Annotated in this window: 36 protein-coding genes and 4 tRNA genes (1 of these 40 running past the window's edge); 23 read left to right on the top strand and 17 right to left on the bottom strand. The window is 44.5% G+C overall.

Features of this window, described 5'->3' with window-relative positions:
- The 7 genes from BM736_RS20205 to BM736_RS20235 form a co-directional block, all read left to right on the top strand.
- Positions 1–7,674 (top strand): tandem-95 repeat protein (locus tag BM736_RS20205; protein ID WP_076415501.1); only part of this gene is annotated, 7,674 nt, incomplete at its 5' end.
- A gap of 118 nt (positions 7,675–7,792) precedes the next feature.
- A complete protein-coding gene (locus tag BM736_RS20210; RefSeq protein ID WP_076415502.1) occupies positions 7,793–9,967 on the top strand; it encodes a type I secretion system permease/ATPase in 2,175 nt (724 codons plus the stop codon).
- The gene (locus BM736_RS20215; protein ID WP_076415504.1) at positions 9,964–11,346 is read left to right on the top strand and encodes an HlyD family type I secretion periplasmic adaptor subunit; all 1,383 of its coding nucleotides are present in this window, start codon (positions 9,964–9,966) and stop codon (positions 11,344–11,346) included. Before BM736_RS20210 ends, BM736_RS20215 begins: the two co-directional genes overlap by 4 nt.
- A 29-nt stretch (positions 11,347–11,375) precedes the next feature.
- Positions 11,376–12,791, top strand: a complete 1,416-nt coding sequence (locus BM736_RS20220) for a TolC family outer membrane protein (protein WP_076415506.1) — start codon at positions 11,376–11,378, stop codon at positions 12,789–12,791.
- Positions 12,791–13,390, top strand: a complete 600-nt coding sequence (locus tag BM736_RS20225) for an OmpA family protein (protein ID WP_076415508.1) — start codon at positions 12,791–12,793, stop codon at positions 13,388–13,390. Before BM736_RS20220 ends, BM736_RS20225 begins: the two co-directional genes overlap by 1 nt.
- 18 nt (positions 13,391–13,408) lie before the next feature.
- Complete coding sequence (locus tag BM736_RS20230; RefSeq protein WP_076415511.1) at positions 13,409–14,116, top strand: transglutaminase-like cysteine peptidase; 708 nt, start codon at positions 13,409–13,411, stop codon at positions 14,114–14,116.
- 8 nt (positions 14,117–14,124) lie between these two features.
- Positions 14,125–16,050 (top strand): EAL domain-containing protein, encoded by a 1,926-nt coding sequence (locus BM736_RS20235; RefSeq protein WP_076415514.1) that lies wholly within the window; start codon positions 14,125–14,127, stop codon positions 16,048–16,050.
- A 367-nt stretch (positions 16,051–16,417) separates the two neighbouring features.
- On the opposite strand, the gene BM736_RS20240 is transcribed toward BM736_RS20235, so the two are convergent.
- The 4 genes from BM736_RS20240 to BM736_RS20255 all read right to left on the bottom strand — a co-directional run bounded on the left by BM736_RS20240 (position 16,418) and on the right by BM736_RS20255 (position 16,866).
- A tRNA-Pro gene (locus tag BM736_RS20240) sits at positions 16,418–16,494 on the bottom strand.
- A 55-nt stretch (positions 16,495–16,549) separates the two neighbouring features.
- Positions 16,550–16,626 (bottom strand) — tRNA-Pro (locus BM736_RS20245).
- Positions 16,627–16,652: 26 nt separating this feature from the next.
- Positions 16,653–16,728: transfer RNA gene (locus tag BM736_RS20250), tRNA-His, on the bottom strand.
- A gap of 61 nt (positions 16,729–16,789) precedes the next feature.
- Positions 16,790–16,866 (bottom strand) — tRNA-Arg (locus tag BM736_RS20255).
- Positions 16,867–17,125: 259 nt separating this feature from the next.
- Between BM736_RS20255 and BM736_RS20260 the strand changes: the two genes are divergently transcribed.
- Positions 17,126–19,756 (top strand): diguanylate cyclase domain-containing protein, encoded by a 2,631-nt coding sequence (locus BM736_RS20260; RefSeq protein ID WP_076415516.1) that lies wholly within the window; start codon positions 17,126–17,128, stop codon positions 19,754–19,756.
- Between the two features lie 105 nt (positions 19,757–19,861).
- Here the strand turns inward: BM736_RS20260 and rep are convergent, their stop codons facing one another.
- Positions 19,862–21,874, bottom strand: a complete 2,013-nt coding sequence (gene rep, locus BM736_RS20265; RefSeq protein ID WP_076415518.1) for a DNA helicase Rep — start codon at positions 21,872–21,874, stop codon at positions 19,862–19,864.
- A gap of 286 nt (positions 21,875–22,160) precedes the next feature.
- Between rep and BM736_RS20270 the strand changes: the two genes are divergently transcribed.
- The 4 genes from BM736_RS20270 to BM736_RS20285 all read left to right on the top strand — a co-directional run bounded on the left by BM736_RS20270 (position 22,161) and on the right by BM736_RS20285 (position 27,532).
- A complete protein-coding gene (locus BM736_RS20270) occupies positions 22,161–22,790 on the top strand; it encodes a TetR/AcrR family transcriptional regulator (protein WP_076415667.1) in 630 nt (209 codons plus the stop codon).
- A gap of 85 nt (positions 22,791–22,875) precedes the next feature.
- On the top strand, positions 22,876–23,994 hold the full coding sequence (locus BM736_RS20275) for an efflux RND transporter periplasmic adaptor subunit (RefSeq protein WP_076415520.1): 1,119 nt from the start codon (positions 22,876–22,878) through the stop codon (positions 23,992–23,994).
- A 12-nt stretch (positions 23,995–24,006) separates the two neighbouring features.
- Complete coding sequence (locus tag BM736_RS20280; protein ID WP_076415522.1) at positions 24,007–27,090, top strand: multidrug efflux RND transporter permease subunit; 3,084 nt, start codon at positions 24,007–24,009, stop codon at positions 27,088–27,090.
- A 187-nt stretch (positions 27,091–27,277) separates the two neighbouring features.
- Entirely contained in the window at positions 27,278–27,532 is a 255-nt protein-coding gene (locus BM736_RS20285) for an accessory factor UbiK family protein (RefSeq protein WP_076415525.1), read from the top strand.
- A gap of 80 nt (positions 27,533–27,612) precedes the next feature.
- On the opposite strand, the gene BM736_RS20290 is transcribed toward BM736_RS20285, so the two are convergent.
- On the bottom strand, positions 27,613–28,458 hold the full coding sequence (locus BM736_RS20290) for a DUF417 family protein (protein ID WP_076415528.1): 846 nt from the start codon (positions 28,456–28,458) through the stop codon (positions 27,613–27,615).
- Between the two features lie 181 nt (positions 28,459–28,639).
- Between BM736_RS20290 and creD the strand changes: the two genes are divergently transcribed.
- From creD to BM736_RS20310, 4 genes are all read left to right on the top strand, one after another.
- The gene (gene creD, locus BM736_RS20295; protein ID WP_076415531.1) at positions 28,640–30,001 is read left to right on the top strand and encodes a cell envelope integrity protein CreD; all 1,362 of its coding nucleotides are present in this window, start codon (positions 28,640–28,642) and stop codon (positions 29,999–30,001) included.
- A 100-nt stretch (positions 30,002–30,101) separates the two neighbouring features.
- Entirely contained in the window at positions 30,102–30,902 is an 801-nt protein-coding gene (locus tag BM736_RS20300) for a phosphatase PAP2 family protein (RefSeq protein ID WP_256717976.1), read from the top strand.
- 120 nt (positions 30,903–31,022) lie between these two features.
- Positions 31,023–31,499 (top strand): Lrp/AsnC family transcriptional regulator, encoded by a 477-nt coding sequence (locus BM736_RS20305; RefSeq protein ID WP_076415533.1) that lies wholly within the window; start codon positions 31,023–31,025, stop codon positions 31,497–31,499.
- 318 nt (positions 31,500–31,817) lie between these two features.
- The gene (locus BM736_RS20310) at positions 31,818–33,176 is read left to right on the top strand and encodes a sodium-dependent transporter (RefSeq protein ID WP_076415536.1); all 1,359 of its coding nucleotides are present in this window, start codon (positions 31,818–31,820) and stop codon (positions 33,174–33,176) included.
- Between the two features lie 227 nt (positions 33,177–33,403).
- Here the strand turns inward: BM736_RS20310 and BM736_RS20315 are convergent, their stop codons facing one another.
- The gene (locus BM736_RS20315; RefSeq protein ID WP_076415538.1) at positions 33,404–34,012 is read right to left on the bottom strand and encodes a TetR/AcrR family transcriptional regulator; all 609 of its coding nucleotides are present in this window, start codon (positions 34,010–34,012) and stop codon (positions 33,404–33,406) included.
- Positions 34,013–34,130: 118 nt separating this feature from the next.
- On the opposite strand from BM736_RS20315, the gene BM736_RS20320 reads away from it, so the two are divergent.
- Together BM736_RS20320 and BM736_RS20325 are read left to right on the top strand one after the other, a co-directional pair.
- Complete coding sequence (locus BM736_RS20320) at positions 34,131–35,243, top strand: MBL fold metallo-hydrolase (RefSeq protein ID WP_076415540.1); 1,113 nt, start codon at positions 34,131–34,133, stop codon at positions 35,241–35,243.
- 128 nt (positions 35,244–35,371) lie between these two features.
- On the top strand, positions 35,372–37,372 hold the full coding sequence (locus tag BM736_RS20325) for a TonB-dependent copper receptor (RefSeq protein WP_076415543.1): 2,001 nt from the start codon (positions 35,372–35,374) through the stop codon (positions 37,370–37,372).
- Between the two features lie 96 nt (positions 37,373–37,468).
- Here the strand turns inward: BM736_RS20325 and BM736_RS20330 are convergent, their stop codons facing one another.
- From BM736_RS20330 to ilvC, 7 genes are all read right to left on the bottom strand, one after another.
- On the bottom strand, positions 37,469–38,611 hold the full coding sequence (locus tag BM736_RS20330) for an alanine--glyoxylate aminotransferase family protein (RefSeq protein ID WP_076415545.1): 1,143 nt from the start codon (positions 38,609–38,611) through the stop codon (positions 37,469–37,471).
- 258 nt (positions 38,612–38,869) lie between these two features.
- The gene (gene ilvA / locus BM736_RS20335; protein ID WP_076415548.1) at positions 38,870–40,444 is read right to left on the bottom strand and encodes a threonine ammonia-lyase, biosynthetic; all 1,575 of its coding nucleotides are present in this window, start codon (positions 40,442–40,444) and stop codon (positions 38,870–38,872) included.
- Between the two features lies 1 nt (position 40,445).
- Positions 40,446–42,296, bottom strand: a complete 1,851-nt coding sequence (gene ilvD / locus BM736_RS20340) for a dihydroxy-acid dehydratase (RefSeq protein WP_076415551.1) — start codon at positions 42,294–42,296, stop codon at positions 40,446–40,448.
- Positions 42,297–42,456: 160 nt separating this feature from the next.
- Positions 42,457–43,380 (bottom strand): branched-chain amino acid transaminase, encoded by a 924-nt coding sequence (locus BM736_RS20345; RefSeq protein WP_076415553.1) that lies wholly within the window; start codon positions 43,378–43,380, stop codon positions 42,457–42,459.
- 88 nt (positions 43,381–43,468) lie between these two features.
- On the bottom strand, positions 43,469–43,696 hold the full coding sequence (ilvM, locus tag BM736_RS20350; RefSeq protein ID WP_076415556.1) for an acetolactate synthase 2 small subunit: 228 nt from the start codon (positions 43,694–43,696) through the stop codon (positions 43,469–43,471).
- Positions 43,697–43,743: 47 nt separating this feature from the next.
- Positions 43,744–45,399: an acetolactate synthase 2 catalytic subunit gene (ilvG, locus tag BM736_RS20355; protein ID WP_076415672.1), complete on the bottom strand. Its 1,656-nt coding sequence runs from the start codon at positions 45,397–45,399 to the stop codon at positions 43,744–43,746.
- A gap of 586 nt (positions 45,400–45,985) precedes the next feature.
- Positions 45,986–47,467, bottom strand: coding sequence for a ketol-acid reductoisomerase (gene ilvC / locus BM736_RS20360; protein WP_076415558.1), 1,482 nt, complete (start codon positions 47,465–47,467; stop codon positions 45,986–45,988).
- Positions 47,468–47,652: 185 nt separating this feature from the next.
- On the opposite strand from ilvC, the gene ilvY reads away from it, so the two are divergent.
- The gene (ilvY, locus tag BM736_RS20365; protein ID WP_076415560.1) at positions 47,653–48,525 is read left to right on the top strand and encodes an HTH-type transcriptional activator IlvY; all 873 of its coding nucleotides are present in this window, start codon (positions 47,653–47,655) and stop codon (positions 48,523–48,525) included.
- Between the two features lie 304 nt (positions 48,526–48,829).
- Positions 48,830–49,498, top strand: coding sequence for a GGDEF domain-containing protein (locus BM736_RS20370; RefSeq protein ID WP_256717977.1), 669 nt, complete (start codon positions 48,830–48,832; stop codon positions 49,496–49,498).
- Between the two features lie 65 nt (positions 49,499–49,563).
- On the opposite strand, the gene cysE is transcribed toward BM736_RS20370, so the two are convergent.
- On the bottom strand, positions 49,564–50,346 hold the full coding sequence (cysE, locus tag BM736_RS20375) for a serine O-acetyltransferase (protein ID WP_076415566.1): 783 nt from the start codon (positions 50,344–50,346) through the stop codon (positions 49,564–49,566).
- 242 nt (positions 50,347–50,588) lie between these two features.
- On the opposite strand from cysE, the gene BM736_RS20380 reads away from it, so the two are divergent.
- The 3 genes from BM736_RS20380 to BM736_RS20390 all read left to right on the top strand — a co-directional run bounded on the left by BM736_RS20380 (position 50,589) and on the right by BM736_RS20390 (position 54,141).
- Positions 50,589–52,112, top strand: coding sequence for a YifB family Mg chelatase-like AAA ATPase (locus BM736_RS20380; RefSeq protein WP_076415569.1), 1,524 nt, complete (start codon positions 50,589–50,591; stop codon positions 52,110–52,112).
- A 177-nt stretch (positions 52,113–52,289) separates the two neighbouring features.
- Positions 52,290–53,195, top strand: coding sequence for an acyltransferase (locus BM736_RS20385; RefSeq protein WP_076415572.1), 906 nt, complete (start codon positions 52,290–52,292; stop codon positions 53,193–53,195).
- Positions 53,196–53,202: 7 nt separating this feature from the next.
- On the top strand, positions 53,203–54,141 hold the full coding sequence (locus tag BM736_RS20390) for an acyltransferase (RefSeq protein ID WP_076415574.1): 939 nt from the start codon (positions 53,203–53,205) through the stop codon (positions 54,139–54,141).
- 49 nt (positions 54,142–54,190) lie between these two features.
- On the opposite strand, the gene nhaC is transcribed toward BM736_RS20390, so the two are convergent.
- Both nhaC and BM736_RS20400 read right to left on the bottom strand, forming a co-directional pair.
- The gene (gene nhaC, locus BM736_RS20395) at positions 54,191–55,717 is read right to left on the bottom strand and encodes a Na+/H+ antiporter NhaC (RefSeq protein WP_179079090.1); all 1,527 of its coding nucleotides are present in this window, start codon (positions 55,715–55,717) and stop codon (positions 54,191–54,193) included.
- A gap of 218 nt (positions 55,718–55,935) precedes the next feature.
- Positions 55,936–57,671, bottom strand: partial view of an aminotransferase class III-fold pyridoxal phosphate-dependent enzyme gene (locus BM736_RS20400; protein ID WP_076415577.1) — the 3' portion only. Its footprint extends 622 nt past the window's final position; 1,736 of the gene's 2,358 nt are visible here — the last part of the coding sequence; its start codon lies beyond the right edge, outside the window — the gene reads right to left on this strand; it ends in the stop codon at positions 55,936–55,938.

The raw sequence follows: 57,671 nt of genomic DNA on the forward strand, positions 1-57,671 counted from the left end.
GGCTCACTCGTCATCAATGAAGATGGCTCATATACCTTCACGCCAAATGAAAATTGGAATGGCACCGTTCCTGTCATCACTTACACCACTAATACTGGCTCAACAGCGACTCTGACTATAGAAGTGACACCTGTTGATGATGCCAGTGTATTGGTCAATGACAGCAATACCATTGAAGAAGACACGGTTGCTACTGGTAATGTGTTAGATAATGATGAAGACATCGACAACGACCTAACCGTTGCAAGCTTTGAAGTTGATGGCGAAACCCATGAAGCTGGCACCACTGTCGTACTTGAAGGGGGCTCACTCGTCATCAATGAAGATGGCTCATATACCTTCACGCCAAATGAAAATTGGAATGGCACCGTTCCTGTCATCACTTACACCACTAATACTGGCTCAACAGCGACTCTGATAATCACTGTTACTCCAGTCAATGATGAGCCGATCGCGGAAGATGATAGCTTCAGTGTTGATGAAGGCGCGATGGTCAGCGGCAATGTCATCACCCATGATGACGGCGATGGCAAGGTCGATACGGATGGCGGCGACGGCGCGATATTGAACGTCACCCACATCGACGGCACCGAATTAGTGTTCGGCCAAGATGGCTGGAGTCAGACCCTCACCGTCACCAATGGCACCGTGCGCATCAAAGCCGACGGTAGCTTTGAGTACACCCATGATGGCAGTGATCCAACCCAGACAAACCCAAGCTTCACTTACACCTTAAGCGATGGCACTGACAGCGATGACGCTACCGTCACCATCAGTGTCGGCGCCGTCAATGATGAGCCGATCGCGGAAGATGATAGCTTCAGTGTTGATGAAGGCGCGATGGTCAGCGGCAATGTCATCACCCATGATGACGGCGATGGCAAGGTCGATACGGATGGCGGCGACGGCGCGATATTGAACGTCACCCACATCGACGGCACCGAATTAGTGTTCGGCCAAGATGGCTGGAGTCAGACCCTCACCGTCACCAATGGCACCGTGCGCATCAAAGCCGACGGTAGCTTTGAGTACACCCATGATGGCAGTGATCCAACCCAGACAAACCCAAGCTTCACCTACACCTTAAGCGATGGCACTGACAGCGATGACGCTACCGTCACCATCAGTGTCAGCAATACCAATGACGCTCCAACAATCACAAACACGACAAATTCTCGAGTATCAGAAGAAGGTCTCACTGATGGCCTTATTGACAACACAGGCAATACAGACACCACTGATTCAGTAACTGCCAGTGGAACGATAAGCATTGAAGATGCCGATGGTGATGCATTAACTGTTGCACTAAGCGGCCCTAATGGTATGACCTCCGATGGCGAAGCTGTGCAATGGTCATGGGATGCAGATTCTCAAACCCTCACAGGATTCATTGGCACTCCAGGTGAAAACTCATACCTTGAAGTGATGACAGTCGAGCTTACTGCTCCAAATGGCAACGCTCCTGGTGACTGGACTTACGATGTAACCTTACTTGCAGCTGTCGATCACGCGGATACTGACAACGAAGATGACCTAGCATTGGAATTTGGTATTAGCGTTGATGACGGTAATGGCAGTATTACTGATGGTAACTTTAACGTCACTATCGAAGATGACTCTGTTGCGTTTACAGCAGAGCAACTATCAGAGTTAAATGCTATTGGTACTTATACTGGTTCATTAACAACTGATGGTGCAGATCAAGACTATAGTGCCGATTTAGCGGGTAATATATCTGGCTGGAATGGCACAACTACAACATTTTCTGATTCAGGTATTACTGCAAATGGTTTAACTGTGTTCTACTATGTTGACCCTGCAGACCCGAGCGTGCTCATTGCATACTCGGACACTAGTGATACACCATCAGTTTATGATGCCTCAAATCCTGCTCAGGCACTTATCTTTACCTTAACAGCTAACCCTAATAGCGACAGCTATGAACTCGATTTAGCGCAATCTATCGATCAAGTTGACACTATCACAGTTGCAGATCTTAGCGGTGGTTTAGGCGGTAACACATCAGCTATTTACGTTTCTTACAATGGTACTGACTATGATATTAACAATGATATCGATGATGTAGCAGCTGGCAATGAAATGATCTTTACCCTCACCTCAACTGACGGTGGAGTATCTTCCTCAGTTAACGGCAACACAAACGGTTTCGGTGTTCAAAACGCATGGGTTGATCAAGGTGAAGACCTCATTATTGATTATACAAATGATGTAGCATCAGCATCTATTCAGTTTACGGGCGCCGACTATATTCATTTCAAAGCATATGATGCTGATGGTAACTTGCTAGGTGAAGGTGATGTCCTCAGTGGTGAAGTGATCAGCAATTTAGGTGCGATCAGCTACATTGAAGTCTCTACTAGCGATTTATCAACCCCCGCCGATGCTCGCTTCCAATTCACAGGTACAACAGCTGAAAATATTGTGACCTCTACAGAAGATGTACAGCTCAATATTGATATTACAGTTACTGACAGTGACGGTGATAGCAGTAACGGTTCAATCGGCATCGACTTGAATGCCCCAGGCGCGACTCCTACTGCACCAACGGCGTTGCAGGACAATGTTATTTCGACCCTACGTGAAACTGATCTACTCAACAATGGCTCAGAGCAAGACTCTCAGGTCATGAGCTTTAAAGCGGGAAGTGAATCCTTAACCGCCTTCCAGTTTGGTAGTACCGATAGTATCAATGTCGAAGGTATCAATGCCCACATCTTCTGGAATATGAACGAAGATGGCCAGTTGATCGGAACTGTGATGGGTAAGGAAGCGATTAGTATCACATTAGATTGGGGCCGTATTGAGAGTGGTGAAACAGGCAGCCTTAATGTCATTGTTGAGCTATTAGAAGACTTCCCACATAACATTAATACCGACAATATAGTTATTTCAGGCCTGGAAGTTATCGCTGTCGATGCATCAGGAAATACTGCTAAATCAGCTGTTACCGTAAATGTTGAAGACCATAACTTTGCGCCTGAATTCATCTCTGATGGAGATATGGTAACAGATGGCAGTGTGGTAAATGATGATAGTTATGATTTCGGTACAATTGATGAAGGCGCAGCTGCCGGAACAGAGGTAGGTACCGTTTCAGCAGTCGATCTCAATGATACAGATACACTGAGTTATAGCTTTGAAGATGGTAGCTTAACTTATGGTGTATTCACAATTGATGCGGAAACAGGCGTTATAACTCTTAATCAAGAGATTGATGATGCAGATCTAGGTAGCTTCAATTTTAATGTCCTTGTAACTGACAATGATAACTTAACAGACATTGCATCCGTCAAAATTGTGCTAAACAACATTAATGAAAACCCTATTATCACCGCTACTTCGAGTTCAATCGTTTCGGAAGAGGGCTTAACAAACGGCCTAGCTGATAGTACAGGTACTAGCGACCTGACTGATTCGGTAAGCTCATCTGGTACAATCAGCATTCAAGATGTTGATGGAGACACGCTGGCCGTCACATTAAGTGGGCCATCAGGCGTCACTTCAGCAGGACAGGCAGTACAATGGAGCTGGGACACAGGCACCCAAACTTTAACTGGATACACAGGGACTCCAGGCACAGGTTCCTACTCTGCAGTTGCTACAATTGTATTAACACCTGCATCAGGCAGTCTGTCAGGTGACTGGAGTTACGCATTGACACTACTAGCACCAGTCGATCATCCAGATACAGACAGTGAGGATACATTGACACTACAAATTGGTGTCAATGTTGATGATGGTAATGGCGGTAACACCTCAGGTAACTTCAATATCGTTGTCGAAGATGATGCACCAGAAATAGCTAACTCAGCCGCAGAAACTGTTACAAATATCAATATACCAGATAGCCTGATTGGCGACTTCTCTTTGACTAATCACAGTGGATACAATGGATCTATCGATTTTGATGGATTCACTATCACTGCGAGGGGCTTCACATCATCGACTGACTCAACATTAACTGGCGCAAATATTTATGGTTCAAACAACGGTATAGGTGTCGCTAGCAGTGGCTCTCCTTATCATAATATACGTAACGAGGTAGATTTCCGTAAATTTGAAAATGGTACAGAAGCCTCTGAAGAGATAGTGATAACGTTAGATCCAGGCACCATCGCATACGGTGTCAATATTGAATTTGCCAGCATGTTTGGCGGAGAGCTAGAGGTAGGCGTTGTTGAGTTTTACCGTGATGGTCAGCTGATCATGACTCAAACCTTCAGTTCTGATGCTTCAAATGGTGACTTTGCAGCAGTTTTTGAAGTGCTGCAAGGCGGCTTTGATCAACTAGTCATAAAAGCGACAGATAATGGCTTTGATGCTGCTCATGGGGACAATAGTGACTTTACAGTTAAGTCAATAGAGTTCTTAGGAACCGATGCACAAGCTATTGGCTATGCAACTGGCCAGGTTGACGCCCAATGGGGAGCCGATGGAATGGGCTCACTAGTCTTTACCGGCACAGACGAAAACGCCCTCTTTACTGCCAGTGGTGATGCTATCATCATCTCTCAATCTGATAATACCTTGCTGGGGCAAACCGCCTCCGGTGAGCTCATCTTCAAAGTTGAGTTCACGCCTGCAACAGGCCAATGGGAGTTTTACCAGTATCAGGCTATGCAAAATCCATCTGACGGTCAGATAGATTTCAATGTCGTAGCGACTGACGGAGACGGTGATAGCGTAACTGGACATTTTTCTATCACACCACATGTCGATACATCTCCAACAACGACTGAGTCTAGTGCCCAAGGAGTTGAAGACACTGCGATCATTCTTCAATGGAGCGACTTTAATGTTAGCGATACTGATACAGCGAAAGCTAATCTATCAATCAAAGCAGCGACATTACCAAATACTGCCAATGGTACATTACAGTACTTCAATAACGGCTCTTGGGAAGCCGTTGCTGTGGGAATGCTGTTAAGCTCAGCAATGTTTGATGCTGGACAGGTGCGGTTTGTACCCAATGATGACCAAGCTGATGGCAACTTAGGTGGAATAGGTAATCAAGGCGACTCGCTTGCCACATTCACCTATGTAGCAACAGATGGCACCACTGATAGTAATCAGTCTACTATGACGGTTCATATAGAAGCTGATGCAGATGCTCCTCAGCTGACAGCATCTGCTGGCGATCTAGTCTGGATTGATAAAGTGCCAATGGATACCACTATCCCTGACAATGTACAGGTCAATGATGAAGTCTTTGGCACTCAGGTTAAAGCCTTACTGTCAGGTCAACATGTTGTTTCTGGAAATGAGAACTCATTTATTGAGGGTAGCGAAACAGCTCAAAATTCACTGAGTGGTGGAACTGGCAATGATATATTAATTGGCGGTGCACTAGCTGATTCACTTCATGGTAATGCTGGCGACGATATTTTCATCGGAGGTGGACAAAATGACTCTATCTACGGTGGAGAAGGTACTGATACCGCCATCTACTCAGGTAACTTTGCTGACTACACAATAACGAATCATTATGATCATTCGGTCACACCTTACCTACTCATTAATGATAGTCGTGGTATAGATGCAAGTTCAGTCAATACAGCGAATTTAGATGCTGGTGATCACCTTTATGAAGTTGAGCGACTAATATTCGCCGACGGCGTCTATGTTGTTAACCCAGATGGCAGCTTAACTCAGGTACAACTCAAAGAGATTCCACTAGATATCGAAGCTGCATTAACTGATACCGATGGCAGTGAAACCCTATCAGATATCACTATCAGCGGAGTGCCTGACGGCGTGTATTTAAGCGCTGGTACAAATAATGGCGACGGTAGCTGGACACTAACTGCACAGCAGCTAAATGGACTGAAACTACAAGTTGAAGAGGGTTACACCGGAGTCGCAGAAGCTGACCTACTTATCAGCGTCACCAGCACTGAGAGCAGTAATAATGATACAGAGACATCAACAACAAGCTTAAATGTGTCTCTATACGGTTACAGTCAAGATAACGGTTCCTATGGTGACGATACAATAGATGGCACCCACGAACATGATGTCATTGTCAGCGATGTGACTGGAATTCAGGTTATTGAAGGTGAAAACTACAACATCGCCTTTATTCTTGATTCTTCTGGCAGTATGGGAGACAGTAATGTTAATACCGCCAAGGCTCAGCTACTAGAAGTATTCAATACTCTTAAAGCTAGCGCAGCGGGGGCTCATGCAGGTGTAGTAAATATTCTACTAGTTGATTTTGATAGTGGAACTAAGGTTACAGTTTCAGTCAATCTGGCAGATGCTAATGCGATTTCAAACTTAGAAGATGCCCTAGATACCATCTATAGCGGTGGCAGAACTAACTATGAAGCAGCATTCGACGTCGTTACTGAGTGGTTTACTACCGGTGAAGCTGCATCCAATGATGGCACCAATTTAACTTACTTTATCACTGATGGTGAAACCAATAACTATGTTGTAGACACCTCACCAGATAGCGTTTGGGTGTATAACCCATCTGGACACCAGCACGATAAACTCTTATCGGACTTGCTTTCAAACTACATTCCAGGTCAAGAGCTTGTGCACGCAGGTCAAGTCATTGTTGATGAATATGGCAATGTAAACTATTGGTACAAAGATGATGGGCAGTGGAAGAGCAGCTTACGAGGTGTTTTAAAAGAAGATGCCAATGGTGACTATATTGTAAGTCTAATATCAAATGGTTCGGATGCAGAAGCTGAGGCCCAAGCATTGGCGGCATTTGCGGTACTTAATACTATTTCAGAAGTTGAAGCTATCGGCATTGGCAGCGGAGTAGATCTAGATGACTTAGTTCCATATGACTCTGACGGTCAGGCTCACGCTAATATCAATGCATCAGACCTGGCCAATATCATTCTAGGCTCAGAGCAAACACTGATCCAAGGCGATGATACCGTTGATGCTGCAGCTGGCAACGACATTATTTTCGGTGATTTAGTCAAATTCGATGGTATCGAAGGCCAAGGTTATGCTGCGCTACAAAAGTATGTAGCTCAAGAGACCAACCAAAACCTTGCCGATGTTTCAGTGCAAGATGTTCACGAATTTGTCACAGCCAACCCTGGTGTATTTGATGTATCTCATTCTGATGACGGTGAAGATACTCTCTATGGTGGTGAAGGTGACGACCTGCTCTTCGGACAAGGTGGTAATGATGAACTGATTGGGGGGTTCGGTGACGATACCCTTATCGGTGGCTTAGGTGATGACAACTTAACTGGTGGCACAGGCTCAGACGATGCAGGAGCTGACACCTTTGTTTGGTCAGAAGGCTCTACAGGAACCGACCATATAACTGATTTTAACCTCAATGAAGACAAGTTAGATCTTAGCGACCTTCTACAAGGTGAGAATGCTGGTAACTTAGGCCAATACTTACACTTCACCGTAGACAATGGTACAACAACCATTGAAGTGGATGCGAATAATGATGGTCATGTCGATCAGCTTATTGTGTTAGATGGCGTGGACTTGTCGACGGCCTTTGGTGGAACAGATGAAGCAATTATTAACGGGTTACTCGGAAGTAATGGCGAAGGCGCATTGATTGTTGATAATCAGGCTTCTGCTTCATCGAGCCCAACGGCTTTTGCTGATAACTCAGGCTCTAACCCACATCAAGATGAGCAAATCCATACGTTAATCCCGTAATAAAAATTAAATCTAACAATGGCCTATAGCAATATAGGCCATTATGATTAATAATTTCATAATACATATGCAATAAATTCAATAAATTCTTAGCATAGTTCTTAAGGATAAGTTTTAGGTGCCTGAAACAGCTTCTCAGAAAACTGAGCAATGGACAGTCTCTGCGTCACAAAGAGTCTCTGTCGATCCCTTGCTAGATAGTTTAGTCCTATTAACCGAATATTTCGGTAGCCCATGCTCTAGTGAGTCTCTAGCGGCAGGCCTCCCCTTGTCATCAAGTGTCCTCACACCAGATCTTGTTCCGCAGGCTGCAGGCCGTGCAGGCTTAACGGCAAAGCTTACCCGTAAAGGTTTAGATCAAGTCTCCCCTATCTTTCTACCTTGTATCTTATTGCTTAAAGATAAAAAGGCCTGTCTGTTAAGGGAGATAGATTTTGATAAAGACAGAGCAGTTATTCAGTTACCCGAAACGGGCGGCGAACAGGTTCTGTCTATTGAAGAACTTGAAGCTATCTATGTCGGCTACCTTTTCCTTGTAAAGCAGCAATATCGTGGTGATATGGGATTTGATGTTCACCAACATGACAACAATAGTCATTGGTTGCTGCAAACCCTTAAAGATTCAGCTCCTATCTACCGTGATGCTTTAATCGCCTCTGTACTGGTAAATATCTTCGCCTTAGTGTCACCACTTTTTATCATGAATGTCTACGATAAAGTAGTGCCCAATTTAGCGTTCGACTCGCTATGGGTGCTCGCGATTGGCGCTGGCATCGCTTATATTTTTGACCTGATCATGCGTCAATTACGTGCCTATCTTATCGATGTTGCAGGCAAAAAAGTCGATATCATAGTTTCATCACAGTTGTTCGCCAAAGCTGTTGGTATCCCACTTGAAAAGCGCTCTCCCAGTGTCGGCGGAATGGCACGGCAACTCGGCGAGTTTGATAGCATAAGAGAGATATTAACCTCAGCAACAATCACTACTTTGGTTGATCTCCCCTTCGCGATCTTCTTTATGCTAATTATCTATGTGGTCGCCGGCGATCTCGCCGTTATTCCACTGCTTGGTAGCATTATTATCATAGGTTATACCTTGATTGTTCAGCCGAAATTAAAGGCTGCAATTGAGGAGAGTAATAAGTTTTCAAGTCTCAAACATGGACACTTGATTGAATCGCTTGCTTCACTCGAGTCCATCAAATCCAGTGGCGCCGAAGGCTTAGTGCAAAAAAGCTGGCAACAGATGATTGGTCATACGGCTAACTGGCAATTAAAATCTAAAAAGCTATCAACCTCTGTCACTAACCTAGCCAATTTTACCGTACAGCTTTCTGTTGTCTGCGTCGTTATTTTAGGGGTTTATCGTGTCGCCGATAATGCGATCTCTATGGGGGGCATCATTGCTGCAGTGATTTTATCAAGCCGAGCAATCTCTCCAATGGCACAACTGGCCGGATTAATGACCCGTGGTAACCATACGGCGAGCGCACTACGTCAACTCGATGAGATAATGACTCAAGATGATGAATTTGAAAATAAAGGTCACTTAGTTAGTCGACAACGGCTTGAAGGGCAGATCAGTGCCGATCATATCAGCTTCTCCTACCCTAATTCTGAAAAACCAGTGCTACATCCTATGTCCCTTAATATTAAGCCGGGAGAGCGCGTAGCGATTATTGGTCGTAATGGTTCAGGTAAAAGTACCTTAGCCAAGATGCTCGTAGGCCTCTATCAACCATCTAAAGGTAGCCTTAGGTATGATGGGTTAGACTCAGCACAAATACACCCGACAGACCTTCGTAGGAACTTTGGCTATCTGCCTCAAGATATCACCCTATTTCATGGTTCTATCAGAGATAATATTCTATTTGGCACTCGTCAAGTCACTGAACATCAACTGATCCGTGCGGTTCAACTGTCCGGTATCAACCTCTTCTCAGATCTAGAGACTGAGGGGCTAGATCAGCAAGTTGGTGAAGGCGGTCAGTCTCTATCTCGTGGCCAAAGACAAACAGTAGCCTTAGCTAGGGCCACGCTAAACGATCCACCCGTCTTACTCATGGATGAACCAACAGCAAGTTTAGATGCTCGTGCTGAGAAGCAATTCATCCGCGCAATGCAGAATGTCAGTCGTGATAGAACCTTGCTACTTATCACCCACAAGATGCACCTGCTTAAACTGGTCGACCGTATCATTGTATTGGATAGAGGTCATGTTATCGCCGATGGCGCAAAAGATGAGGTTCTAGATAAACTGAGTAAAGGCCTACTCTCAGGGGGCCAGAAATGAGTAAGCATCTGACTACCCACGACTTAGAGATGGTCGATGATGTCTATGGCGCCATGATGACTGATGCGCCTACAAGTCACAGACTGATCATTTGGGCATTAGCTTCGATGGGAGTTTGTTTTCTGGTATGGGCCTATTTTTCCGAGCTCGATCAGGTCACAACAGGTATGGGTAAAGTCATTCCCTCCTCTCAAATTCAGGTCATTCAAAGCCTCGATGGCGGTATCATGCAGGATATGTATGTAAAAGAGGGAATGATCGTCACTAAAGGGCAAGCTTTAGTGCGTATCGATGACACCCGTTTTCGCTCAGACTTCGATCAGCAAGCTCAAGAGGTCTATAGCTTACAAGCCAATGTGCTTCGATTATCTGCAGAGTTATCGAGTATTACCATAACCAGTATGGCTTCAGACTGGAGACAGCAAGTAAAGATAACCCCAAGGCCACTTCAGTTTTCAGGAGAGTTGATAAAAGAGGAACCAGAATTGGTTCAGCGTCAATCGGAAGAGTATTCAGGCCGATTAGATAGTTTAAGCAATCAACTAGAGATATTGGCTCGTCAAATTCAACAGAAACAGCAAGAATCTAAAGAGCTAACTTCAAAGATAGAAACACTATCTCGCAGTTTTCAGCTTGTTTCCAGAGAGCTTGAACTCACACGGCCGCTTGCCGCTAAAGGAATCGTACCAGAAGTTGAACTATTAAAAGTCGAGCGGGTTGTTAATGACATCCAAGGTGAGCTCGCTTCCCTTAGATTATTACGACCTAAACTTAAAGCTTCTCAGGACGAAGCGATATTAAAAAGGCGTGAAGCCGTACTCAATTTCGCAGCAGATGCCAGAACACAACTAAACGAACTACAAACAAAGCTTTCTCGCATGAACGAAGCACAAGTTGGCGCTCAAGATAAAGTCAATAAAGCTGAAATAACATCTCCGGTAAATGGAACCATCAAAAGCATACATATCAATACATTAGGTGGAGTCGTCCAACCGGGTATCGATATTATTGAGATAGTGCCATCTGAAGATCAGCTGCTTATCGAGACAAAAATCATTCCAAAAGATATTGCATTTTTACATCCTGGCTTACCCGCCGTAGTCAAAGTTACCGCTTATGACTTCACCCGTTACGGGGGATTAAATGGCGTTGTAGAGCACATTAGTGCCGATACAACACAGGACGAAGAGGGAAACAGTTTCTATCTTGTAAGGGTTAGAACTGAATTATCGAGTTTGACCAAGGACGACGGCACTAAAATGCCAATTATACCAGGGATGCTAACTTCGGTTGATGTAATTACTGGGCAAAGATCCGTTCTAGAGTACATACTTAATCCAATTTTAAGGGCAAAAGATACGGCACTCAGAGAGCGCTAAGCCCAAAAAATCGACCTGGAGGGGTTAACATGAAAACCAGCACTATTCGACAGCTCAAACGCAGTGCACTTGCGTTAGCTGTTGGCGCGCTGATACTGCCAGCTGCGGCCTACAGCCAAACACTGGAGCAAGCTGTCGCGCATACATTAGATACAAACCCAGAAATTCGTATCGCCTTCAATCGCTTTAAGGCTCGTGAAGAGCAGGTAAACCAAGCTATAGCGGGTTATATGCCAACTGTTGATATCAGTGGTGGTTATGGCTGGGAACAAACAAACAGTCCTTCAACAAGAAGAAAAGCAGGATTTGGTGAAGTCGATGATGAAGGCGTTATCGAGCTTGAACGTGGGGAAGCAGGCTTTAGCATCAAGCAGATGCTATTCGATGGTTTCTATACGTCGAGCGAAGTAGACAGATACAGCTTTGAAGCTAGTGCTGAGCAGTGGGCACTTTTTGCCGCAGCCGAAGATATGGCTCTAGAAGTATCTAAAGTCTATGTCAACTACATCAAGAGTGAGCAAGTACTAACACTTGCAGAAAAAAATCTTGTAAGCCATCAAGATATTTATGGTCAGATCAAAGAAAGAACTGACTCAGGACTTGGCTCAGTTGCAGATTTATCGCAAATAACAGGCCGACTGGCGCGTGCTAATGCCAACCTTATTTCAGCTAAAAATAACTTCTATGATGCCAAAGCACAGTTTGTCCGCATAGTAGAGCAGCAGCCTGAAGGGCTCATTGTGCCGGTACCGGATGATGATATGCTGCCAGAGGATCTCAATAGCAGTGTAAAGCTAGCCCAAGATAATCATCCAATTTTGAAGTCGGCAAGCAGTGATATTAATGCTGCAGAAAATGAGCGAGACTCTGCCCAGTCTAATTACTATCCAAAACTGTCACTCGAACTAGACGGTAACTGGAATAATAACTTAGATGGTGAGGATGGCTTGCCAGGCAATGCATTTGGACAAGATGTTGGTGGTCACAGTAACGATCTAGTGGCTATGGTCAGAATCAAATATAACTTGTTTTCAGGTGGCAAAGACAGAGCCCGAGAAAGAGAAGCGAGCTATAAAGTAGGTGAAGCAAAAGAGATCCGTGAGAGAGCCTATCGACAAGTTGTTGAAGGGGTTAATTTAGCTTGGAACGCCTACGAGCTTTTAGTACCGCAAAAGATGTATATACGTGATCATGTCGTTGCCGCTAAAGACACTCAGGTTGCTTACAGCCAGCAATTTAACTTAGGTCAACGCACCCTACTCGATCTACTCGATACTGAAAATGAGCTATTTGAAGCTCGTAAAGACTATCTTGAGGCCGAGTATGACGAAATACTATCAGAATATCGCATTTTAAATGCTACAGGCAGATTACTGGAATCGTTACGTGTAACCCGTCCCGATGTTTGGCAGGGCGAGCGTAACTACGAAGGAGGAGTCAACTAATGAAAACCTTCATATCAATTTTAGCCATTACCCTGTTAAGCGCTTGTTCCAGCATAGTTACTATGGACGGCAACACGACACAAGTTCATGATCTTAACGATATGGACAAAGATGGTGTCATTGTTGCTCGCGAACGATGCAATGATACGGTTATGGGCGCAACAATCGATAATTATGGTTGTGGTAAGGTAAAACCGATTCATGAGCGTTCAGAGCTTAAGATATTGTTCGAAAATGATTCTTACTACATTGACCCTATGTATTATGATCAGGTCGAAGTTATCGCTCAGTTTATGAATGAGTTCCCTAATACTCAGGTAACGATTGAAGGCCACTGTAGTAAGACTGCATCTTACGAGCATAATTTAACCTTGTCGCAAAACAGAGCCGATGCAGTCACCTCTTTACTGAGCGAACGCTTCAGCATAGCACCAGATAGGCTAACCGCGATTGGTTATAGCTATGACCGCCTTGTTGATGAGAGTGGAACCGACATGGCTCATACTCGAAATAGACGTGTTATTGCAGAGGTCACTGGTGATGATACGACTGCAGATATGAAATGGCATATCTACACCGTCGATGAAGAAGTGAAATAGAGGTAATAACTAACCACAATGAAGGGCAGACTTAGTCGTACACTTTCATATAAAAAAGTCTGCCATTTCATTTTAGTGGTACTGGCTCTAGGTATTTCATGCCTATATGCCTCACCGACTCAGCAGCTTAACAAAAAGCATATTATCTCCACGCTCGAGTCGAGATACGGTGAACGAGCAGGGATGCGAGTAAAAGCGTGGTTTAAGGTGCTTGATACTTCTCAGGGGCTAACCGAAAAAGAAAAGATCACGAAAGTTAACAACTTTTTCAACCTGTTCCGTTTTGTTGATGATATTAAACTTTGGGGTGATAGTAACTACTGGTCAACACCGATGGAGTTTATTGGCGTTAATGGTGGAGATTGCGAAGACTTCTCTATCGCTAAGTATTTCACATTACTTCAGCTTGGTATCCCTGAAGATAAATTGAGGATAACCATGGTAAAAGCGACCACAGTGAATCAGTATCATATGGTGCTTGCTTACTATGAAAAACCCTCTTCGATCCCTTTGGTGTTAGACAATCTAGATAGAAAAATAAAACCTGCTACCCAAAGGAAAGATCTACTACCCGTATACAGTTTTAACGGTCGACAGCTTTGGCTTAACAAAGAAAAAGGACGAGGTGTTCTTGCTGGTTCATCTAAGAAACTAGCTAAATGGAATGACCTCAAACACAGATTGGGTGTCGAAAGACTCAGAAAACCCAAATTAAGATTGGAGTAGCTAGAAAGATGACACTGTTTCGACAGATATACTCACTACTGTTTGGCCTATTTTTGTTGGTGGTGGCAAGTCTTGGCTATGTGCAGTTTACTGAGACACAAAGCTTTCTGACCAAACAGATGGAGTCAGACCTTAACAATACCAGTAACTCTTTAGGGATTATGCTGATCCCAGATCTTGAGGCTGGAGATATTGTTGGCGCAGAAACCCTTATCAATGTCATTTTTGAGGGGGGTTATTACCAGCAAGTAAAACTCACTTGGCTAGTCGATGGTAAGCAACAAACTTGGGAGAATCCAGTCAACATCCAAGGCGTTCCTCAATGGTTTATCGATCTAGACTTTTTTAAAACCATTAAAAAAGAAAGCACCATTACTTCAGGTTGGATCCAACTTGCTAGGTTAGAGATAACGGCCCATCCAGGTTTTGGTTACCATGAGTTGTGGCGCACTATGACTAATGCAATCATGGTTTTTTCAGTACTTTTTCTTATCGCAATAATCTGTGCTCGCCTTGGCCTAACTTGGATTTTACGCCCATTACACGAAATAGCTGAACACGCTAAAGAGATCGCCCAACGTAAATTCGGCCCTGATATGAAGATTCCGAAAACAATGGAACTTAAATCAGTCGTCTTAGCCTTTAATAGCATGTCCGAACAACTCAAGCAGATCTTCAACTCACTCGATGAGGAAGTTGGCGAACTTAGAAAGAAGAACTTAGTCGATCAAGTATCAGGCCTACCCAACCGTCAATATATGATGGGCCGCCTAAACAGCTGGCTCAGTGAGCCTAAAAGTGGTGCCTTAGTTATGACAAAGTTTGACTGGCTAGAAGAGGTTCATAGTAAATATGGATACCAGGTCAGAGATGAGACTATCAAGTTACTGTCTGAGAAGATGAAAGAGCACCTAGATGTTGTTTCTACTTCAGTTATAGCGAGAATAGCCGCCTATGAGTTTGCTTTTTTGATCACTAGTGCTGAACATGAACAGACCAGTAAATATTTACAGACGTTAATCCGTACCATTAACCAAGAGATGTCTAAAGCGGGCTGTAAACCCAATGAAAACTTCTCTATCGGTATTGCTGAACGCATAGGAGAGATGTCAGTTTCTGACATACTCGCTCAAACGGATAACGCGCTACAGAAAGCCATCAAAGAAGACAAAATATTTCACTGGTTTGAGACCAATGAAAAACAACTATTTACCAGAGAGCAATGGCGAGAGCACTTAAGCAGCGCGATTAACAATCGACAGTTTAAGTTTAAGTGGCAGCCAGTACACCTCAATGATAATGATGAAATTACGCAAAGAGAGTTATATTGCCAACTTGAAATAGGCGATAAAACCATACATGCGGGCCAGTTTATGCCTTATGTAGAGCTACTATCTCTTGGTGGTCTACTCGACAGATGCCTAATCGAAACCCTCAGTGAACAAAAACTTCTTGAACGCAACTATGAGCCAATAGCAATAAACCTAACTTTCCATAGTTTGAGCGATCCTCAGTTTCATGAGTGGCTAAACAGCTTCCTTCGTTCATCAAGTGTTGCTGAGCGGATCTGTTTCGATATCCCTGAAGCTGGGGTTTACAGTGACCCTGATTCTTGTGAGGCACTCTGTACTATTATCCGCGATAATGGCGCTCACTTCGGAATAGATCACTTCGGCCGTCAATTTGGCTCTATGTCCTACCTGCAAAGCTTAAGACCTAGCTATGTGAAACTTGATCAATCTTTTGCCTATTATGATGAAAGTGAGCATAGCAGCGAACTTTGTCGTGCTTTAATTAATGTTGCTAGAGGCTTAGATATCCAAGTTATCGTCACAGGCATTGAAGAGAAGCCACAGCTAGAGCGGTTCGTCCCACTCAAAACCAGTGCATATATGGGCTATATCCACCCACCAGTGAGTGTTGAGATTAAATAGCCTCTTTTAAAACAGCTATTAACTTAATAGACAAAGCCTCAGATTGACTCTGGGGCTTTTTAATAAGCGGTCGACCTGTTTTTACTGCGAGGGAGGATTCAAATCCTCTAGCTAGCCATTAATAACAAAAAAGCCCTTCGATTTCTCGAAGGGCTTTCTAGTAAAATGGTCGGCCATGCAGCCATAAAGAGAGAGGATTCGTTTCCTCTGACTAACTATTGGCTTAAACGAAAAATCCTTCTGATTTCTCAGAAGGCTTTTCGAAAGTGGTCGGCCATACAGTCATAAAGAGGGAGGATTCAAATCCTCTAACTAGCCATAAATAACAAAAAAGCCCTTCGATTTCTCGAAGGGCTTTCTAGTAAAGTGGTCGGTGATAGAGGATTCGAACCTCTGACCCTCTGGTCCCAAACCAGATGCGCTACCGGGCTGCGCTAATCACCGTTAAACTTTATAACTCTAAATATCAAATCAAAAATCAATTCAATATCTTTAAATGTGGTCGGTGATAGAGGATTCGAACCTCTGACCCTCTGGTCCCAAACCAGATGCGCTACCGGGCTGCGCTAATCACCGAAACAGTCTTGCTGGGTAAATTGAAATGGGGTGACTGATGGGGCTCGAACCCACGACAACCGGAATCACAATCCGGGGCTCTACCAACTGAGCTACAATCACCACTGACTTTCAACTTTCTAACTTGTTACAACATTTCCACTAACTTAGCTTCTTATCAATCTGGTGCACCCAGAAGGATTCGAACCCTCGGCCTCACCCTCCGGAGGGGTGCGCTCTATCCAGCTGAGCTATGGGTGCCTGCCTTGTTAGCGGCGCACATAATATGAATTATTTACCCTGCCGTCTACTCTTTTTAGTGATTAATTCACTCGTTTGCTCAAGTTTTAGCTTATTTGGGGTATTTATCGCTATTTAGCTTAATAACTGACTAGCTGTAACACGTCAAACGTCAAATTAATGGCTTGGCACTGCCGCTTTTTCGTGCTATCTATATCTCTTGTCCAAATTTAGTCCAAATCCTAGCTCTTAATATAATAAATAGCGATTGGCGGAAATCATGTTTAGGGAAGAATCAACTCAATGCTCACCTCGTGACGTTGGGAGGCTACAAAAAAGGATTGCTCGCTTAAGGGATTTAGCCCTTAAATATAAACGAGCCGAAGTCACTCAGAATATGCTCTTAGAGATCTCTAACTTAGCATCGAGTGTCGACTCACCTAAAGATTTCTTTTCAGAGGTTCACCGCTCACTGAACCTACTACTTCCTGCTGATAACTTTTTCGTTGCATTGCAAGAGCCAAACTCTGACCAACTAGAGATCCCCTTTTTTCTAGATGAAAAAGATCCTCATCCAAATAAGCTCTACCCCAATGAAGAGATCTCAGACAGTTTGCTCTCAGGGCTAACAGGCTATGTGCTTAAAACAGGTAAACCTCTCCTTTGTGATGACGGCATTTTTAATGAACTAATTGCTTCAAAGAAAATAGTGAGCAGAGGTGCCCCTTGCCATCATTGGTTAGGCGTTCCGATTAAAACCAATAATCAGGTTTCAGGTGTATTAGTCGTTCAGAGCTACTCTCCCGAGATCAGCTTCTCAGAGATGGAGATTGAGCTACTCAACTTTGTTAGCTATCAGATCTCTGGTGTCTTGGAGCGATTGCAACATCAAGATCAACTTGAGCAAGCCATTGAGCAAAGAACTAAAGAACTGAGTATCGCTTACGACAAACTAAAAGCTGAGGTCTTTGAAAGAAGACGTGCTGAGCGATTACAAAAGTCATTATTTGAAATATCAGAGTTGGCCACATCAAATATTGATAACCAACATTTTTACTCTGAGCTACATAGAGTGATCTGCCACTTACTCCCTGCTAATAACTGCTATATAGCACTGCTCGATGATAGACTAACCCGTATCAGCTTCCCTTTTTACGTGTCACAAAGAAGCAGCTCAACGCCCCAACCTAGAGCTGTATGCGACGGGCTTACTGAGTATGTAATTAAAAACAAACGACCTGTTCTCCTTCAACGCGATGATCTCGATACTTTAATCAACTCAGGTGTGGTGTATTCAAAAACACCAGAATTAAATAGCACTCGAGATATATCACAATGGATAGGTATCCCACTATTTATTCATGGTCAGGTACGTGGTGCACTAACGATCTACAGCTTATGTATGTCGCAAAGCTACCAAGAGAAAGATCTGGAGCTGTTAACTTTTGTCTCTCAGCATATAGCTACAGCAATCGAAAGAAAGCTCTCAGCTGAAACCTTAAAATCTAGCTATGAGCAACTTGAAGAGAAAGTTGTCATGCGAACTCAAGCGCTGGCTCTGCTAAATAAAGACCTAGAAAAAGAGGTTAACCAAAGACGTAAAGTCGAAGAGCAGCTCGTTTATGACGCCAATCATGATCACCTCACAGGTTTGCCAAATCGCTCTATGTTTATGGAGCGATTATCTCAAGCGGTAAAACATATTCGTAGGCATGGGCTAGACAGGTTTGGCTTACTATTTATCGATCTCGATAGATTCAAACTTATCAATGACACCTTAGGCCATCTTGAAGGAGACCGCTTCCTGATAGAGACCTCAAGACGATTGCAGCTTTGTATACGTGACAACGACACGCTAGGCCGCATCGGTGGCGATGAGTTCGTCATCCTTCTCGATGGCATTAATGGCGCTAGCGATGCAAAAGAGGTTGCTGAGCGAATACTCACTGAGTTGTCTCGCCCCTATAAACTAGCCAATCAAAGCTTCAATTCAGGTGCGAGTATCGGCATCGCATTTAGTAGTAATCATAAGTCAGATACCGCTGAATCCCTGTTACGTGATGCTGATTCTGCGATGTACCAAGCTAAGTCTAAAGGCAAAGGCTGCTATGTTATTTTTGATGAGAAGTCTCACAAAAAGCTGGTAAAAGATGTAGAGCTAGAAAATGAATTACGCCAAGCTATTTTGAATCAAGAGTTACCTTTAAGTTATCTACCTATTCAAAACTTAAAGAACGGCTCAACAATCGCATTAGAACCTCGCCTATATTGGAACCACCCTCTTCTCGGCAAGGTAAAGCATGCTCAGCTCAATAATATCGCGGAGCATTGCAATTTAATCACAGAGTTGGATATCTACCTGCTTGAAAAGCTCAATAGTGACCACAGCATACTGCAGGAGCTGTCCTTAGAGCATTTGCCCCTGCACCTAAATATCTCAGCGATGCACTTAAAGCATAAACATGCCGTCAGACAGCTTAAAAACAAAGTTAAGCAATGCATTTTCCCTGCGCAACAATTATGGCTATTCTTTGACGAGACAGGGTTTATCCTTGATACCGATAACCATATCAATGCATTTGATATTCTCAAACGCCTAGAGATAAAACTAGCGCTTAAAGGTTACGGCAGCGCCCACAGTGCATTAAGCAGTCTTACTTTCCTTCCATTACATGGACTTAAGCTCGACCCTAGCTACACGACACACTTAGATAGTGAACAGCACTTAAAGCTAATAAGAGCCCATTACTTAACAGCCCAAGCATTAGAGCTCACGGTATTTGTCGATGGAATAGCTGCTATCGCTCAAAAAGAGATACTCACTGAGATAGGATTTAAAGTCGGTCAAGGCCAGGCTCTGGGTAAGGTGCTTGATCTCACATTGATAACTGATAATCAGGTTTGCGCCTAAGCCTTTATAGCAATTGTATTACCACCATCACTCACTGCATAAGACCCATTAAGATAAGCTCAATGGGTCTATGCAGCGTTGTTTTAATACCTTTAGCACAAGGTACTATTTTTTAAACATATCTCTTAAGTTGGCAATATTGGACTTGCCTGACTCTTGCCTTTGCTGCTCACTTTGCACTTGCTTACGGTTTTCCCAAATCAAGTCATCCTGTGGAAGCTCCATCAAGAAACGACTAGGCTCACACCGCATGGTTTCACCAAACTGACGACGTTCACGACATAAAACAAACCAAAGCTCTTTCTGAGCACGAGTGATCCCCACATAGGCTAGGCGTCGCTCCTCTTCAACATTTCCTTCATCAATACTCGTTTGATGAGGCAATATTCGCTCCTCTGTTCCAACCATAAATACAAAGGGAAACTCTAGCCCCTTAGAGGCATGCAGTGTCATCAATTGAACCTGATCGCCTCCTTCATCCTCACTATTGCGCTCCATCATGTCACGCAAAGTTAGCCGCGTGACGACCTCAGGCAAGGTCATCCCCTCATCGAGATCATCCCCTTCCAACATCTCTGTCACCCAACGATAAAGCTCAGAGATATTCTTCATTCTCATTTCAGCCGCTTTAGCACTGGTACTCGTCTCGTAAAGATAATCTTCATAGTTGATATTACGAATGAGATGTTTAATAGCATCAACTGACTCTCCACGCTTTACCGTTTCACCAGTATCGACAATAAACTTGCCAAACTTGTATAACGAAGCCATAGCTGCAGGTGGCAGATGGTGATTGAGTTCGGCATCAAAACTCGCTTCAAACATAGAAATTTGTCGCTCGTTTGCAAACGTTCCCAAACGTTCTAGAGTCGAAGGGCCGATACCTCGCTTGGGTAGATTAACCACTCGCAAAAAAGCATTGTCATCATCTGGATTCACCACAAGCCTGAGATAGGCCATGATATCTTTAATCTCGGCGCGACCAAAAAATGAGGTCCCCCCACTGAGCTTGTATGGTATGCGGTTAGTCATCAATGCCCTCTCTAATAAGCGAGATTGATGGTTTCCTCGATACAGAATGGCATAGTCACCGAATTGGGTTTTCCCCATAAACTTATGACGGATCATCTCTGCAATGACCCGCTCAGCTTCCTGCTCCTCATTAGCAGCAATTAATACTCTCAGAGGCTCACCATAAGCCAGCTCACTGAAGAGTGCTTTATCATACACATGAGGGTTATTAGCAATAAGAATATTCGCCGCTCTAAGGATCCTTTGACTAGAGCGGTAATTTTGCTCCAGCTTAATCAGACGTAAAGCAGGGAAATCTTTACCCAGCAAAACAAGGTTTTGTGGTTTAGCGCCACGCCATGAATAGATTGATTGATCATCGTCGCCAACAACAGTAAACCTAGCTCGCTCACCAACCAGTAACTTCACCATCTCATATTGACTGGTGTTTGTATCTTGGTACTCATCCACCAGCATATATTGAATGCGTGTCTGCCAACGGGCTCTAACTTCGCTGTTGTGTCTCAGTATCAAGGTTGGGATTAAAATCAGATCATCAAAATCCAAAGCATTATAGGCTTTCATATGCTGAGCATATCGCTTATAAAGCGCAGCAAAGAGCTGTGACTGCTCATCCTTTGCAATGGTAATCGCCTGCTCAGGGACAATAAGATCTCCCTTCCAATTGGAGATAGCAGTCATCAAAGCCCTAAGCAGATCTTTGTCACCCTCTAACTCATCTTCAGTGAGATCTTTTAGCAGTGCTAAACTATCTTGATCGTCAAACAGAGAAAAGCCTGGCTTTAAGCCCACCACCTTATGCTCCCGCTTAATGATCTCTAAGCCCAGAGTATGGAAGGTTGAGATCCATAAACCACGTGCTTCTTTACGTCCCATGGACTGAGCAACACGCTCTTTCATCTCACGAGCCGCTTTGTTGGTAAACGTTACCGCAGCAATATTCCGAGCCTTATAACCACACTTTTGCACCAAATGAGCAATCTTATTAATGATCACTCGAGTCTTACCACTACCTGCGCCTGCGAGCACGAGGCAGGGGCCTGATACATAGTGTACGGCTTCGTCTTGTCCGGGGTTTAGCTTCATCGGTTTACAGTTACCAGCATTTAAAAGGGAATTTTAAGGAGGCGATCATACCAGAAACTCTTCATATTCAATCTTACAAATTACATGTTTCATTCTCAGCATGTCAGTTTCAAAGATAAAAAGTAGCAAACCTTTTTATACTTCAGTTGTCTATGAAAAGCGCAAGTCAATAAATTCGATGCTGTGATGAATAAAAGTTTACCTTGCCACATTGATAATTGCGTTCTTCTCCTGTCTCCAATAGAATAGTGAATGAACGTTCATTCACCTCGAGATTATGCTCAGTATGGATAACAAACGCGAACTGATATTTAACGCAACAGAAAAGATTATTGCGACTAAAGGACTGCAAGGTCTCTCTATGCAGCAAATTGCTAATGAAGCTGGCGTAGCGGCAGGCACTATCTATCGCTACTTTAAAGACAAAGATGAGTTAATTAACGAACTCAGAAAAAACGTGTTACGTGTCGTCGCAGAAAATATTCTCTCTGACAGTGATAAGGGGACGATTGAGCAAAGGTTTAAACGGATCTGGTTCAATATTGTTGACTTTGGTCGCCAGCGTACACAAGCAAACTTAAGCTATGAGCAATATATTCATCTGCCTGGCATAGACTCTGATCCGCATCAGACATATGAAAAAGCGACTTTTGAACGATTACATAATCTGTTCGAAGAGGGAAAGCAGCAGGCGCTATTTCACGCTTTATCAAACAAAGCCATGTTTGCTATATCCCTTGAGCCAGCTGTAGCGCTTGGGCGTAGTATTCGCAGGGGGCAGTTGGCGTATAACAAAGCAGAGTTAGAGTTGGTCTGCAATTTATGTTGGCAAGCACTATTGGTACAAACTCAAGCAGCTAATTTAACCCAAACTGAAGAATCGGACTCAACTAACAAGGCGCTATCAGGACAATGAATAATTTGAACATCCCTGATGCTACTTGCCGTTTTTACTATCAAGCAGAATTTTTAAACTTAACTAACAAGGAGCTATCAGGACAATGAAAAAGTGGACCCTGATCATGCTAATTATCGCACTGCTAGCTTTTGGCTCAGTAATTGGTTTTAACTTAATGGTTAAAGGCAAAATTGCCGATGCTATTGCCAATATGCCCGAGCCTACTTCAGCAGTAACGGCTATGACAGTCACTCCTGAAAAGTGGCAGCCAACAATCGATGCCATTGGGTTTGTCGAACCCAATCAAGGGCTCACAATTGCTAATGAACTGTCTGGGGTAGTGTCTGCTATCAACTTTGAAAATGGCAGCGAAGTAAAGCCAGGCCAAAGCTTAATCGTGCTCGATTCAGCGGTAGAAAAAGCTAACCTCAAAAGCAAAATGGTACAGCTTCCTGCGTCTGAAGCCGATTACAAACGTCTACAGCGCCTGTATAAGCAAAAATCAGTATCGAAACAAGACTTAGATAATAGTGAAGCCAAATATTTAGCCCTGAAAGCCGATATTGAAAGCCTTAGCGCAACCATAGAACGTCGCCAGATAGATGCCCCCTTTGGTGGCTTAATTGGTATTCGCAGTATTAATTTAGGGGAATACCTGCAAGCGGGCACCGATATTGTTCGATTAGAAGATATCAGCACCATGAAGATCAGGTTTACCGTTCCTCAAACACAACTGCCTAAGATTAGTAAAGGCCAAACTATTCACGTGTTTGTTGACGCTTATCCAGAGCTTCCTTTTGAAGGCAAAATCTCAGCCATTGAGCCCGCGGTATTTTATCAAAGTGGCCTAATCCAAATTCAGGCAGAGATACCTAACATTGACACTAAGTTACGTAGCGGTATGTTTGCTCGAGTCGCTGTGCTACTACCTGAGATGACTAACCAATTTGTGCTTCCACAAACGGCTATCAACTTTACGCTTTATGGTAACTCTATCTATCTCATCAATGAGGTCACTGAAGAGGGCGAACAGATTAAGCGCGTCAATCAGATAAATGTTGAAGTCATTGAACGTAATGGTAACTACGCATTAGTCAAAGGCGAACTAAAAGCAGATGACCTAGTCGTCACATCAGGTCAAGTTAGGCTCAGCAATGGCAGCAAGGTAAAAGTTGCCAGTGATGATGCCCTGACGCTTCCTGCAACAATGCCAAAACTTTAATAGGAGCTGGCAATGCGTTTTACAGATATTTTCATTCGTAGGCCGGTTCTCGCCGCCTCGATAAGCTTACTGCTGCTGCTATTAGGTTTCTTCTCCCTAAATAGCATGCAGGTACGTGAGTACCCAGAGATGACCAATACCGTGGTCACGGTATCCACCAGCTACTACGGTGCCGATGCGAATCTTATACAGGGCTTTATTACCCAACCACTGGAGCAAGCTTTAGCTCAGGCGGACAATATTGATTTCATGACCTCAGACAGCTCTTTGGGCACCTCAAAGATCACTGTGTATATGAAGCTAAATACAGATCCCAATGGTGCGCTGGCGGATATTCTAGCCAAGGTCAACTCGGTACGTTCACAGCTTCCAAAAGAAGCTGAAGACTCCACGGTAGATATGTCTACGGGCTCACAAACATCCGTTCTCTACCTCTCTTTCTACAGTGATCAGATCAACTCTAGTCAGATCACCGATTACTTAGAGCGTGTCGTTAAACCTGAGCTATTCACGATTAATGGTGTGGCTAAAGTAAACCTCTATGGCGGTATGAAATACGCGATGAGAGTCTGGTTAGATCCTGCTCGTATGGGTGGCTTTAACTTATCTTCAACTGAAGTGATGCAGGTACTGCAGGCAAACAATTACCAATCAGCTGTAGGTCAAACTAATGGTGGTTTTACGCTGCTTAATGGCACTGCAGATACCCAAGTTGCCACTGTCGATGAACTGAAAAAGCTGGTTATTTCTAGCAAAGATGGATTGGTCATTCGTCTAGGTGATATTGCCGATGTTAGCCTTGAGAAGAGCCATGATGTCTTTCGTGCTTTAGCCGATGGGCAAGAGGCGGTGGTCGTTGGTTTAGATGTCACCCCAACGGCAAACCCACTTGATGTAGCAGCAGATGCTCGTGCTCTGATGCCAGATATAGAGCGTAACCTTCCTAGCTCTATGAAGGTTCGCATGCTTTATGATTCATCACTTGCTATCGATGAATCAATTAATGAAGTGATTAAAACGATCGCTGAAGCCGCATTGATTGTAATTATTGTTATCACCCTCTTTTTAGGTTCATTACGTGCAGTTGTGATCCCTATTGTCACCATTCCACTGTCATTAATCGGTGTCGCTATCATCATGCAGATGTTTGGCTTTACCCTGAACCTGATGACACTACTTGCTATGGTGTTAGCAATTGGCTTAGTGGTCGATGATGCTATCGTAGTCGTAGAGAATGTTGATCGGCATATTAAGCTAGGTGAGACACCTTTTAGGGCGGCAATTATTGGTACCCGTGAGATTGCGGTTCCAGTCATCTCTATGACCATTACCCTTGCAGCTGTATATGCGCCAATTGCATTAATGGGAGGAATTACAGGCTCGCTCTTTAAAGAGTTTGCGCTCACCTTAGCTGGTGCGGTATTCATCTCAGGCATAGTGGCATTAACGCTCTCACCTATGATGTGTTCTAAGATATTAAAGCCTCACACTAAGCCAAACCGATTCGAGCAAGGCGTTGAAACCTTCTTAAATGGAATGACTAACCGCTATCAAAGCATGCTAAATGCCGTCATGGAGCGTCGTCCTGTCGTCGTTGCATTTGCGATAATTGTCTTTGCATCTCTACCGGTTATGTTTAGCTTTATTCCCTCAGAACTTGCACCAAACGAAGATAAGAGTGTTGTCATGATGATGGGCACAGCGCCATCTACTGCCAACTTAGACTATATTCAATCGACGATGTCGCAGGTAACAGATCTCATTAAGAGCCATCCTGAAAGTGCTGCATCCTTAGCCTTTGTCGGTGTACCTAACTCTAACCAAGCGTTTGGTTTAGCACCATTAGTGCCTTGGAGTGAACGTGACAAATCACAAAAAGAGATGCAAAAGGTGTTAGGTGCTGAAGCTAAAGAGATACCTGGAATGGCAGTAACAACATTCCAGATGCCTGAGCTTCCTGGTGCTTCTGGTGGTTTACCCATTCAGTTTGTTATCACCAGCTCAAACTCATTTGAGAGCCTATTTCAAATTGGTAGTAGCGTTCTTGAAAAGGTGCAAAACAGTCCGTTATTTGTCTATTCAGAGATTAACCTTAAGTTTGACTCTGGCACGATGAAGCTGCATATCAAGCGCGACATAGCGGGAACCTATGGCGTCACTATGCAAGATATTGGTATGACATTAACGACCATGATGAGTGATGGTTATGTCAATCGCATAAACTTGGATGGTCGCTCGTACGAAGTTATCCCTCAAGTCGAGCGTAAATACCGAGCGAACCCAGAGTCTCTTGATGGCTACTATGTCAAAGCAGCCGATGGTAAATCAATCCCGCTCTCGAGTTTAGTTGATATTGAGATGGTTTCTGAGCCTCGCTCACTGCCACACTTTAATCAGATGAACTCTATCACTGTAGGTGGTGTTGCAACGCCAGGTGTTGCCATTGGTGATGCGATTGCCTTCTTACAGAATATTGGCGATAACGACTTACCTAAAGGTTATAACTATGACTTCCTCGGTGAAGCGCGTCAGTTTGTCACTGAAGGCTCCGCACTGTTTGCAACTTTTGGATTAGCCCTAGCAATTATCTTCTTGGTGTTAGCGAGTCAATTTGAAAGCGCTCGCGATCCTCTGGTGATCTTGGTCTCTGTACCTCTGGCTATCAGTGGTGCACTCATCGCACTCGGTTGGACTCATGTTTTCGGTCTATCTTCGATGAACATCTATACCCAAGTCGGCCTGATCACTTTAGTTGGCCTAATCACCAAACACGGTATCTTGATGTGTGAAGTCGCCAAAGAGGAGCAGTTACATAATGGCCTTAGTAAGACTGACGCGATTAAGCTTGCAGCAACAGTTCGTCTTCGTCCCATTCTGATGACAACTGCCGCAATGATTGCAGGCCTAATCCCCCTATTGTTTGCCGTAGGCGCAGGGGCAGTGGCTCGCTTCAACATTGGATTAGTGATTGTTTCCGGCTTAGCAATTGGTACTGTATTTACGTTATTCGTATTGCCTGTTATCTATAGCTATCTTGCTCAGAGACATGAACCATTACCTGTCTTTGATGAAGAGTTAACGGCATCAAAACCTTAGGTTCTAGCGCCAGTTATAAAACCTAAAAAGGGCCTGAATAATGTCGATATTATTCAGGCCTTTCTTTACTTAAAATACGATTACTCGACTTTTGTGAGTAATCTTTTTCCAATAGTGAATCTGCTCAGGTACAATCCAACTATTATTAAAAACACGACACTCTATTGGCCAACGGCGGACAGAAAAGATGATTAATCCAAAGAAAATTGAAGAAGTTGCTAAGCAGCTGAGTGAAAACCTGCCAAGCGGCCTGAAGCAGTTCGCTGGTGAGTTTGAAGAAAAAAGTAAACAGATCTTACAGAACCAACTCATGAAGCTAGATGTTGTCTCACATGAGGAGTTCGAAGTTCAACAGCATGTACTGCTTAAAACTCGTGAGAAGCTTGAAGCATTACAAGCACAAGTTGATGCACTAGAGAAGAAATTAAGCGACAGTGAATAATACCTGTTAGCAATAAGGGCTATTCACCACATGTGAATAGCCCTTTTTATTCATGCATACCAATCAGTAAGCGCTATTAATTACACTCGAGAAGCTGAGCAGGCTTGCTGGCAGTAAAGCAAAATACATGCAGCTAATAACACCAAGTCTTTGACAATAAATTGTCCACTCGGCGTCAGCATTGGAAAGCCATGACTCAACTCATAAGCAGGCAAAGTGACGATAAAGGTTTGGGTAGCCAAAAAAGTCAGAGCAGCAATTGCTAACCCTAGGCTATTCGACCAACGATGCCTTAACCCCAGCACTAAGCTAAGCACAGCTAGCAGCTCTACAATGCCAATGAAATATGATGCATGAAGAACACTAAATAACTCGTATAGCCAGCTAAACAAAGAACTTGTCGACATTAAGCCTTCAATCCCATCGGCTTCTATCTGGGTAAACTTCATCCCACCAATCCACAACATGACTAGCACAACGCCAGCCCATGCGAGCTTAAGTGAAAAATGGTTTAGCCGCTGATGGCCCGCATAATAAGAGGCGATATATCCACTCACTCCAGCAATTGCCAGATACTTAATCAACCCTTGACCAGCCCCTATTGCCGGAAAACCACCTAAACTATCTATCCATACAGGGTGAGTCAGCAGCATCGCCATAGGAACCAAAGCCAACAAGCTATAAGCGTAGAGCAGGTATTGACTAAATATCTGTTTAGGAAAGATTAAAGCTGCTATTACAGCTAACTGTATCACGCCTAATAAACTTGATAACCAAGTGAACTCAGGTAACCCGATAACAGCAAGTTGTTTGATAAAATAACCGCTATCAGTCGGTGTGAAACGACTTACTGCCGTTGTAAGTAGAAAAAGTCCCAATAGCACTCTTGCCAATACCATCGCCTTTGTTAAATCTATTTTGAACATCTTTGCCTCCAAATAAGCTGCTCCAATAGACCCTAAAAGTGCGTCCGCTATTTCACCGATGGATAATTTAATCAATCCTTTTTCTATAACTCCCTTTTTTCGCCACTATTGATCACCACTTCGCCCCCATCCCTTAAGTGAAACCTGTTCAAATAGTCACTATCACAATAGAGGGATTTTTATGTTTGATTTTCTAACTTCAGCTAAGACCAACTTAACCCATAAGATGCTGCTAGTAGCAGGGCTATCTTTACTTTCACTCATACCATTAGGCTTTGTTATGGATATGGTTTGGGAAAGAGAGATGCTATACCACCAAGTTGTTGAGGAGATTGGACAGTCATGGGGGGACAGACAAGAGGTTTCCGGCCCTGTTGTTATCATCCCCTATACATACCAAGTCATCCAGGAAGCAGTGAGTGATGAAGGGAAGGTTAGAAAATTTACGACTCATTACCAAAATGAGTTAGTGGTGCTACCGAAACAACTTTCACTCGATATCGACCTTAAACATGATTTTAGAAGCAGAGGTATATTTCAGTCTCTGGTTTATAACGCACAAGTCAGTGGTAATGCAGAGTTTGAACTGAGTCAGTTCAAAATTGCAAATCTCACTAAGCTCGATCTTGATAATGCGCGAATCGTGTTTGGCATATCTGCCAATCAAGCCATAGATAAAATTGTAAAGTTCGAACTCAAGGGGCCACAAGCGGAAAGTATCAGCAACCAATCCGGTATCATGTCAGGCACTGGACTCGCTAACCTTACCGGACTCGATCGCGGCTTCCACCAGCCCATATCACTGAGCCAGAACCAAACTGCATTTTCGTTAGACTTTGACCTTAAACTGAGAGGTTCTCAGTCAATAAGCGCACTGCCACTAGGCGAACAAACTCACATAAATATCAGCGCAGACTGGCCACACCCAAGCTTTAATGGACAGCTTCCAGCATCAAGAGATATCTCAACACAAGGCTTTACAGCAAATTGGGATATTAGCCACCTAAGCCGTAACTTCCCGCAAGTATTCAGTAAAGATCAACAGATCAATTTACGAGAAGTTCAAGCCAACACTATGCTGTTTGAGCCCGTTACACACTATGGAAAAATTGAACGTTCTGTCAAATACGGTCTGCTGTTTATTGTGCTTAGCTTTATTATTTTACTTATCTTTGAATTGGGACAAAATACCAAGCTTAGCTTAATCCAATACCTGCTCGTAGGCAGTGCAATGACCCTTTTTTACCTGTTACTGCTCTCATTATCGGAGCACTTAGCTTTCACCCTGGCCTACTTAATCGCAGCCAGTATTCCCGTACTATCAGTCTCAGCATATACCGCCAGCGCCACCGATAGCCCCAAACGAGGGGGGGGCATGATGGCTATGCTTATTGGACTGTATGCCGTGCTCTATTCCATTCTAAAACTGGAAGATTACGCCCTCTTAATGGGAACGGGGTTGTTAGTGGTGATCATGCTTGTTCTGATGTTTATTACCCGAAAAACAAGCGGAAATGACACTAAGGTTGGTACAACAGATTAACGATATTTAATTCATAATATCGCCTGATAGGCTAGCTTGCTAAGAAGTGACAAGTTAGCCTACGCCCTTTACGATTTAGATATTTTTTGAGGCTATTCATTTGAAGCAACTATCCACTTACATGCCATCGGTTATATTACCTATGATGATTGGCTGGTTAATACTGCTCATCATACCTGGCGTACTGTTCGTCTCGGATGCCTCGTTATTCCCATGGCTATCACTTGACTCAACGACTGCCGAAACACTATTTTGGCTCACCTCCACAGGTACTGCGCCTTATGGTGTCGCTACCGTACTATTCGTTCTGCTTTTAAGTTACCAGAGGCTTGAACGTTCTCGATTTTTCAGCCTATTCCTCGCCATCTCACTTAGCATGTGCACCACTTTAGGACTTAATCATTATCTTAAGCCATTTTTCAATGAGGCTCGTCCTAATGCCGTCTGGTTAGAGCAAAATTACCTACTTAACACAGACAGCTTCTATTCACTCTCTAAAGCTGAGCGTCAAGAAAAGATGATGGCAGCAGTAAATCAGATAGAGTATGCCGATACCGAGTTGAGCCTTGCTCCATTAGTAAAGCAGCACTGGCAACATGAAGTTGGCTACGCTTTTCCATCTGGACACACGCTTTTCGCTGTCACTTTAACCATAGTGGCTAGTTTCTATCTCTTGCTTGCCGGTAACCTAATTTTACCTAGCGTGCTGTTACTATGGACAGTTGCTATGGGGTTCAGCCGTATGCTGCTAGGCATGCACTGGACTCAAGATGTACTAGCCTCAACATTTCTAGGTGGTCTCATAGGTTTACTGAGCTTGTTCGTTATACATAAAGCCTTTCCCTATATTTGGTCAATTTCAACTAAGCTAATACCAAAGCTTAGTAAGGTTGAGCGGTAGGCACTGAAAAGCCAAACAGCGTGAATCAACTTATTCCCACTGTTTGGCTAACAGCACCAGAAAGAATGCTTTATCATAGCGCCCTATACCTCTTCAATCTTAGGCACTATTGAGAATCCTATGGCTGCTCTACAACTAGATAAAATCGATCTGACAATTTTAAGACTGATGCAAAGCCATGGAAAACTGTCGAATCAAGAATTAGCAGAAAAAGTAGGCCTCTCACCTTCACCATGCTCTCGCAGGGTCAAAACCTTAGAGGAATCTGGGTATATCTCGGGCTATGCAACACTACTCTCCGCCGAACACTTTCATCTATCCCTCACGGCTTACGTCCAAGTGAGATTAGAAAAACATACGACTGAGATCCTTGAATCTTTTGAGAGTAAGGTCAGCAGCTACGATGAGGTGCAAGAGTGCTGTTTATTGACTGGTAGCGATGCCGATTATCAACTAAAAGTCTTAGTCGCAGACATGAATCAATTCAAACTCTTTTTGCTCGACAAGCTCACAACCCATCCCCACATTGCCGGCGTTCACTCAAGCTTCGTGTTAAAACAGGTCAAAAACCAAACCAGTATACCGCTGCCAAGTTAAACCTGGGTCCAATCAGACTGAATGACATCAGTAGACAAGCTATAACTGGTTAAACCTAAGGAAATCGACTAATTTTTATCTATTCGATCGCAAAAATTGAAAAAAACCACTACGCAATAATCTTGCGCTATCTTTAGCACTGAAAAACAAACCGCAAAATAGTCTCGCCATTAGAATTTAACAAAGAAATAAAAAGCAATAAATACGCCAAATGCACAACAAATCACTCATGAACAACATGATTAAAGCGATAAATCACCATTGACCCGCTAAAATAAAGGACTATGATGCGCCCTCATTAAAAAATGAGAGATCAACATGAGTACAGCAAGTTCAAACCATTTCAGCTCAAGAATCGGCTTCATCATGGCAGCTGCAGGCTCTGCGGTTGGCGTGGGTAACATCTGGGGCTTCCCAACCCAAGCAGCATCCCATGGTGGTGGAGCATTCCTACTGGTTTACTTGATACTTATCGTTATTCTCGGTTACCCCATGCTAGTGGCTGAGTTGATGATAGGCAGACATGGGCAAACAAACCCAGCCGACGCGATGAGCAAGTTAGGCACTAGCCCTCTCAGCCGTAACATAGGTAAGTTTATCGGCTTTACCTCTATCATCACAGCCACATTAATCTGTACCTTTTACACCATACTTTCAGGTTGGTTTGTCAGTTTCGCCTTAGCGCCAGTAGCAGAGATGTTCGGCTTCTCTCAAATAGCTGCATGGTTGATGGACTTCTCTCTATCAAGAAATATCGTCTTTACCACACTCTTTATCTTGATGGTGATCTGGGTGATCAGGCAAGGCGTACAGCAAGGCATTGAACGCTGGTCAAAACGCTTAATGCCGCTACTGCTAAGTATCTTAGTATTAGGGGTGATCTACATCTTAAACCAACCTGGTGCGATGGAAGGACTTGAAGTATTACTGATCCCGGACTTTTCTAGAGTATGGGAGCCTGATGTACTTGTCGGTGCGTTAGGACAGACCTTCTTCTCATTAACCATAGGTACGGGTGCCATGATGGTTTATGGCGCTTATTTAAATCAGCAGGAGCACATTGGAAAGCTCACCGCTTATGTCACGCTAACAGACACCAGCGTAGCCTTTCTTGCGGCATTGATGATAATTCCTGCCATGTACGTCGCCCAGCATAATGGCGTACAGATCTTCAGTGAAGATGGCAGTTTATTAAATTCTGACACCTTAGTATTTACCGTATTACCTGCCCTGTTTGATACCTTAGGCGGGAATCTGCAATACATTTTAGCGTTTGTCTTTTTTGTATTAATGACCATTGCAGGCCTGACTTCAGCCATCTCAATTGTTGAAGTCCCTACAAGCTACTTAGTAGAAAAGAGACAGGTAGACCGAAACAAGGCTACCTACATTATCGGTGCCCTCATCATTGTCTTGTCGCTAACGGTCGTCCTGAACTTCGAGCATCTATTTGGCTTTATGATCACCATGACGACCGAAAGAGCTCAGCCATTAATCGCGCTAGGTATTGCAATCTATCTCGGTTGGGTATGGCAGAGAAATGGTCTGATAAAAGAGATACAAGCCCAGGAAGGAGCCGATAGTAACAGCTTGTTCTGGCGCTTATGGCCAGTCTATGTGAAGTTTGTCTGCCCGCTACTGATCACAGTGATCATAGTGCAGCTATTTAACAAGTAATGGGCTAGAGTTTGGGCTCACCTAAAGCAAGGTGAGCCCTGTATAGCATCACGGTTTAACCTATATTCAGCGCTCAATCTTAACTTCTATTTTATAGATACCTATCATATGCCAGCGCTTCAATGTTGGCTTGTCTAAAACACCATGCTGCTCACGGGCGTATTGCACCGACTTATTTAACTCTTGCACCTCATGGCTGGAGACGCAATACACACTTGTTTTATTACTCAGGTATATTGCTTTATAACCATATCTACAGCCGTTTGCTTAACCCTTTGGACTTCGTCATCAGTAGGGAAGCTAGCCCCTTGAATAAGTTGAGGCCAGAAACAGAAAGCCTTAATCACGGCCATAAATTGTGTAACGACGACTTCAGGGTGGTCAGTTTTTAACGCCCCAGCTTCTGCTGCAGCATAAAACCAGCTTGTCAGAGGAGACTCTTTATCACTGAACTCTAGCATCGCTTCTTGGATCAGATCTGGTGAGTGAATCGCTTCAGCAATAATAACTCTCGCCATAGAGAGAAAGGCTTCGGAGCGAAGATGAGAGATCTCCTGCTCTGCGACTAACGTTAGCTGCTGCTCTATTGATGTATCAGTTGAAAATGGCACATGCTCAAAGGTACAAAGCAGCGACATCATCTCAACCATGATGGCACTAAATAACGCATCTTTATTGGCAAAATGATTATAAACGGTGCGTTTTGAAACCTCGGCTCGCTTTGCAATATCATCCATACTTGCGGCTTTGAACCCCTTAGCTTCAAACTCAGCCATCGCCGCTTCAATCACTGCGGTTCGTTTAAGCTCACTTCGAGATTTTTTTTTATCTACCATTTTCAGATTCTTATCTTAATCTTCAGCTATTCAACCTGGTTATTTTACACTGATGAGTTTACTTTTCAAAAACATTTAGTAAACTACACCGTATAGTTTACTTTTATATTGCATATTTATGAAACTAACAATACTGATTATCGGCTTACTCATTGGAGGCATTATGCTCGCCACTACACAATCAAACGCAGGTTCAGTCGAAACAACAAAAATCTCTGCCGACCATCATATTGCAGATGGTGGCTACATGAATACAGCTAAAGATTTCACAGAAGATACTGAAATCCTTCCACTATTAATGCGGTATATCACAGAGAAGCGTGTAGATGCACTGCCTAAAAATGCCATTCCAGTCATTGAACAAACAGCTCGCTCACTGGAGCAGCTTCCGCGGGATCAAGATACCGTTATCAGACTTGGACATTCGAGTATTTTCATCCAAATAGCGGGTCAGAGATGGCTTATCGATCCAGTATTTAGTGACAGAGCCTCACCTTTTAGCTTTGCAGGGCCTAAACGCTTTCATCAAACACCTATCTCGCTGAGCGAATTGCCTGAAATCGATGGGGTGATGATCTCTCACGATCATTACGATCATCTCGACAAACAGACCATCAAGGCCTTAGCCAATAAGGTTAACCATTTTGTCGTTCCACTTGGTGTAGACGGCCACCTGAAAAGTTGGGGAGTCAGCACAGATAAAATAACCAGCCTAGATTGGTGGGAGTCAGTAAGCGTTGCTGATGTCACCTTGACTGCAACCCCTACCCAACATTTTTCTGGACGCGGATTATTTGATAAAAACCAGACTCTGTGGGCCTCCTATGTCATAGCTTCACCAAGCAGCAAACTATATTTCAGTGGTGACTCGGGGTACTTCGATGGTTTTAAGGAGATTGGTGAACGCTTCGGGCCATTCGATCTGACTATGGTCGAAACAGGCGCTTATGACAAAGATTGGCCAACAATACATATGAGTCCTGAGCAGAGCCTGCAAGCCCATATTGACCTTAAGGGTAAGCAGATGATGCCAATCCATAATGGCACCTTCGATTTAGCCTTTCATAGTTGGTATGAGCCACTAGAGCGTATCTTATCACTAGCGGCAACGGCAAACGTTAAGCTTGTGACCCCCATGATGGGGCAAGTGGTGTCACTCAACTCAGCAACAGCGTCTAACCATGCGTGGTGGCAAGAGGTGATGCAAGATCAGTTATTAGCAGCGTATTAAAAAGGCATTAATTGTTATCTGGGTCACAGCAGCCTGTGACCCTTTGCCGCACCTCATCACTTATCTCTTGTCGATAGAAAACGGCGGTGTATAAAGAGCGGAATAAAAAATAAGATGAGTTCGCCATGATGTATCTATATAAGAATTTGGCTATTTCCGCTTTGGCCACGAGTTTTTTTAGCCCGCTTTGTTTAGCTCAATCATCCCCCATTGATGACGTAAACCAATCCAGTGATAAACAGCCAGCCATTGAGCGCATTTTAGTGACAGGGGAGCAAGTCGACGATCCCACCAGAGTGTCAAGTGACCCTAAAAAGCCAAGGCTACCACTGCCCGCCTATGATGGTGCAGGCTTTCTCAAAACCATTCCAGGTTTCAGCATAGGCCGTAAAGGTGGTGCGGGTGGTGACCCAACGTTAAGAGGCTTAGGTGGCTCTAGATTGAGCATTGTTGATGATGGTCAACATGTTTATGGCACTTGTGGAGGACGAATGGATCCCCCAACTGCTTATATTTACCCAGAAGCCTACGACAACATAACCGTAATTAAAGGGCCACAAACCGTCAAATATGGCCCTGTCGGCTCGGCCGGTACCGTCCTATTTGAAAAAGATCGCCACCGCTTCGAAGAAGCTGATACAGAGGGCAGAGCTAGCGTGACTGGCGGCAGCTTCGACCGACAAGACTATCTTGTTGAACTCAAGGCAGGTAATAGCGATCACTATATCGATATGGACATTAACCAATCCAGTAGTGACCACTACCAAGACGGAGATGGCAATACTGTTCAATCAAGTTACGACAGACAAAACTATAAGTTTGCCTTGGGCTGGACTCCTAGCGATGAGACCGTCGTCGAGCTTGCCTATGGTCGCTCCTCAGGTGAAGCAGAGTATGCCGATCGAGCCAATAAAGCCCGTGAGATAAACAATGAAAACCTCACCTTGTTAGTTCAACACGACTTTGATGGAGAGCGATTACAAAGCATAGAGTTTCAAGCCTATACCAATGAAAATGACCATATCATGGATCAGTTTGATCAAGGGGTTAACTCCGGAAGTAATGTTCGACGTGGTACCCAAGGGGCTCATCTATGGGCCGATTTAAGCCTGCATAGCAACTTAATGGTCACCTTAGGTCTAGATTATATGGACAGTAAACATAAAGGCCGCAAGATAGATCCAAGCGTCGACAATGGACTCGACGACTTACTCTCAAAGCCATTTAACGATAATATGCATTATCAAAATAGCGGCCTATTTGTTGAAGCAGAACTTCAGCTATCAAAAGGAAAACTACTCGCAGGCGCAAGGCTAGATCATTGGCAAACTGAGTTATTGGTCGCTCAAGGTGGCAGTAGAACTGACGATCTATTCAGTGGTTACACTCGCTATGAACTTTCCTCAGGTAATAGCCAATACTTTGCAGGATTTGGCCATGCCCAACGTATGCCAGATTACTGGGAGATAATGAAAGCCGATGCCGATAGCCACTCAGAAAAAGCCTTCGATCTTGAAGCTGAAAAAAACTCACAGATAGACATAGGCTGGCTGTACCAAGGTAAAATAGATATCTCAAGCTCACTCTTTTACGGGGTGATAAGCGATTATATTCTTATCGATGCCAATACAAGTAAAACCTCCGCATACAATGTTGATGCAACAGTCTATGGCGGCGAGGTCGCAGCAACATTTCCCATTAGTGATTATTGGTCTAGCCAAACGAGTATCAGCTATAGCCATGGCGATAATGATACCGCGGGAACGCCTTTAGGCCAGATCCCACCACTAGAGGCAAGACTTACCTTAGATTATCAATACAAGCAGTGGAGTGCCGGTTTACTCTGGCGACTCGTTGCAGCTCAAGATAGGGTCGCTATTGGCGAAGGAAATATTTCCGGTCAGGATTTAGCACAAAGTAGTGGTTTTGGTACCCTCTCAATCAATGCGAGTTGGAAACACCAAGATAGCCTTCTACTCAGCTTAGGTGTCGAAAACCTGTTTGATATCACCTATGCCGAGCACATTAGTCGCTCAGGGGCGGGGAATGATATTCCAGGTAGCAGCCCGATGTTTCAGGTCAACGAGCCAGGTCGCACAGCTTGGGCAAAACTCGATTACACCTTCTAGGTATTTAAATTCTGATATTTATCAAAAGAGAGCCGTTAACGAAAAAGGCCATTCGAAATCGAATGGCCTTTCTAATGAACTCAGCAACTAATTATACTAATTCAGCACTTCTTCCAGCGCCTTTAAACAAAGCGCGACATTCTCACGACGAGCACCAAAGCCCATCAGGCCGATACGCCAAGCTTTACCAGCAAGTGCTCCCAAGCCCGCACCGATCTCCAGATTATAGTTTTCTAATAACAGCTTACGCACCCCAGCATCATCGATACCCTCTGGAATATATACCGCATTAAGCTGTGGCAGCCTTGTGCTCTCATCAACAACAAACTGAATCCCTAAACCTTCTATACCTTGCTTTAACACTTGGTGCATATCAGCATGACGCTGCCATGCAGCTTCAAGCCCTTCATTCGCAAGTAGGCGTAACGACTCATGGAGCGCATAAAGTGCATTAACAGGCGCGGTATGATGATAGCTACGTTTAGCGTTATTATCCGCTGTACCGCTCCAGTAACCCATGACGAGGGTTTGATCGAGAAACCAGCTCTGTACAGGCGTTTTGCGGCTCTTGAGTTTATCGACAGCAGCAGGAGAAAATGACACAGGGGAGAGTCCCGGCACACAAGATAGACATTTCTGACTACCAGAATAGATAGCATCTATGCCCCATTCATCGACTCTAAGCTCGACACCACCTAGTGATGTGACCGCATCGACTATGGTTAAACAATTATGTTGCTTCGCCAGCGCACATAATGCTTTAGCATCTGATAGTGCGCCAGTTGAGGTCTCAGCATGAACGAAAGCTAAAAACTTAGCGTCTGGATGAGCCTTTAGTGCCGCTTCGACATCAGCAGGATTTACCGCCTCACCCCATTCGTTATCGACCACAATGGCAGTCGCCCCTACACGCTCGACATTTTGGCGCATACGCTCACCAAATACGCCATTACGACACACAATGACCTTCTCACCCGCTTCAACTAAGTTAACGAAGCAGGTTTCCATCCCGGCACTACCGGGAGCAGACACCGCTAAGGTCATCGCATTGCTTGTCTGAAAAGCGTATTGAATAAGTGACTTAAGTTCATCCATCATGGCGACAAACAAGGGGTCTAAGTGACCAATTGTCGGACGAGATTGTGCGGCGAGCACTTCAGGATATACATCAGAGGGGCCAGGCCCCATCAACGTTCTACGTGGGGGGTTAAACGCATTAATCTTAGGTGCTGCTAACATCATATTTCCTCGAAAACTAGCTAGAAAAAGTTCTAATAATTATGTGGTATTAACTCTTTGATTAGCCCATTACCGTGGCCAATCCCCTACGCTTTATTGAACATCTTAACTGTGTGCCTTTTGGCATCTTATTTTCTATATGTAACGGCCACAAGTGGACTTAAGGCTAACGCTACTTTCAAACCAGTGTTTAAATATCAACAATATCATAAAAAAGGACGCGAATGCGTCCTCTTTAAAATGTGTCCCAACTGGCTCTTAATCCCTATTATCTAAAAATAACTTATACGCGGGACTCTTAGTCTCTTCCTGATAAACAAAACCGAGGTCAGTCAAAAACTGCTGAAAAGCCATATTATCTGACTCTGGTACTTCAAAACCTGCCAACACTTTGCCAAAAGCCGCGCCATGATTGCGATAATGGAACAAACTGATATTCCACTTGCTCTGCAATGTCGTTAGAAACTTAAATAACGCACCAGGATGCTCTGGGAACTCAAAGCTGAGTAAACGCTCATCAAGCCGTTCAGGTGGAAGCCCACCGACCATATAGCGCACGTGTAACTTTGCAGTTTCATCATGGGAAAGGTCTTGCACCTCAAAGCCATCATTCTCGAGCCGAGCGATAATCTCATCGAGCTCAGCCTGACCTTGAGACAGACGAATACCAGCAAAAACCACAGCCCGATCACGACTACTAAACCGATAGTTAAACTCAGTCATCACCCGTTTTTCTAGCAGCTCACAGAAACGCAGGAAGATACCCGGACGTTCAGGCACTTTCACCGCCAAAATCGCCTCTTTTTGCTCGCCTAATTCGCAGCGCTCAGAGACATACCTCAAACTATGAAAGTTCACATTGGCGCCACTGAGAATAGCGGCGACCTTCTCGCCTTTACCCGCATCGCCCATATATTTCTTTAAACCAGCCAGCGCTAAGGCTCCAGCAGGTTCGGCAATGGCGCGAGTATCTTCGAAGATATCCTTAACCGCAGCACAGATCTCATCAGAGCTAACTGTTATCACACCATCCACATACTCACGAGCGACCCTAAATGGCTCTTCACCTATCTGTTTAACGGCAACGCCATCAGCAAACAGACCCACTTGTGGCAAGACCACGCGCTCACCAGCATCAAGCGCCGCTTTAAGGCATGCAGAATCAGCAGGCTCTACACCGATGATTTTAACCTGTGGCATCACTGCTTTATAAAAAGCCGCAATTCCCGCAATTAAACCGCCACCACCAACAGGAACAAAGACAATCTCTAGATCTCGTTGCTGCTGCAGCATCTCTTGAGCCACAGTACCTTGGCCAGCAATCACCGCTTCATCATCAAAGGGGGCGACATACACTCGCCCTTCTGTCTCAGCGAGCTGTTTTGCATGAGCATTGGCTTGATCGAAAGCTTGTCCATGAAGTACGACTTCACCACCTAGCCTTCTGACAGCATCAACTTTTATCTCTGGCGTTGTTTCTGGCATCACAATCACAGCACTAATACCACGAGCGGCAGCCGACATGGCCACCCCTTGAGCGTGGTTGCCAGCCGAGGCACAAACCACGCCACACTGACACTGATCACTTGTTAGCTCAGAGACCTTGTTATAAGCGCCACGTAGCTTAAATGAGTGAACAGGCTGCATATCTTCACGCTTAAGAAATACCTGACAACCTAGACGCGCTGACAGCTTATTCAAGCTAGATAGCGGGGTCACCTTTGCCACATCATATACAGACGATAACAAGGTCTTCTGCAGATAATAGTGGGCTAAATCCACTTGCGACTGCTGGGCTAAGCCACCTTTTGCTTCAGAGACAGACTCGGTCATATTAATTCTCCAGCTTAGTCACATCTCGCACTGCACCTTTATCGGCACTGGTAGCAAGTAGCGCATAGGCTTTAAGCGCGAGTGATACTTCTCTTACACGGCCTACAGGTTTCCACGCTTGCTTACCACGGGTTTCCATTGCTGTACGGCGCGATGCTAATTCAAGATCGCTGATAGCCAGTTTAATTGAGCGCTTTGGAATATCTATCTCAATGCTGTCTCCGGTTTCAACCAAAGCTATGGTTCCACCAGCTGCGGCTTCGGGCGATACATGACCAATAGAGAGCCCTGATGTCCCACCAGAGAATCGACCATCAGTGATCAAGGCACACGCCTTACCTAAACCGCGAGATTTAAGGTAACTAGTTGGGTAGAGCATCTCTTGCATACCAGGGCCACCTTTCGGCCCTTCGTAGCGAATAACCACCACATCTCCAGCAACCACTTCGCCACCTAGAATGCCTGCAACGGCATCATCTTGGCTTTCATAAACCCGTGCAGTACCATTAAAGGTATGATTTTCTTCATCGACACCGGCCGTTTTAACGATACAACCATCGAGGGCGATATTACCTGAAAGCACTGCTAAGCCGCCCTCCTGACTAAAGGCAAATTCACGCTTACGAATACAGCCAGCCTCACGATCGTCATCAACGCTATCCCAGCGACAACTCTGACTAAAGGCTTTAGTCGTAGGAATACCTGCAGGGCCCGCGGAGAAAAATTGTCGTACATCAGCATCCTGAGTCTGAGCAATATCCCATTTAGCCAGAACATCTTTTAGGCTTGAGCCCGCAACATGGTAGGCGTCATTATGAATCAGACCCGCTCGGTCCAGCTCGCCCAGAATCCCCATCACACCACCAGCGCGATGCACGTCTTCCATATGATATTCAGGCGTAGAAGGTGCAACCTTACACAGGTGCGGCACTAAGCGTGAAAGCCTGTCGATATCATCCATGGTAAAATCAACTTTGGCTTCCTGGGCACCCGCTAATAGGTGCAGTACCGTATTGCTCGAGCCACCCATAGCGATATCTAAGGTCATGGCATTCTCGAATGCCTTAAAATTAGCGATATTACGTGGCAATGCAGACTCATCATCATGCTTATAGTAACGAGTAGTCAGATCCATGATACGGCGACCCGCCTCTAAGAACAGCTCACGGCGATCGGCATGTGTCGCTAACATTGAGCCATTACCAGGCAGTGATAAACCAAGAGCTTCGGTTAAACAGTTCATTGAGTTCGCGGTAAACATACCTGAGCATGAACCACACGTTGGGCAAGCACTACGCTCAATCTGCTCACTGTCGGCATCTGAAACACGCTCGTCAGCCCCTGCGACCATGGCATCGACCAAATCCAGCTTGATGATCTTATCTGACAGCTTAGTTTTACCCGCTTCCATCGGTCCGCCTGAAACGAAGATCACTGGAATGTTCAAGCGTAGCGCCGCCATCATCATGCCGGGGGTGATCTTGTCACAATTTGAGATACACACTAACGCATCGGCACAATGGGCATTGGTCATATACTCGACGCTATCGGCGATAAGCTCACGAGATGGCAAGCTATATAGCATGCCGCCATGTCCCATAGCGATACCATCATCGACAGCAATCGTATTAAATTCTTTGGCTATACCGCCCGCTTCTTCAATGGCTCCGGCAACTAATGAGCCCATATCTTTAAGGTGTACATGGCCAGGCACGAACTGAGTGAAGGAGTTAGAAATCGCAATAATTGGCTTACCAAAGTCATTGTCTTTTACGCCGGTTGCACGCCATAAAGCGCGGGCTCCGGCCATGTTACGACCTTCGGTACTGGTAGCTGAACGTAATTTTGGCATTGCGATTGTCCTTTTTGAGAAGGCCTGAGGTACGAGTGTCTAGGATGAAGAAACGACTCAACCTTACCTTCAATTAAATTTTTAAGTCCAAGAGTTAACTCTTAGCCTGCTGTATGCTTTGATTTCCTAAGGCCTAGGTTTTAAAACCTAAAACCTTCATTTATAAAACTTCTAACCAGCCCCACTTGTCTTCGGTCTCGCCATTGAATAAGCCGAAGAAAGTCTCTTGAATAGACTTAGTGATCGGGCCGCGTTTACCTGCGCCAACTTCGATTCTATCAACACTGCGTACGGGCACTATCTCTGCCGCTGTACCTGTCATAAATATCTCATCGGCAAGATAAAGAAACTCACGGGACATAGCTTCTTCAACCACCTCAAAGCCTTTATCTCGAGCGAGAGTCATGATGGAGTCTCGGGTCAAGCCCATTAAAATCGCAGCGGTAGCGGGTGGGGTATAGATTTTACCTTTTTTAACTACAAATAGGTTAGCCCCAGCACCTTCACTCACTAAACCATTCACATCGAGTGCGATGCCTTCATCGAAACCATTTCGTTTAGCTTCGGTTGAGATCTGAATCGAAGATAAATAGTTGCCACCAGCCTTAGCCCCTGTCGGTATGGTATTAGGTGCAAGACGGTTCCAAGAGGTGACAGCGACATCTACACCCGCTTCCATGCTGTCTTCACCTAAGTATGCGCCCCACGGAAAAGCGGCAACCATCACATCACAAACTGCATCTTTGGGCGGAGTAATGCCCATGCCGACATCACCATAAAAGGCCAGCGGACGGATATAGGCACTTTTTAAACCATTTCTCTGCACGCTATCATTACAAGCTTGTATCAGCTCATCCAAGGTATATGGAATTGGCATGCGATAGATTTTTGCTGAATCGAACAGGCGCTGAACATGTTCAGTTAAACGAAAGCCTGCGGCCCCCAAGTGAGTATCATAGACACGAATACCTTCAAAAACAGATGAACCATAATGCAGGCCATGAGACATGACATGCACTTTAGCATCGCCCCAAGGCATGATCTCACCATTAAACCATATAAATTCTGCTTTCTTCGCGGTCATCTCTGCTTCCTCACTCAATGCAATACTGTAATTTGGGGCTTTATCTACTGTTATCACTCAACAGCTGCGCTAGCATTTTACTAATCAGTTATTTAGCCTGTACTTGGCAATCGATAACGTCATATAACTTGTCTATCTGATTGGTTAGTAACTCAATCGCTCTCTCACTCTCAACACTCATCTGTAACTGTGCAGTATCATCTGCAACTTGCATCTCCATCTTGGTCACTGTAAAACCGCGATGGCGCACAACCCTTAATACACGCTCTAAGACTTCTGGGCGCTGGGCTAATGTTAATGCTAATTGGTAGCTCATCTGTTTATCTCCACTTATCCTGTCACTGGCTTTACTAGAACTAACAACTAAGTTTGTTTATCCATCTCTTCCATCATGTCGCGATTGCACGCTCCAGGGGGAACGAGTGGCCAAACATTGTGGGCATCATCGATTTTTACATGGAGCAGATACGGCCCTTCGCAATTAACCAGATGATCTAATGCCTCTTCGACCTGATCTGTCGTCGTTATGGTACGTCCCGGTATATCGAATGCTGAGGCCATAGTAACGAAGTCAGGGTTATCAGAAAGATCGGTTTCACTGTAACGCTCTTCAAAAAATAGCTGCTGCCACTGCTTCACCATGCCGAGCTTTTGGTTGTCGATGAGTAAAATTTTAACCGCTAACTTTCTCCGCTTGATGGTAGTCAGTTCCTGCACATTCATCATAAATGAGCCATCACCAGACACTGCAACAACAGTAGCCTCAGGGCGTGAAACTTTAGCGCCAATAGCTGCTGGCAGGCCAAAGCCCATAGTGCCTAAACCTGAACTTGATATATGATCTTCAGGGTTTCTAAACCACATATGCTGCGCAACCCACATCTGGTGCTGACCCACATCACAACACACAGCACTATCTTCAGGCAGCATATCGGCAAGACGATTTAGCATGGCTGGAGCAAATATAAGCTCACCTGGTACATCATAATTTCGTCTATGCTCATGTTTCAGAGAGGCAATCTCATCACACCAAGGAGCGATATCCATTGAGACTGTAATAGCTGGCAACACCTGTTGTAGGTCACCAGCAATAGCCACCTCAGGGAGACGAAGCTTACCCAGTTCAGCTGCATCGATATCTAAGTGGATCACTTTGGCATGTTCAGCAAAGGTGGTTAAACGACCTGTCACCCGATCATCAAAACGCGCACCGACCACAATTAAAAGGTCACATTCCTGCACTGCAATATTGGCAGCTTTCGAACCATGCATGCCCAGCATGCCTAAATAGCCAGGGGTATCATGGGCTATCGAGCCTAACCCTTTTAAGGTTGCGACCGAAGGGATACCTGTTGCTTGGATAAATGCTCTGAGCTGTGGAACAGCCTTAGCTATACCAACACCGCCGCCCACGTAGAGCATAGGTTTCTTGGCTTGCTTTAATAAGACTTGCGCCGCCTCAAGCTGACTAAGCTCTGCAACAGGAAGTGGTAGTTTTTCAGCGACTGGAGTGACATATTCAAGCATACCGATCTGAATATCTTTAGGAATATCCACAAGCACAGGGCCAGGGCGACCTGAAGCCGCTATCTCAAAGGCTTTATAAAGTGTCGGCACCAACTCATCCATCTTGGTCACCATAAAGCTGTGCTTAGTGCAAGATAGCGACATGCCTAAAACATCAATCTCCTGAAAAGCATCGGTTCCGATAACCGCTGTAGAAACTTGACCTGTAATAGCAACAACAGGCACCGAATCGAGTAGAGCATCAGCCAATGAGGTGACAAGGTTAGTCGCACCGGGACCTGATGTAGCAAAGCAAACGCCTGTCTTACCTGTTGCTCTCGCGTAACCAAGGGCTGCAAACGCGGCGCCTTGTTCATGACGGCTTAACAGGTGCTCAACGGGCGCACCGTAAAGTGCATCGTAAATAGGCATAATTGCCCCGCCAGGGTAACCAAAAATATTAGTGACACCATGGTCAACTAACGCTTTGATTACTGCATCGGCGCCACGCATCATTGCCTGTTCGTTTTCCGATCCACCTTGCTGTGTTTGCCCTTGTTCCATCTGCATCTCTCACTTTCAGCCAAACTATCTCGTTCGGTATTTGTAGGGTAAAGCCATTGTTGTCTGCTTTTCAGCGGGGCTTTAAACGAAAAACCCCCCGGTCCTTTCGGAGCGGGGGGTTAGTTGCAATCTTTACCTAATTAGGTTTTTCGATGCGCCATGGGAGCCCCCCGCTGTGATCTAATAATCACCACGGTAATAATCTCAATAATGAGTAGGGCTACTTGGTTTATCATGTTTGAACTGTTTCCTAATTAGTTTGCATAAATTCGGTGTCTATTCGATTAACTTCTTCAAGACCATTAATCAATACCACAAAGCCAATAAAAAACACAACAAAAACCTTTTTACCGAGTCGAAACGCTTAGTTTCAATTTTAAAACGATAACGATAGCTCAGCGTTTTAAACGATTCGATAACCTAGCCTCAATCTTGAAATTATCTTTCACTTCAATGTTTAACTTTGTTTCTGTATTGGATTTTATTTGTTTAAGAGCCCAGCTATCGCTGGGCTTAGTCGGGCAGAGAACTTATGTTACTTCTCTTCTACAATTTGCTGCATTGCAGTCATGTAACCACGTAGCTGTGCACCAATTTTCTCAACACCGGTACCTCGAATAGCAGCATTCACTTCAATCAAGCGCTGATTATCAACACCATTGCTGCTGTCGCTTAGACCACGGCCTAGGTACTCAGGAGACATGTTCTGTACATAGTCACGTAGCATAGGCACTGCGGCGTGGTTGAATAAGTAACAGCCATACTCAGCAGTATCAGAGATAACAACGTTCATCTCGTAAAGACGCTTACGGGCAATAGTATTCGCAATAAGCGGCGTTTCATGTAGAGACTCGTAATAAGCTGACTCTTCGATAATACCGGCAGCAACCATAGTATCGAACGCAAGTTCAACACCGGCTTTAATCATAGCGACAAGGAAGATACCTTTATCGAAGTAAGTCTGTTCATCGATGTTTTCGTCGCTTTTCGGTGCATTTTCAAAAGCTGTTTCACCGGTCTCTTTGCGCCATTTAAGCAGATTTGCATCATCGTTAGCCCAATCAGCCATCATAGTTTTAGAGAACTCACCACCTATGATGTCATCCATATGCTTTTCAAACAGCGGAGCTAAAATTCCTTTAAGCTCTTCAGCCATCTCAAAGGCTTTAATCTTGGCAGGGTTTGATAGGCGATCCATCATGTTGGTTATACCACCATGCTTAAGTGCCTCAGTGGTTGTTTCCCAGCCTTGTTGAATAAGTTTCGCTGCATAACCTGGCTCTACACCATCGGCAACCATCTTCTCGTAACCTAAGATAGCCCCTGTTTGTAGCATGCCACACAGAATGGTCTGCTCACCCATAAGGTCAGACTTAACCTCAGCAATAAATGAAGAGTGTAAAACACCAGCTCTATCACCACCTGTAGCACTTGCATAAGCTTTAGCCGTTTTGAAGCCTTCTCCCTTAGGGTCATTTTCAGGGTGAACAGCAATCAGTGTAGGTACTCCGAAGCCACGCTTATATTCTTCACGTACTTCAGTACCTGGGCACTTAGGTGCAACCATGATGACAGTAATATCTTCTCGAACCTGCATTCCCTCTTCAACGATATTAAAACCGTGAGAGTAAGATAGTGTTGCGCCCTGCTTCATTAGCGGCATAACCGTTGTTACTGCATCTGTATGTTGCTTATCAGGTGTTAGGTTAAGTACAAGATCAGCATCAGGAACCAACTCTTCGATAGTGCCTACACGGAAACCATTACCTGTCGCTTTTTGATATGAAGCACGCTTCTCTTCAATTGCTTCGGCACGTAGTGCAAATGCGATGTTCAAACCTGAATCACGCATATTCAAGCCTTGGTTTAGGCCTTGAGCACCACAACCTAGAATGACAATGTTCCAGCCCTTAATGAAGTCACAGCCTTCGCTAAATTCATTACGTTCCATAAAGCGGCATTGAGCAAGTTGTTCTAATTGTTGACGTAAATTCAGAGAGTTAAAATAGTTAGCCATCTGATGTACCACCTTCTGTATCGAATTTAGGAAAGTTGCAACTTACGCTAAGTATTGATGCGTAAGAGCAGTGATTGAGATCACTATAGCCCATGATTTAAATTGCTTAAAATGATATATTTGGGATACTACATTGCAATTTATGCAACACTAATTACACGCTTTGAAGATTTGCAGAGGTCCGCATGGATATAAAAACAATCAAACTTTACCTCCATCTTTCTGAGAGCCTGCACTTCTCAAGAACTGCGCAAGCTATGCATGTTAGCCCCTCAACACTCAGCCGAGCCATGCAAAGACTTGAAGATGAAGTGGGCGCTAAACTGTTTCAACGTGATAACCGCAGCGTATCCTTGACGAGCGCAGGGGTTGAGTACCGCCACTTTGCCGAACAAACGTTAGATCACTGGACCAAGTTAAAGACCAAGATAGATCCTAAGCAAGATCTACTCCGAGGTAGACTCAACCTCTATTGCTCGGTGACTGCCGCTTATAGCCATCTGCCTGGCCTGCTTGATAGCTTTAGGCGTGAGCATCCTCTGGTTGAAATTACCCTGACTACGGGCGATGCTGCCAATGCAGTCAATGAAATTAAAAATAATCGTGCAGATATCGCCATAGCTGCTTTGCCCGACCCATTTCCTGATAACTTATATTTCGCTAAGATTGATGATGTTCCACTGGTGATCATCGCGCCAACCTATCGCTGTCAAGTACAGGAGTTACTCACTGAATCTTATATTCCTTGGGACCGCTTGCCCTTTATTGTTCCAGAGCACGGCCCTGGCAGGCGTCGAGTCGATAACTGGTTTAAACAACTGGGGCTCATCCCCAATATCTACGCCCAAGTTTCTGGACAGGAAGCTATCGCCTCTATGGTTGCACTCGGATGTGGCGTCAGCATCACCCCCGAAGTTGTGATCACCAACAGTCCAGTTCGGGATAGAATTCAGGTCATCCCAACTCCCATAGATATTCCCCCCTTCGAGCTAGGCTGCTGCTGTAAAAATAACAGACTAGACGACCCCATCGTCGCGGCCTTTTTGAAAGTTCTGTGATTCAGTGATTTATCGATCTTTGGGTCACCGGATCTATTAAGGATACTTTTATCCTCCCCGGCCCGTCATACAAAATTTGTTCACCTATACTTACTAGCAAATGGAATTAAACTGATTGTTAGTTCAATCAATTACATCTTTTAATCTACAGGCTATCTATCTCTAAACTATGACTACACTTGCAGTGCTTTTAGTCCTTGTTGGGCTATTTGGACTCCTTGCATCACTCATTCCTACCCATCAAGTGTGCAAGATTCCTGATCACCAACACAATGGCTGGTTGCTATTACTTAGCATGATTATCATGTTTATATTTGGCTACCTCGGATACTTATGGGTATTACTTGGCCATCCAACAACGCCTATAGACATCATCATATCAGCTGTTTTTTGCGGAGGCGGGGGGTTTGTTTGGCTAGTGACTAAGATGAGCCGCGAAACCATATTTAAACTAAAAAAGACCATTAAAGAGAAACATTATCAAGCCCACCATGACCAGTTAACCGGCTTACCTAATCGCAATCAGTTCTATGAAGATATCGACAACTTGATCGCCACTAAGGGGATGACATTTAGCTGCCTAATGATGGATCTGAATGACTTTAAGATGATCAATGATACTTTTGGCCATGCTGAAGGCGATCATGTGCTTCAAGTTGTGGCTCAAAGAATAACTAACGTCATTCCTAAAAATGCCATATCAGCAAGACTCGGTGGTGATGAAATGACTGTCGTACTACCAAGCACCTTAGCAGAGGATGCGATTGCTATTGCTCAAAGCATTCAAGATGAATTACTTAAGGAGATCCTCTGTGAGGAGCACGCTCTTATCATAGGTGTCAGTATCGGTATCGCCCAATACCCCAGAGATGGAGAGAGCCGCAAAGCAATAATGAAAAATGCCGATACTGCGATGTATCATGCTAAAAACAGCCATGAACACTATCAAGTCTACTCAACATACTTAGCCTGATAGCCATGAGTACTATCAAGTCTACTCCACATGTTTAGCAAAGCAGTGAGTTGACCACCTCTACACTACTCAGATTCAAAAAATGCTTGCTCCATCGTCTCTGCAGGACAAAGAGATGCAGGCTTACCTACCACCTTTGCAGGTACCCCTACAACGGTTGTATGAGGTGCGACATCAGTAAGAACCACAGAGCCAGCACCAATTTTAGCCCCTTCGCCCACTTCGATATTTCCCAAAACTTGTGTGCCAGCACCTATCATCACACCAGCACGTATTTTAGGATGACGGTCTCCCTGCTGATTACCCGTACCACCGAGTGTCACGCCTTGAAGTATTGATACATTATTATCAATAACCGCAGTTTCTCCGACCACAATCCCGGTTGCATGGTCAAACATTATCCCTGTCCCCAACTTACAAGCTGGATGAATATCAACGCCAAATACTTCAGAGTTACGGCTCTGAATAAACTGAGCGAGTTCAATTCTTCCTTGATTCCACAAGCAGTTTGCAAGGCGGTGCACCTGAATCGCTTGAAACCCCTTAAGATTCAATATCACAGTTAAGTAACTCACAATCGCAGGATCACGCTCTTTAACCGCTTTAATATCGGTGGCGACATTCGTTAGCATCTCATCACAGCGTATGAATGCCTTATCAAATAGCTCACGGAAGGTAAAAGGTGAAACCACACCATCAGACAGTTTATTGGCAACAATAAAGCTAAGTGCAGAGCCTAAACATTCATGATTTAAAATCGATGAATAAACATGACTCGCCAATAGTGGCTCTTTTCGAACCAAGGCTTCGGCTTCGACTCTTAGTTGTTCCCAAACTTCATAACGCATATATGGTGACTCTTCAGTAATGGCGAAAATAAAATGACTGCAAGTTACAAATAGGCAGTGGTGTAAATTCTAACGTATTTTATAAATAAAACATCACGCCATAAGAGCAAAATGCTATATGGAATAACAAATAACCTGATTCTGTACAGTAAGTCTTTCCCTGCTACACTCAAGACAACGAGATGTACTATTAGCATTAACGATACTGTCTACCCACCTCTATTAAACAAAAGGATTTGTTTATGGCCATTGCTTGTGTAGCAACCAGAGCGAACAAAGGCGTTGAGTCCCCCGCAGTTACTGTCGAGGTCCATCTCAGCAATGGCCTACCTGCATTTAATTTAGTTGGTTTACCTGAAGCATCAGTCAAAGAAGCTAAAGAGCGGGTTCGCAGCGCAATCATTAATGCAGGTTTTGAGTTTCCCATGCGTAGAATTACAGTAAACCTCGCCCCTGCCGACCTGCCTAAGCAAGGCGGTCGCTATGACCTCCCTATCGCATTAGGCATACTCGCAGCCTCTAAACAGCTCCCTATCAACTCACTTAAAGATCATGAGTTTGTCGGAGAGCTTGCGCTTTCAGGGCATATTCGACATTGCCCAGGCCTGCTACCTGTCATTGTTGAAGCACGTAAACAGAACTCTCATTTAGTCGTTCCACTCGATAACCGCTCAGATGCCGATCTGGTCGGCTTCAATAAAGTTATCTTTGCCACACATCTGCAAACACTCAGCGAATACCTTCATGGACAAACTAAGCTGCCCGGTATTGAGTCAGGACTCGAGTGGATAGAGACAGATAAGCAAGTAGAGCCACTGTGCTTTAGCGATGTCATCGGCCAATATCAGGCTAAACTCGGGCTAGAGATTGCAGCCGCAGGAAATCACAATGTCATTTTACTTGGCCCTCCTGGAACAGGTAAAAGCATGCTTGCCAGCAGGCTAATGCAGCTTTTACCCCCGCTAGATTATGATGAAGCCCTGGAAGTTGCCACCTTACACTCTGTCGCTGGACAATCCATAAACCCTAAGGTCTTCTACCGTAGACCTTTTAGAAACCCCCACCACACTAGCTCAGCCATTTCACTGGTTGGCGGAGGCAGTAACCCTAAGCCTGGGGAGATCTCACTGGCCCATCGAGGCGTGTTATTTCTCGATGAAGTGATCGAGTTCCCCCGTAAAGTCCTCGATTGTTTACGAGAACCCATGGAGACAGGTGAAGTGGTCATATCGAGAGCTGCAGCCAAACTCACCTACTCCAGTCGTTTTCAGCTCATCGCAGCGATGAACCCAAGTCCATGTGGCGATATTGACAACGCCAGAGCCACACCGGATCAGATCCAAAAGTATCTTTCACGTTTATCTGGTCCATTTCTAGATAGATTTGATCTCAGCATAGATGTCCCTAGGCTCCCCTCTGGTGCACTCACACAGAAAGAGAGTTCAGCGGAGACCAGCGAGTCGATAGCTCAACGCGTAAAAATGGCCAGAGAAACCCAACTCAATCGAGCGGGTGTACTTAATAGTGAGCTAACAGGTAAGCAACTCAAGCAGATCGGTGGTTTTAAGCAGGTCGATCTCGAGTTTCTCGAACAAAGTGTCAATAGGCTTGGATTATCAGTAAGAAGCTTTCACCGTCTGCAACGAGTGGCACGTACTATTGCCGATCTAAATCATTGTCATCTGGTCGAGCGGAAACATATTGCTCAAGCCTTGGGCTACCGCGCCATGGATCGATTACTTCACAGCCTCAAAGCACAATATTGAGCGCATAAATATAGTACCAATTGCTGTAGCAAGTCCCCAATTCAACTCACAAGATCAACAAGCCTGTTGTGACTCATCCTAATAAGATGAAATTTTTACTCATTAAACGACATCAAGATTGAGCAAATGCCCTAGTACGAGTAGTATAGGTTTCCAATTTTTATCGGGGGATGTTAAGTGGGTGGAGTTTTTTCTTTAATCAGAGGCTGTCTGGCATTTGTATGCTGGGTGGTGAATACCCTTTTTTGGGTGTTACCCATAATCGTTTTTAGCCCGATTAAACTCATCCCGGTCCCTTTTATCCAAACCGCTTGCTCGGCATTTGTAGATAACTGTGCCACAGCTTGGATAAGTATTAACGGCATCATTGAACGTATTTTTCACCCGGTCAAAGTGCATGTCCATAGTGATACCAATCTTTCTACCAAAGAGTGGTATATGGTTATTGCCAATCACCAGTCTTGGGTCGATATACTCATACTGCAGCGAGTGCTCAACAGGAAAATCCCCTTTTTAAAGTTCTTTCTTAAAAAGGAGCTGATCTTTGTCCCATTTCTTGGCTTAGCTTGGTGGGCATTGGATTTCCCTTTTATGAGACGCTATACCACGGCTCAACTAAGAAAAAATCCAAAGCTAAAAGGCAAAGATATAGAGATAACCCGCAAGGCGTGTGCAAAATTTAAATCTAAACCTGTCAGTGTGATGAATTTTGTAGAAGGCACCCGCTTTAAGGCCGACAAACATAAACAGCAAAACTCTCAATATAAACACTTGCTTAAACCTAAAGCTGGCGGCCTAGCATTTGCTTTATCGGCAATGGGAGAGCATATCCATAAGCTGGTTGATGTCTCAATCTATTATCCGGATAAAGTCCCCAGCTACTGGGACTATATCAGCGGCCAAGTAAAAGATGTACATGTTCATATTCGCGTATCTGAGATACCCAACGAGATGCGCGGTGACTATATGAAAGATCGCGAGTTCAAAATAGCGTTCCAAGAGCAACTCAATCAACTTTGGCTTGAGAAAGACCAAACACTCGACTTACTTTCTCAAGAGAAAACCGTAAACCAAAAGGTATAAGCAAACGATGTTAAATTTCTTACCTGGATCTGTGCTCTACTTTATAAGCTCGGTGCTATTAGCGATTAATACGACTGTCTGGGCGGGTCTAATAAGCCTAGGCGGCATCATTAAGTTGTTTGTACCTTTTACGGCTGGGCGCAATTTCCTCACAAAAATCATGAATCGCTTTATGTGGGCATGGGCGACCTGTAATGGCGGAATTTTATTCCTGCTTGCAGATATCGAGTGGGATGTTGAAGGGTTAGAAAACCTCAATGAAAATGACTGGTACTTGCTTATCAGTAATCACCTTAGTGGCTTCGATATTGCAGCTCAAACTTATGTACTTAGAAATCATATTCCTATGCTTAAGTTCTTCCTCAAAAGAGAGCTCATGTATGTACCATTTCTAGGACTAGGTTGTTGGGCACTCGATATGCCATTTATGAGCCGAACCAGTCCTGCAAAACTCAAGAAGAACCCAAAGCTGAAAGGTAAAGATCTTATCTCTACCAGACGCGCCTGTGAAAAATTCAAAACCATGCCTACCTCTATCATCAACTATGTTGAAGGCAGCCGGTTCACACAAGAGAAGCACGACCGCCAAGACTCACCCTATCGCTACCTTTTACGCCCTAAAGCTGGCGGCATCGCCTTTACGTTATCAGCCATGGGTGAGCAGTTTACTAACTTGCTTAATGTCACCTTGGTCTACCCAGAAGCTAAGGACGATCCTCTATCTGAGGTCATGCACGGCAAGATTAAGAAGATAGTTGTCAGAGTTCAGGTACTGCCAGTGCCAGAGGTCGACAATAAGCGCTACTTTTCTGAGCCTCAATATCGTGTTGATTTCCAGCGTTGGTTAAACCAGGTCTGGGAGGAGAAAGATGAGCAGATACATCAGCTCATGATAAAGCATGGCGCAGTAGAGGATGATAAAGCAGAAAAGAGTACAGCAGCGTAAATCAGAAAGTCTAGGTCCTAGGCGCTATCCTAGGACCTTCAATATCCCCCTAAGCCGTCACCTCTTCAAGCTCTGGCATATCTTCCAGCTTCTGGATCTTAAAGTTAAAGTAGGCATAGCTGCCACTTACTAATGGACAGACTAGGTTGAAAAAAGCATAAGGTAGATAAGCGATTGTTGCGACACCTAATGTACTGGCCATATAAGCACCACAGGTATTCCATGGGACTAACGGGCTGGTGATAGTCGCCGAATCTTCTAATGCGCGACTCAAGTTCACCGCAGCCAAACCACGCTCAGTATACTCAGCTTTCAACATACGCCCAGGTAAGATAATCGCGATAAACTGATCGCCTGTGATCAAGTTAGCCCCAATACCTGTGGCTATCGTCGTCATGATCAAGCTGCCACTCGATGTCACTAAACTCAGCATACTTTGTAAAATACGTTTAAGTAGCCCAGTCACCTCCATGATGCCGCCAAATGACATGGCACATAGAATGAGCCACACCGTGTTGGTCATCTGACTCATACCGCCGCGGCTCAATAGACTATCGAGCACTTCATCACCAGTATTAGCCGTATAACCATTAAACATCGCAGTCCAAATCCCCTTCACCATGGCCACTATCGGGGGCAGGCTGTCATCAGCAACAAAGGCGATAATACTGTCAAATTGAAATAGAGCTGCACAACAGGCACCAGCGATTGTCCCTAGAATGACAGTAGGAAAAGCGGGCATTTTCTTATACGCCAAAACTAAAACCACCAGCAGAGGTAATAGGAGGTGAACACCTGGGTTAAACTGCTCTTTTAATAGCTGCATGCTATGTTGCAGATCGCTCGCTTCACCACCCGCTTCACTGGTAAAACCTAAGATAATAAAACCAATAAGAGCGATGATAATACTTGGCGCTGTCGTCCATACCATATGTCGAATATGGCTAAATATATCGGTACCAGCTACGGCAGGCGCGAGGTTAGTGGTATCAGACATAGGTGACATCTTATCGCCAAAATATGCCCCACTGATAATGGCACCAGCGGTTATCTCCACACTTAGCCCCATAGCTGCAGCCACACCGACAAGCGCAATACCGAGTGTACCAGCGACAGTCCAAGAGCTACCGATGCTAAGGGCAACTACGGCACATAAAAGACAAGCAGCCGCATAAAAATATTCAGGATTGAGCACTAGCATACCGTAGTAGATCATGGTCGGTACCGTACCCGCGAGGATCCAAGTACCAATTAATGAGCCAACAGAAAAGAGAATAAGTAGTGCCCCAGTTGAGACGGCTACGCTCTTAACGATACCCGCCTCCATCTCCTTCCAGCTGTATCCATTCTTAACACCAATAATAAGTGCGATACAAGCAGCCAATATTAGGGCGATTTGATTGGCCCCATAGGAGCTATCTGAAGAGTAAAGGTAAACCGCAGCGGCCAACATAGAAACAAGTGCAACAATAGGAATAAGCGCATCGAATAAGCTTGGCAGCTTCTTAACACGGACAGCTTCTGGCTCCGGCAGGTTATCAGGCGCTTGCTCTAAAGGTGGTTTATTCGAGGTCATTATATCTTCCTTATTATTTTTTTAATGTCGGCCCTTTCCTGCAATAACAAGCACTCTTCTGATGCTTTATCCGTTGCTGCAGCCGAACATCCTTACATAAAATTAACAAAGAGATCTAGATCACATAACCTAGTTCAACTCGCCTCAACTGAGTAGCTGAAGTTATATAGCCCATAAAAAAGACTAGAAATTCAACACAAAGTTGCTATGCGCTATATTTATGCATTTATTTGAGATAATCCCAGCGCAAATTGCTCAACAAAATAATCGACATTATCTTGGTTAAAAACCATCGGCGGCTTAATTTTAAGCACGTTATTGAAAGGACCATCTAGACTGAGCAAGATATGGCGAGACTTGAACCACTCGATTAGCGCTTGTGCTTTTGCTGTCGCAGGCGTCAATAATTCATCTTCAACTAACTCCACACCGATAAAGAGGCCTAATCCTCTAACGTCACCAATTATGTCGTGCTTGAGTTGTAATGCTCGTAAACAAGACTGCAGGTAATCACCTGTATCGCAAGCATTTTGCATTAAGTGCTCATCATCTAAGGTATCCAGTACTGCCTTGCCTATGGCGCAGGAAACCGGATTGCCACCAAAGGTATTGAAATACTCCATGCCAGTAACAAAAGCATCGGCAATATCCTTAGTGGTAACCACTGCCGCCATTGGATGGCCATTACCTATAGGCTTACCTAAAGTCACAATGTCTGGTACCACATCTTGAGTCTCAAAGGCCCACCAGTGACGACCTACTCGACCAAACCCCACTTGCACCTCATCAGCAATACAAACACCACCAGCCTCTCGCACCGCTTGATAAACAGCTTTAAGGTAGCCATTGGGCATAATGAGGTTACCGCCAACCCCCTGCAGTGACTCACAGATAAAACCACCTAACTGTCGACCTTCTTGCTGCAACTGACTAATCGCTTGCTCAACAGGCTTGGCATAAGCCTGACCAGATTCAGTAGACATCCCCTTAAAGGGACCGCGATAAGGATCTGGCATAGGTACGATATGAATATGCTCCGCAGCCCCTTCGCCACCTGGTCCATTGAACTTATAGGGACTTATCTCAATCGCCTTGTTGGTGTTACCGTGATAGGCGCCATCCACAACTAACAACTCATCAGATTGTGTTTTACAACGCATTAATCGCATGGCAAGTTCATTAGCCTCACTGCCAGAGTTAACAAACATCACCACTGATAAGCGTTCGGGGAAGGTCTCGAGCAAGGCCTGACTATAATCGATGATATTGTCATTTAAATAACGCGTATTGGTATTGAGCTTAGCCATTTGTGATTGGCCTGCTGCCACCACTGAAGGATGACAATGACCGACATGACAGACATTATTAACCATATCCAGATAAGCGATATTATGCTCATCAAGGAGAAACTGCCCTTGGCCACGCTCAATCATCAAGGGCAGCTCATAGGAGACGCTCAAGGTTTTAAATAAACGCTCACTTCTGTGCCCAAGTATGCTTTGGCGCCGTTCAAATGAAGCTGAATCATCACCCTTTGCAGTCGCTAAACATAAACGTTGTAGCTCAAAACCCACACTTTTGGCATCAAGTTGAAGCAAAATACCGATAGCCTCCCAAGCAGGCTTGGCACTGACTAATAGATATTCATTATCTGGCTCAGCTAAAATCGCCTCCGCTGAGTTACACACGCTAACCGCCAACCTGGCAGCAATCAAAGGCAATAATACCCATAGCTCAGCCCCATTCAGTGGCCGCTGCTGGTGATAAGCTAAAGTGATTGCCTTGATAATGGTGAGTGGTGAACCTTCGCCTAAAATAGCGTAAGCACAGGCAATAGCTAGCTCATTGATTTGATAGCTATGAACCATATCACCAAAATCAATTAGACCAATCACCGCCGCATCTTGGCTATCGTCGCTAAGCAATAAGTTATAGTCATTCACATCGTTATGAA

Origin of the sequence: Shewanella sp. UCD-KL12, from assembly GCF_001957125.1 — a bacterium.
GTDB lineage: Bacteria > Pseudomonadota > Gammaproteobacteria > Enterobacterales > Shewanellaceae > Shewanella.

Coding starts and splice junctions, on each gene's coding strand:
- BM736_RS20215 (WP_076415504.1), top strand. CDS start 9,964: ATGAGTAAGCATCTGACTACCCACGACTTAGAGATGGTCGATGATGTC.
- BM736_RS20220 (WP_076415506.1), top strand. CDS start 11,376: ATGAAAACCAGCACTATTCGACAGCTCAAACGCAGTGCACTTGCGTTA.
- BM736_RS20225 (WP_076415508.1), top strand. CDS start 12,791: ATGAAAACCTTCATATCAATTTTAGCCATTACCCTGTTAAGCGCTTGT.
- BM736_RS20230 (WP_076415511.1), top strand. CDS start 13,409: ATGAAGGGCAGACTTAGTCGTACACTTTCATATAAAAAAGTCTGCCAT.
- BM736_RS20235 (WP_076415514.1), top strand. CDS start 14,125: ATGACACTGTTTCGACAGATATACTCACTACTGTTTGGCCTATTTTTG.
- BM736_RS20260 (WP_076415516.1), top strand. CDS start 17,126: ATGTTTAGGGAAGAATCAACTCAATGCTCACCTCGTGACGTTGGGAGG.
- rep (WP_076415518.1), bottom strand. CDS start 21,874: ATGAAGCTAAACCCCGGACAAGACGAAGCCGTACACTATGTATCAGGC.
- BM736_RS20270 (WP_076415667.1), top strand. CDS start 22,161: ATGGATAACAAACGCGAACTGATATTTAACGCAACAGAAAAGATTATT.
- BM736_RS20275 (WP_076415520.1), top strand. CDS start 22,876: ATGAAAAAGTGGACCCTGATCATGCTAATTATCGCACTGCTAGCTTTT.
- BM736_RS20280 (WP_076415522.1), top strand. CDS start 24,007: ATGCGTTTTACAGATATTTTCATTCGTAGGCCGGTTCTCGCCGCCTCG.
- BM736_RS20285 (WP_076415525.1), top strand. CDS start 27,278: ATGATTAATCCAAAGAAAATTGAAGAAGTTGCTAAGCAGCTGAGTGAA.
- BM736_RS20290 (WP_076415528.1), bottom strand. CDS start 28,458: ATGTTCAAAATAGATTTAACAAAGGCGATGGTATTGGCAAGAGTGCTA.
- creD (WP_076415531.1), top strand. CDS start 28,640: ATGTTTGATTTTCTAACTTCAGCTAAGACCAACTTAACCCATAAGATG.
- BM736_RS20305 (WP_076415533.1), top strand. CDS start 31,023: ATGGCTGCTCTACAACTAGATAAAATCGATCTGACAATTTTAAGACTG.
- BM736_RS20310 (WP_076415536.1), top strand. CDS start 31,818: ATGAGTACAGCAAGTTCAAACCATTTCAGCTCAAGAATCGGCTTCATC.
- BM736_RS20315 (WP_076415538.1), bottom strand. CDS start 34,012: ATGGTAGATAAAAAAAAATCTCGAAGTGAGCTTAAACGAACCGCAGTG.
- BM736_RS20320 (WP_076415540.1), top strand. CDS start 34,131: ATGAAACTAACAATACTGATTATCGGCTTACTCATTGGAGGCATTATG.
- BM736_RS20325 (WP_076415543.1), top strand. CDS start 35,372: ATGTATCTATATAAGAATTTGGCTATTTCCGCTTTGGCCACGAGTTTT.
- BM736_RS20330 (WP_076415545.1), bottom strand. CDS start 38,611: ATGTTAGCAGCACCTAAGATTAATGCGTTTAACCCCCCACGTAGAACG.
- ilvA (WP_076415548.1), bottom strand. CDS start 40,444: ATGACCGAGTCTGTCTCTGAAGCAAAAGGTGGCTTAGCCCAGCAGTCG.
- ilvD (WP_076415551.1), bottom strand. CDS start 42,296: ATGCCAAAATTACGTTCAGCTACCAGTACCGAAGGTCGTAACATGGCC.
- BM736_RS20345 (WP_076415553.1), bottom strand. CDS start 43,380: ATGACCGCGAAGAAAGCAGAATTTATATGGTTTAATGGTGAGATCATG.
- ilvM (WP_076415556.1), bottom strand. CDS start 43,696: ATGAGCTACCAATTAGCATTAACATTAGCCCAGCGCCCAGAAGTCTTA.
- ilvG (WP_076415672.1), bottom strand. CDS start 45,399: ATGCGTGGCGCCGATGCAGTAATCAAAGCGTTAGTTGACCATGGTGTC.
- ilvC (WP_076415558.1), bottom strand. CDS start 47,467: ATGGCTAACTATTTTAACTCTCTGAATTTACGTCAACAATTAGAACAA.
- ilvY (WP_076415560.1), top strand. CDS start 47,653: ATGGATATAAAAACAATCAAACTTTACCTCCATCTTTCTGAGAGCCTG.
- BM736_RS20370 (WP_256717977.1), top strand. CDS start 48,830: ATGTTTATATTTGGCTACCTCGGATACTTATGGGTATTACTTGGCCAT.
- cysE (WP_076415566.1), bottom strand. CDS start 50,346: ATGCGTTATGAAGTTTGGGAACAACTAAGAGTCGAAGCCGAAGCCTTG.
- BM736_RS20380 (WP_076415569.1), top strand. CDS start 50,589: ATGGCCATTGCTTGTGTAGCAACCAGAGCGAACAAAGGCGTTGAGTCC.
- BM736_RS20390 (WP_076415574.1), top strand. CDS start 53,203: ATGTTAAATTTCTTACCTGGATCTGTGCTCTACTTTATAAGCTCGGTG.
- nhaC (WP_179079090.1), bottom strand. CDS start 55,717: ATGACCTCGAATAAACCACCTTTAGAGCAAGCGCCTGATAACCTGCCG.